Source organism: Bradyrhizobium niftali (assembly GCF_004571025.1).
GTDB classification, from domain to species: domain Bacteria; phylum Pseudomonadota; class Alphaproteobacteria; order Rhizobiales; family Xanthobacteraceae; genus Bradyrhizobium; species Bradyrhizobium niftali.
Genome location: NZ_SPQT01000022.1, coordinates 109,672 through 160,810, shown reverse-complemented (window position 1 = coordinate 160,810; position 51,139 = coordinate 109,672). Strand labels below are relative to the sequence as shown.

Sequence of the window (51,139 nt, the reverse complement as noted above, 5' to 3'; positions counted from 1 at the left end):
CGGTCTCGAGCGACAGCAATGCTGCGAGCAGCGGGGCCACCACGCTGACATCATTGCTCGAGAGCGCAAGCAGCGCCTCGAGCTTGTCGAGCCGCGTTGCGGCGGGGTCATCCGCGGCAAATCCTGCCGCCCGCTCCAACAGCCCGATCACCGGATGCAGCGGGCTGGTCTGATGGTGCGGTGAGCAGTAGTGGCTCAGGGCCGTATGCGCCTCATCTTCAAGTCGCCCGCGCAGCGCGCGCAGGAGGCGCGACTTGCCGATGCCAGGCTCGCCCGACAGCAGCACCACCTGGCCCTCACCCTCCTTGGCGCGCTCCCACTGCTCAAGCAGCAGGCCGATCTCATGCTCACGACCGACAAGCGGTGTCAGGCCCGCGCCGTGCAACGCCTCGAACCGGCTCTCGGCGGCACCTTCGCCGACCACACGCCACGCGCGCACAGGAACAGGAAATCCCTTTAAGATCTGCAGGCCGAGCTCGGCGAGCTCGAACAGCCCGCCAATCAGCTCTCGGGTGCGGGCAGAGATCACCACGGTGCCGGGCTCGGCCAGGGTTTGCAGGCGCGCCGCGAGGTTCGGCGTGTCGCCGACCACCGTCTCCTCGCGCGCCGCGCCTTCGCCGATCAACTCACCGACAACCACCGACCCGGTCGCGATGCCGACACGGGCCGCCAACGTTTCGCCGTGCCCCGATCCCAGGCTGTGTACCGCCGCGACCGCGGCGAGGCCGGCCCGCACGGCGCGTTCGGCCTCATCCTCGTGGGCGCGCGGATAGCCAAAATAGGCCAGTACACCGTCGCCCATGTACTTCGCCACATGCCCTTCGAATCTTCCGATCGCGCCCGCCACCGCGCTCTGATAGGTCCGCAGGACTTCGGCCATTTCCTCCGGATCGAGCCGTGCCGCGAGCGCGGTCGAGTCGACCAGGTCAACAAACATCACGGTGAGTTGGCGGCGCTCGGCCTCGGGTGCAAGCGAAGCGTTTCCAGAGGTGGCGGTAGGTACGGCCGGAATAAGGGTGGTAGCCGACATTGAGCCGGCGCGCAGTGCAGCAATGGTGGCGAGCAGCTTGCGGCGATGGCCGATCGAGACGACCCCAAGCCCGATCAGATCCTCGGCCGTTAGGTCCATGAGGACCTCGGCATCAATGTCGTTCTCCCGGAACGCCTGCTCGTACTGTCCCAGCCCCAGATCACACAGCCAGGCCCCGATATCCATGGGCTCCTCCCGGCTCTCGTCTTCAGCGCTAAGGCTGTTCCAGTCTATCTCAAAATGGCGTGCGCTGGGCGCGGTGAAACGTCACGAGCTGAGCGCGGAGGAAGGGCAGCTGTTGGCCCATCACCGAAGTGGCGGCGCACCTCACCGAGGTCCGCTCACCGAGGCATGGCAGACCAAATTTGCTCAGGTTGAGTTCTTCGCATTTTGACCCAACTGAGACATTGGCGCGGGGCTTCTGTCCCGCGTTTTGCGTTTAGGAACACGGCGGCTCTTCGCTCGCCCCGGCTGCCTCTTTGTGGATCGTGACACCCGCCGAACGTAACCCGGTCAGCAATACAGTTCTTACAGAGGCAGGATCAAATCCAATATCCTTGGCGTTTGGTGGATGTGCCTCGCTACCCTTCAATCGGAGGGCCAAGTGCAATTGCTCGCAAAGGTGCTGAACGACGAGATTGACCTGATCGTCAGTCATGATCGGCTTCTCCTGACCATCTTGCTACAGAACTAGGTAGCACACATGAAAATAGGCGGTACGCGATTGGACCGCCCAAGGATCACCCCCACGCGATGCCCATGGGCGGGTCCCCAATGGTCCGTCAATCCGGGCGGACCGGAAGTGACTAAAGGCGACTAGAACGACGCTTTTAACCCTGAGCGGACCGAGGGCTGCTCTTGCGGAATTCCGGCCTTTGGTCGATTGACTGGAATACAACGGCTTACCGTCGTCACGAAACCAGCAAGGTGGCAAATTGAAATGGCCCAGGCCGGCAGCTCGGCGGGTGGCTGAGGCTAGAGGCCGGCCCCCAACACCAACAGAACGGCACCGATTGCCATAAGGACAATGCCCGGCCAGTTCGCTCCGACCCCCAAGAATCCCACGCCGCGCCGCGTCGGCTCCAATGTATCGCCAGTGGGCCGACTAAGCGATCCCCGCCAAATAGTAGCGCGTGCCATGTACAAGATTCCGCCAAGAACGAGCAGAGCGCCAAGTCCTATCAGGACCATTCTCGCCTCCTCAATTCATAGGTGCCATGTACAACGAGTCAGGATTCAAGCGCCGGGAGGTGTGATTCGTTCCGGGCACCCTCATCCAAGCGTTTGTCGAAGGCACGAAAGCGTACGTCGACGCGAAGGTCCATCCGGACAGCCGCACCTCACTCGGACTTCGCCGGCATACGGCCCTTGCCTCCGCACTTCACGCAGCGGCCCGGATAGGTCCTGCGGCCAGGGTCGGACTCCCACGCGGGCAGGGACACCACGCCGTCGCAAGCGTCGCACCGGACTTCGATGGCGCTGGTCACGCCTCGCCCGACCCCGAGAGGATCGACGCCGGCGGCGTGGCGCGCACTGGCAGGGGCCGCTCCGCAGCCTTCAAGGGACCGGCCACCCTGGGGGCGTATCGGCCGACCAATGCCAACAGGCGGCGCCTGGTGAAGGGATCGGCCCGCTCGGCCAAAGCGCGAATGCGTTGCGTCTGTTCCTTGCAAAAGTCCTCGTCCATCACGCCACCCCCCTTACAGCGAATTTCAGTTTGGCGGCTTCAGCTCACCGGCGAGCCAGCCGACCGCGTCCGTCTGCATCGGATCCACGGCGAAGCGGACCACTTCGGTACGCTCGCAAGTCGAACACTCGAAGGTGCGCTCATCGAATCCGCGGGGGCCGGGAGAGATGCGCGCCAACGCCATCCGGTGCTTGCACACAGGACACATCGGACGCTCTTTGGTCGAGGCAGTCATCCCTCAAATCCCCGCGGCCGATCATACGCCGTCCGCAGCCGGAGTCTTCAATATTCGCGCACGAAGAACCTTCCGAGGTGCGCCAAAGGGAACGAGCCCGGTCGGCCCCGGTTGGGCCAGCAGGTTCGCGCGCAAGCGCGGCCTGCGTGGCCCCGCCCCAAGCCCCCAAAAGGCGGGGCTATGCTCGTGCGAAACGATCTTGGCCATTGCGTGCCTGTCCGCACTCGCCTTGGCCTCGCCGGTGGAAGCCAAAGGATGCATCAAGGGCGCCATCGTCGGCGGGGTCGCTGGCCACATGGCCGGACACGGCAAGCTCGGCGCCGCGGCGGGATGTGTGATCGGACATCACGCCAACGTTGGCATCAGTGCAACCCGGAAACGAATAGCTCCAAGCCGTGGCCAGTATTATGCTGGTGCTACTGGAAGTGCTGTTTCAAGCGTTCGTGGAAAGATTGTTACGACCAGTCAGGGAGGAACGTCTGATGACGACTATGTTTGTTAGACACACGGTTTCCGACTACAAGACCTGGCGGAAGGCTTACGACGATTTTGCTCCGGTTCAGAAGGCGAAGGGCGTAACAGCCGAGGCTGTCTACCGAGCAGTCGAAAATCCCAATGACATCACAGTAACTCACGAGTTTGCCACGATTGAAGCTGCGCAAGCCTTCGCGGAGAGTGCTGAATTGAAGAATGCCATGCAGAATGCGGGAGTGGCGGGAGCTCCAACGATTTGGTTTACGAACAAGGCGTGAAGTATCGATCCCGGCCAATCGCCGGGATGTTTTTGCTGTGGTGTGCCATGTCGCCTGTTGGCCCACCGCTGACGTTCAGATTTACAACTTTGTTTGTCCGCTGAGTGCACCGGAGCGGACCTCGTCTGGATCATTCCATAACTTTCAATACGCGCAGCGACGCTCCGTGGAGCTTTCGATCACACGGTTAAGGCCGCTCAAAAGGACTAGCTGGTGGACGAAGAAATTCTGCGCAAACTCGAGATCCGTCTCGGGCCGCTCCATGCCCGGCAGCGATTGGGGATTGAGAGAGATCACGAAGCTCAGGTATTTGGCCAGGGCCTCACATTTTTTCACCTTGAAAACTCATCTTGGGCCGAGTGGATCATTCGAAATGTTCTGAAGGCAACGGGGCTCTACTGGCGTGCACGACAGAATGCAGAACGCATTCTAGTCAAACGAAACGAAATGAGCTTCAAGACACTACCGCCCCCCTTTGAGGGCTTCACCATTCTCCACGTTAGCGACCTTCACGTGGACATGAATGAAGTTGCCATGAACAGGCTCGTCGAGCTGGTTGGCAGCATGCAGTACGATGTGTGCGTCCTAACAGGCGATTATCGGGGGCGGACTGTTGGGCCGTTCCAGCCCGCGCTGGATGGTGTCGCGCGAGTGGCAACTCATCTGAAACGGCCAATCTATGCCGTGCTCGGCAACCACGATACGATTCAGATGGTTCCCGGGCTCGAAGCCATGGGCATTCGCGTGCTGCTCAATGAATGCGAACCAATCGTTCGCAAGGACCAACGGATCTATCTGGCGGGAATCGACGATGCACATTTCTTCAGAGTGGACAACATCGAAAAAGCCGCCCTCTCGATACCCCGCGGTGAGTTCTCGATCTTGTTGTCTCACACACCGGAGGTCTATCGTCAGGCTGCGCATGCCAACTTCGATCTGATGCTGAGCGGACACACCCACGGCGGTCAGATTTGTCTCCCCGGATCCATTCCCATCAAGCTCGAGGCAGTGCTGCCAAGACGGATGGGGGCTGGGCCTTGGCAGTACAGAGATATGATCGGCTATACCTCCGTTGGTGCGGGCTCGAGCGTTGTTCCCGTGCGCCTCAATTGCCCGCCGGAGATTACCTTGCACCATTTACGCCGTGGCTGACGCTGGCCTGATACGGTTCATCACGTACATGAGCCTGAAACAAAAGGTCGGGAGAGAAGTAGCTCGCCGACAAAAAATGCCCAATACCCGAGGCAGCTCCTAAAACCCGACTTCCTTCTAAACCGGCCCTGTGGCAGCAGATCGACGCGAATGACCCCTAGCAGAAGAGAGGGCGTTTGCAGTCGAGGTCAGAAAGTGACCTGCACCGACGGTCAAGAGGTGGTATCGTGCGTTTGGTCGTCGTCCTCAGGCTGCTAAGAGGATGGAATGAAGCGGCGAGAGTTCATTGCGGGAACTGCGGCGCTGTTCATTTCGCCCCGCCCATCGCACGGGCAGGGTAAACGTCGTCGGCTCGGCTTTCTCGCCATAGGCGATGGAAGCGGGAAGGCCCTCAATCAAGCCGAGCTTGCGTTCCTTGATGCGCTGCGAAGCCTAGGTTGGATGGAGGGAAAAAACCTGGGCATCGAGTATCGGTTTTCTCAACCCGCAGATCGACTAAAAGATTCCGTCACCGAGTTGATGGCCCTCGGCCCCGACATCCTGATCGCTCCGGGGCCGCAAGCAGCTTTAGCGCTCCAATCCGCGACCGGCACTATTCCCATTGTATTCGTGGGTGTCGCTGATCCCGTGCAACTCGGCCTCGTACAAAGCCTGTCGCGACCAGGTGGCAACATAACGGGCATGACGACCAATGTTCCCGACGACTTCTTCGCAAAACGCCTCGAAATTCTTCGAGAACTTGTTCCCGGCGCTTTCAAAATCGCAGTCTTGGTCAATCCAGACAATCCACTGCAAAAGCTGTACTTCGCGGAAGAGATCCCGCGCATAGCCCGGAGCCTCGGCGTGGCTCTGCCTCTCGTTCCGGCGACCACGGCAGAAGAACTCGACATTGCCTTTGCCTCGGCCACCGCCCAACAAGCCGATGCGATCATTGATTTTGGAGATGCGCTCACCTATGCCCAGGCGCAGCGGATTATCGCGCTCGCGGCTAAGTATCACCTGCCAGCAAATTACTTATTCCGACATTATGCTAACGGGGGATTATCGGTATACGGGGCCGATACAGCCGATTTATTCCGCCGCGCGGGCGACTATGTAGACAAGATCCTCAAGGGTACCAAACCTGCGGACCTCCCGGTACAGAGACCAACCAAATTCGTCCTCATTATCAACATGAAGACGGCCAAAGCGCTCGGTCTTACCGTGCCGCCCTCGTTGCTGGTACGGGCCGACGAGGTGATTGAATAATAGCTCCGCCGCATTCCGTGAGTCTGGTGTTGGTCCTTCGCGCCAAGCAGACTGGTCATCTCGGATGCGGCCGAACGCGGCTGCCGTCGTCGTGAACGGTGTAGTCGTCCGGAGCGATCAGGCGCGGGGTCAGTCGAAGGCTCAGTGCTGTGTTTGATCGAGCGCTTTGAGCAACGCATGCAGAAATGCGCTGGCATGGTCGTAGCTCGAACTGCCGTCAGCCACCGCGTGAGCGCGCAGGCAGAGTTGTTCGCCCATAGTTTCAGGACCAGTTGCCTCGGCGCACTCTGACCATAGATCGAGAAGATCATCAGGAATATATCGGCTGGACACGAACAGGTGGAGCAGCCGAGACGCACCGTTGTGGTTTTCGTTGTGTTGCGCCGCGAATGCAAAGAGCGCGAACAAGCCTTTAAAATCATCACGGGATACTGCTCGCCTAGCCATGGAAATACTCCGACTGGAAACAGCGTTCAACAAATCAATTCAACAATACTAGCTGGCTTTGTGAGTCCCAACAACGCAAGGAATCCTGTCGCATCGGACCGGGAAAATATCGCAACCTAAATGCGAAGAGACCCGCTGGTCCTCAACCCTGAAGGACTGCCGGGTCGCGCCGCTTGGCAATCGCCAGCTATGAACATCGTCAGTTTGAGACGAACCGTTGAGGCAGTCTGTCCAAAAGTGAACTTACGGCGACGCGGTTGGGAAAGATGGCGGATCGGGGCCGGTCGCACCGGTTCACAGAGCTGAGAAGCTGCCCGGAAGGCCGCGCGCTGCGGACGTTGCACAGGCACCATCCCCAGGTGTCCAGTGTGTCGCCTATATTGGGGGCTGCAAACGCTCGATCACCTCGGTACTTCGCTGCCGGCCGAGTTTTCTCCATACGGCAAGGGCTTCGACGCGCGGCGATCCTGATGATCGCAGGAATATTCAGTAGCTTCGTATTCGAGAAAGCAAAGCAGGAGGGGCAGGGCATAACGGCCGTCGGCCCGGCGCTGCGATCCATCTTCAACGATTTTCAGTTCATTGCCGCGCTATTCGTTTCGCCGCTGATATTCAACTCGATCTACGCCCTTACGAACCAAAATCCGGAGTCGATGGGAGACTTCCTGCTTGCCTATCAGAACGGATTCTTTTGGCAGACTGTGCTCGCCGGCATCGCCGGGAAAGTGGGGGCCAACAAGCGCCCCGCACGATCGTCGACGCCTCGACGGGCAAGCAAAGCGAACTCTTAATCAGCGGGTCCCAGGTTCGAGCCCTGGTGCGCCCACCATTGGAAAATCCTTATTTTCCAAGACCTTCGCGGAGTGATCGCCGAGAGCAAAATGGATCTCGTGCGACGTTTTTTGTGGAAGGACGTGGCGCGGTCAGATTGCTGTGCGACTTTTCCGTTATTTCTACATCTTCACCCCATCGATACAGCGCTCAGATCCGATAATGCAGGTCGATTACTGCTCGTCGTAGAATAGGATATTAGCGCGAGCAAAACGGACAATCTGGTCTGCCCGTCGCCGTAGGGCACAGCTTGCTGCGAAACCAAAACCGGATTGGCGGTGAGCGGATTTAGGCCGACCTGTGCCCCACAACCGGAGCGGCCGGCTCCGTCTCCTTCTAATTCTGCTCGCTGAGAGTTTGAAGATTGGCTTTTCCATACGGATGGAAGAGCTCCTTGCGGCCTTGCTGCCACGCAGCCTTAAGTTCGAGCGCCGTGATGTCCCAGTCCGGTCGGCATTTTCTGCTCACAGCACGCAGATCCTGGCGAAGTTCTTCCATCGTGGGGCGTCCGAAGAACCAGTAGCCGTCGTAGATCTTGTAAATGATGAGGTCCGGCTCCAGCACGATGACGTGCGGGATCATCGGATTGTGGGCTGGGTCGGTATATTCCGCGATATCGAGGTTCTTCTGAACGATGCGTCGTGGATCGGAGAGAAAGGGCCAGTGCGCCCCTACACCGCTCCGATATTCATTCGTCTGGCTGATATTGTCGGTCGTGATCGTGACCAGTCGGCAATAGCCCACCTCCATCTCGCGATGGAGCTGCAGCAACCCTTCGGCCTGACGACGATCCTTTGGACAGTAGCCGCCCCGGCCGAGCACGACCACCATCGGATCCTGTCCCTGTAGCTCGGAGAGTTTGCGATGCTTCCCGGTGTGGTCGCTCAGCTCATAGTCCGGGAAAGCGGCTCCCTGCGTCATGTCGGATCGCATTTGAATTCTCCCTATTTGAGTGCAGTCGCGCGGCCTCCGGTCACAAGTCAATCACGACATTGCCTTCGGGGCGCGAGCAGCAGATCAGCACATTGCCGTCTGCCGGTGCATCAACCGAATCCGGGTGGTAGCCGATCTGCCCCGCCACCAGCCCGGTCTCGCAGTTGTGGCACACCCCCGTTCGACACGACCATCGCACCGGGACGTCGCAAGCCTCGGCCAGCTCGAGCAAGCTCTGAAAGGATGGCCCCCAGCGGACATTGAGTCCGGAACGCGCGAACGAAACCGTAGGTCCCGAGCCGGGAGGTCCCGCCGGTACATGCGGCGGGCGGCGTGGCGGAGCGGCAATGCCCGGGGGGCTGGAGGGGCCGGGGCCGAATATCTCGGTGTGGATGCGATCTTTGGCGACGCCCAAGGCCGCAAGGCCTGCCGACAGATCGCTCATGAAGCTGGTCGGTCCGCAAATATAGAAATCACCATCGCGCGGCAGATTCAGTTGCTCAAGCACGCGCATGTCCAGGCGGCCACGGACGTCGAAATTAACATTGGGGCGATCCGCCGGATCCGGAGAGCTGTAGCAGATCCGGCTGTGGCGGTGGGGGAGCGCCGCCAGCAGCTCGCGCGCCTCGTTGGCAAACGGATGTTCGCGGCCGCTGCGGGTTCCGTACAGCCACCAGACGTCTCGCGTCGTTGCTTCGGCCGCCAACGCATGGAGCATCGCGAGCACCGGCGTGACTCCAATGCCGGCGCTCAACAGGACGACAGGCGTGTCGCCTTGCCGCAATGTGAAGCTGCCGCGCGCCGCGCTGGCCTCCACGATGTCGCCGACCTTCAGCTCATCGTTGATATAGGTGCTGGCCGCACCATGGGCTCCCCGTTTGACGCTCACGCGATAAGACGCGGTGCCAGGCTCGCCGGACAGCGAATAGCTGCGCATCAGCGCAGAAGCAGATGTCGGCCCCAGCCGCAACACGACGAATTGTCCGGGCAGAGCGGCGGCGATGGGTTGCCCGTCTGTGGGCTCGAGCACCAGCGAAATCACGTTACGCGTCTCGCGCTCCTTGCGAGACACGCGAAGCGGACGAAACCCACGCCACGGAGGTGCCGTGCTGGATGCGAGACCGAGGCCGGCATTTCCCGTCGCCGCACCGTCCTTGCGCTCCTGCTTCAGCAAGGCCTCGAAAGAGCGGTGCCAGCCGGCGCTCAGTGCAGGGATGCGCAGTGCGCGCTCCAGTCGAGCGGCCGGGTGGCCGGGCAGGTAGAGCAGGGCGTCGATCTCGGACACGCTCATCTGTTCGGGCCCGGACGCGACGAGCGTGATCTCGTCGCCGGCCCTCACTTCGCCTTCCTCCAGCACGCGGAAATAGAAGCCCGGCCTGCCGTGCTTGACCAGCAGCGCGGCCATTTCAGGCTCGTTCATGCGGATGCCGAGCCGGTAACAAGTGACGCGCGGCTGCGTCACCTCGAATACGGCTCCGCCGATCCGGTACCGGTCTCCGATACAGACCGCTGCATCCGGCAGGCCATCGACGGTGAAATTTTCTCCGAACTGCCCGTACACGAACTCGTTCCTGCCGAGGTGGCGTTCCCAATACCGATAGGAGTCGAGCTGATAGACATAGACGGCGCGCCGCTCACCGCCGTGGCCGCCGAGGTCCCCTTGTCCGTCGCCGTCAATGTTGAGCCGGCGCACCATGCGCGGCCCCTCGACCGGCGTTTTCCAGATGCTGGTATGGACGGTTTTACCTTGCCAGACGATGTCCCGCGGCAAGCCCACATTGACCGACAACAAGCGTCCCATCGTGTTGCTCCTCACGACGATCACCGTACTCTCGATCCGGAACAGAAGCCTCGATCGACTGTACCCGCTATGTGCATGGCGCCGTCCGCTTGGCACGCCAGGCGGCAGCTCCTCGCCTCCGGATGATAAAAAGGGCCGCACCCAAAAGCACGATGACCGCCGCGGCTGCCATGCCTCCGCGGGCGAGCGCGAGCAGTGGCGAGGAAGGGCCGCCCCAGCGTACCTCCGCGACCTGTTGTTCGGTGATGATGGTATCGGCCGACCCATAGTGCGTGAGCACGTAGTTGCCCAGCGCCGCGATGTTGCGATCGCTGAGCGGATTGGCGTCGGTCGGGTGACCGCCGAAGCCCGGCATGAAGGCTTGTCGTTCCGACGTGGTGCGGTTTACGCCATACAGGATGGTCGCAATGAGGTTGGTCGCGTTCCTCGCTCCGGTGGCCGAGTTCGAGAACAGGCTCGGGTAGTAGCCATCCTTGCTGCCTTGACCCTCAGTCGAATGGCAGGAGGCGCAATTGCCTTGAAAGAGCTCCGCGCCGCCGGGATCGGACTCGCTATCGGACCTGATGCCGTCACGCCCGCGCAACTGAGCGAGCGCGGAGGACATCTTCCCGGCCGAGAAACGGGAAACCCGGTCGGCCGGATCGCGAACGACCGGGATAGTCTTGATATACGTCGCGATAGCGTCGAGGTCTGCGGCAGCAAGGTGCTGGAAGCTATCCTCGACCGCTTCGCCCATGCTGCCGGCTGCTTGCGCTTTTCCGGACAGGTGTCCCGTGTGCAGATACGCAATGAGCTCTTCCTTGGTCCAGCGCCCAATGCCGCTGATCGGATCCGGCGTGATGTTTGGCGCGTACCAGGGCCCGACCTGCGCGCCCGACAAGGCACGGCTATCCTCCTCTTGCATGAGAAGGCCGCGCGGCGTGTGGCAGGTGCCGCAATGCGCTGCGCCCTGCACGAGGTAGGCGCCCCGGTTCCATTCTGGCGATTGATTTCGGTCCGGCACGAAGGGTCCCGAGTCCAGGAACAACAGATTCCAGGCGATCATGGAGGCACGGATATTCATCGGGAACGGAAGGCTCGTCGATGGCGGGCGTTGTTCGACCGGCTCTACTGCTCGGGTGAAGTACAAATAGAGCGCGCGGACGTCCTCTTCGGTGAACTTGGCATAAGATGTGTACGGCATCGCAGGATAGAGGTTCGCGCCATCGCGCCGAATGCCGCGCCGGAGCGCCTGCGAAAACTCCTCCTCCGTGTAGCGCCCAATTCCGAAATCCGTCGACGGTGTGATATTCGTCGAATAGATGGTGCCAAGCGGCGTGCCGATGGGCAGTCCGCCCGCGAAGGGTTTGGCGCGAGGTGCCGTATGGCAGGCGGCGCAGTCAGCGGCGATTGCCAGGTATTCTCCGCGCTTGATCTCGGCGGCCGCTTGATGGGGCGGATCGGCTGCACGACAATTGCCGGCGAGCGCGGTAGCAGCGAAAATGATGAGCAGCGCGCCGAGGTGGGGGCTGGGATTGCTCATGGTCAGCCGTGCTTCAGTTGATTGACGATCGCGTCCGCGGCCTTCAGCGCCAGCGCTGTCATGGTGAGTGTACTGTTCGAAGCCGTCGCGCTGGGCATCGCACCGCCGCCAGGCAAGAACAGGTTGGGATGATCGTGCGCACGACAGTCGGTATCAACCACCACCGTCGCCGGTTCGGTCCCCATGATACAGCCGCCCATGATGTGGTCGCTGTTGAGAAATTCGGGAGACAGCTGGAACTTGGTGGCGCCGAGTTCGGCTGCCAGGCGTCGCAGTCGTGGTACGGTGTATTCCTCGGCACTTCGACGCACATAGTCGCCGACATCGTAATGGATGTTTGGTTTATTGATGCCGAGCCAGTCCTTCTGGCTGGACAGCGTCAGGCGGTTATTCGCCGAAGGCAGGATCTCATGCTCGACGGTCAATCTTGCGGTACAGGCGGAAAGCCGCCGGATCTCTGCATCCAGGGCCTTGCCCACCAGGCCCTTCTTCAGCGCGGCGGCCGCGCCGAGCGGACTACGGGCGAAATTCTCCATACGGAACATCGCGCCGGCATGGCGGCCGCGGAAGTCACCTTGCGTGGTATTGAGAATGCTGCTGCTCTGGACCGGCCCGACGCCCGTCCAGAGGGGCTCCTGCAGCTCCAGCTCCGCTGTGAGCTTCGGCTGATCCATCATGTTGCGACCAACCTGATCGGAGCTGTTCGCCACGCCGTTCGGGTTGCGTTCGTCCTTTGACAGCAACAGCAGCTTTGGCGTTTCGATGCCGTTGCAGGCAATCACGAAGAGCCGGCCGGTCACCCTGTGCGAGCGCTTGTCTGGATCGAAGAAGTGAACCGCCTGGATCGAGTTCTTCTCGTCCGTCTCGATTCGATAAACGACCGCATTGGCCAGAATTTTTCCGCCCTTGGCCTCGATCTTCGGTAAGGCCGTCGCCGCATCATATTTCGCGGCGATCGGGCATACTGGAAAACAGTTGTTGTTACCGCAACACGCTGGCCGGCCGTCATAGGAGACGCCGCTGTTGCGGGCCTGGGGTGCGGGCAGGTTGATCATCCCGAGTTTCGCCGCGGCCTCTGTGAAACGATGCTCACCCGGACCGAAGGGAATTGGGCCCATGGGATAGGGCTTTGAGCGCTTTCCATTCGTCGGCCACTGCAACATCGGGTCGGATGGACCGCTGACGCCGATCGCGTATTCCGCGCGTGTGTAGTAGGGCTCGATGATTTCGTGGCCGAACGGCCAGTCCCGGCCGACCCCGTACAGGCTCCTCAGGCGCATGTCCTCGGGCGTTAGACGCCAGCAGATTCCGGCCCAGTGCCAGGTCGCGCCGCCTGCGTAGCGGACGTAGCCCTGCAGATAGGCGCGGGCATTCGGCCCTTCCAGTTGAAGATACTGCTCCTGCTCGCTGGCCGTGCGGGTTTCGAGGTGCGGCGCCCATGGCTTCGGCGGGTACGGCGCATTCCAGTGAAACAGACGCAGGCTCGGCGGGAGGTTGCGGAAATTCTCGACGATTCGCCAACGATCGACGCGAGGCCCCGCTTCGAGCATCAACACGGACAGACCTGCATCAACAGCCTGTTGCGCGATCAGGCAACCGACCACGCCGGTTCCGACGACGACGATGTCCGCGCTGTGGTCGTTTGCCATCTGAATAACTCCTCGCTCGCGAGCATCGCATTCAAAATTCTGGCATGTTGCTCAGTGGAGGCGCATCGGCCGTCCATCGGTTCGGCCCCGAGATCGCATAGGAGGGAATGGTCATGACGTCCCTCGTCGGCCCGTACATGAGCGCGTACTCATAGGCGAACACCTCGGCGTCGGGAGCGCCCGTGACGACGCCGAGATACCAGGCGGAAATGATCGCGAGTGCAGTATCTTTGAGCGGACCATCTGGTACGTCGGCGAAGAAGTCTTCGACAACGCGCGCGTTCTTAGCTCGGGCGATGGAAAGGAGGCCGTCAATTTGCTGCAACAGCGCAGGATTCAAGGCCATCATCGCAGCGCCCATGCGGCTTCCGATCTCTGCTTTCAGGCGGTGGGGGACCAGCAGAGATGAAATCTCCATGAACCGCGCCGCAGCTTCATCGGACCACAAGGCCGGCGCTGCAACGGCCGGCAGCGTTGGCAGAGCGGCAATCGCGCCAAATAGCAGCCCGCCGACCAACACGTCGCGGCGGCGAGTGAGACTGAAGGCCGTGGGACAGTCGTCCGGGTAGGAATCGGACATATCCGTACCTCTCGCTGTTAGCATTGTGCTGCAGGCCCGTTGACGCCGATCACCCGCCGGCGCATCTGATCGATCTGATCCGTGATGTGATCTCTCCCGCGCAAGTCAAATTCGCAAGGAGAGTGCGCGGCTCCCGCTGCTCGCAGCCAGCGTGCGGGCCAGTCTCCACCTGGGGAATGTGAAGCGGGCCCTGAGCGATCTTCCGGGAGGTGGTGCTCCCATGGGCCCGTGCCGATCTCACCCAGCTTCGCCAGCAGTGTGCTTGCGGCCGGACCTGACGAATGCGGGTTCTGTCCCGTGATCAACTGGCCGCCGCTGGCGACGGGGGCGCCCAACCTTTCGAGCCTCAAGATGTCCATGACTCTCGCCCTTTGCCTCGTTCGGATGGATCTTCAGCCGAGCACGATGCGTGCCGGCGCGAACTCGCTCGAACTCGTGACGTTCCTCGTTACTCATGGCGGCACTCTGTACGGGAGGCCGGCTGTTAGCACGTTATGCGTTGTTAGACTTTGCGAGTGGACGCCGCGCGTACAGCTTCCCGTATTGCCCTGCGTAGACATCACCGCAATGCCAGGAGCAGTCTGCAGCTGCATCTCCGCCCGGCTGCCGAGTCGCGCACCTTCGAGGGACGCGAGTGCCTGCTGCGTCCAGCGACAGAACTCTAGAAAAAGTTGCCCGGCTGAGACAGCTCAAGCGCGGAAGCAATGGTGTTGGCGACAAGCTTGTCGTCCCCGAAGCGGTGCAATGGGTGCCGCAAACGTTGGTCTTACGCGTCAAATTGGGCTTAGAAGAGAAAGGCTTAAAGGATATTCGGGAGGTTCGGACGTGATGCGGTTGCGTCAGGCGGACACCGTCAATCGCTTTGCATCATAACAAAATCTTGCAACGTCTAACGAGCCAAAGCCGGCCGCCTTACGCAGGATGGCGTGGGTGAAGACGTATCTCGAGCGGGGAGGTGAGATGTAGCGTGACAGTTGTGACGCCCGCGCCCGGCGCTGGGTCGATCGGATAAGCGGGCTCTGCCTGTCAGGACATTGAAGCATCGGGCCTGCACTGTGTGGCCTGCATTTTCGGGCGATTTGATCGAAGGGGCCCCCGCCTTGAGGGGCATGGGTGATCTTGGTGAACTGCGACACGACCAAACCAGTTGCACGGCCTGTTGCTCCCCCGGATGCCTTTGCTTTCGGGCCCTTCCGCATTGTTCCGAAGGAACGCCTGCTCGAGCGCAATGGTGCGTCCGTTCCCCTTGGCAGCCGCGCGTTCGATCTGCTCTGTCTGTTGGTTGACCGTGCCGGCGAAGTCGTCGGCAAAGCCGACCTTATCGCGAGGGCTTGGCCCGGCCTGACGGTCGACGAGGGCAGCCTGCGCTTCCATGTCGTCCAGCTGCGCCGCGCTCTGGATGACAGCAAGGGTGGCGAGTCCTACGTGGTCAACGTTCCCGGCCGCGGGTATTGTTTCGTCGCTCCGGTTCACAACGCGGCGATGCCGATGCGATCGAATCCGCGTGATCTGGCGGCCAATCAGCGGGCTCAAGGGCTTCCTCCCAGGCCGAGCCGGCTCGTCGGGCGTGATGCGGCGGTCGTCATGCTTGCCGAGCACCTGACCGAGCGCCGCTTCGTGACCCTCCGCGGCCCAGGCGGCATCGGCAAGACCACGGTTGCCATCACGCTTGCGCATGAATCCGCCGCCAGATTCAGGGACGGCGTCCAGTTTATCGATCTTGGCACTCTCAGAGATCCGCATCTGGTCGCAATCGCAGTTGCATCTGCGCTCGGCCTGCTCATTCCGGTTGGCGACCCCACGCGTCGGCTGATCGAAGCGTTGCGCGACCGCGAGCTTCTGTTGGTCCTCGACAATTGCGAGCACGTGGTTGACGCGGTCGCGCGGCTTGCGGAGGCGATCCACATGCAAGCACCGGCGGTTTCCATATTGGCGACAAGTCGGGAGTCGCTCGAGGCCATGAGCGAGTTTGTGGTTGAGCTCGCTCCACTTGAAATACCGCCGGAAGATTTTCCGGATGGATCGGACATCAATCGATATTCGTCGGCACGGCTCTTCACGGAATGCGCGGCCGCGGCAGGTTGCAGCCTTGCCCTGAGCAGTTGTGAGGGCGAGGTCGTGGCTCGCATTTGTCGCAAGCTCGATGGGATGCCGTTGGCAATCGAACTGGTTGCGAGCCGCCTGTCGGCGCACAGCTTGATTGAGATCGACGAACTCATCGAAGGACGATTTCGGCTTGCCTTGCCTGGGCGACGTACGGCCCCGGAGCGGCACCAATCGCTGAGCGCGGCATTGGACTGGAGTTATGACCTCATCTCTCCAGCCGAGCGGAGCCTTCTGCAGCGTCTCAGCGTCTTTCCTGGCACGTTCACACTCCAGGGGGCGCGCGCTGTTGCCGGCAGCCCGAGCGAGCGCGGGCCATTCTCGACAATCTGGAGCAACTGGTCGCAAAGTCGTTGGTGACGAGCAGGCCTGACGCTGGTCTGGCGCGCTTCCGCCTGCTCGAGACAACGCGCGCCTACGCGGCGGACAAGCTTGGCGCTTCGGGAATGGCCTATGCCGCACACCTCGCTCAGGCGCGATATGTGCTGGAGGCCTTAGCCCCTCGATCGTACGAGCCGGGCGGACAGCGTCCGGGGGGCTGGAGCCGTCGCGCCGAACTCTTGCCGGACGCCCGCGCCGCGCTGGATTGGGCCTATTCCGATGCGCGCGGCGCTGAACTTCGTCCGCCGCTTGCAGCTGCCTGTGCGCGGCTGTTTGTAGAACTCAATCTGCTGGAGGAATGTCGCGTCTGGGCCGGTCGCGCAATCGACGCGCTCGGCGACGGCCTGAGCTATCATGCCGCCAAAGTGGAGTTGCTCTGGGCGTTCGGGCATGCGGCGATGTTCACGGAACGAAACAGTCAGCAATGCGAGGCCGCTCTCCGCGGCGGGCTCGAGCTGGCGCAGGCTGTGGGTGACTCGCAGAACCAATTTCGACTGTTGAGCCGGCTTCACGCTTTGTACCGCCGAACGGGCGAGCGCAAGCGTCTATTAGAGGTGGCGCGTCTGGCCGACACAGTCGCCGCGGTGATTGGAGATCCGGCCGCAGTTGCTCGTGCCCAAACCTATCTCGGAGTCGCCTATCACCTGACCGGGAATCAGCGGCTTGCCCGAGAGAAGCTGGAAGCGGGCGAGGCGGGGGACGCTGCGATGCCGGACCTGCCCATCGATCACTTCGCCTACCCCCGGGGCACGCAGATCATGTCCTGCACCAACCTCTGGCTGCTCGGTCTTCCGGATCAGGCCGTCGAGGTTGCAAACAGTCTCACGAAGATTGGCTCAAATCCGGATCTCGCGATGTACTGCGCGGGGCTCTGCTTTGCGGCGCGCGTCTACCGCTGGACAGGAGATCTGTGCAGCCTGGAGGAGGCCGCCGACCGGCTGGCCGACTATTCGCGCCAGCATGGGCTCGGACCGTTCTTCACCGCCGCGACCGCCCTCAAGGGAGAGCTGTGCATTGCGCGCGGCGCGGTGGATCAGGGAGTCGAATTGCTGCAGCCTGCATTGCCTCGCATGCTTGCCGACCGCCTGGAACTTTACAGCGGGTCCGCCACCATCGCGCTGGTCGAGGGGATGGCGGCGCAGGGACGACCTGCGGAGGCGCTCTCCGCGATCCAGGCGCGCATCGAGGCTGTTGCCGCCCAAGGTGACAGCTGGGAGATGCCAGAGCTTTTGCGCGTGCGGGGCGAGCTCAGCGGGCGGGGCGGTGATCGCTTGGGTGCAGAGCAGGATTTTTGTGCAGCGATGGAACTGGCTGAGAGGCAGTCGGCCATTTCCTGGAAATTGCGAGCCGCTACCAGCCGTGTGCGTCTTGCCGGGCGGGCCTCGGCTCAGGCGCTCTCTGATTTGAGTAATACTTTGGCGCGATTTACGGAGGGCTCCGACACGGCAGATCTCCGCGCGGCGCGCCAACTCCTTCAGACCTGCCTCAGGCCATGCCGCGGTAACCTGCATGCGCATTACTGCGCAGGAGTCGGATGTCGCACATGTTGAATCGGTGAGATGGGGTGCCGCTGATCGGGTCACGCATCGTGGCATCGACTGTCAGGTTGAAGTTGTTTCCAGTTGGATCTGTTGGATCTGAACCCGCGATCTCGAGTTCAGTGCAACCTTGCCACCAGCCATGTTGGCCGACGACGACGCGATTGTCCAATGTCTCGTTGAAGCGGGCCTTGGCGCGCATTGCGCCGCTCGATGTTCTGACCTCGACCCAATCTCCGTCCCGAATTTCCCTGGCGGCGGCCGTCATCGGGTGCAGTTCGACTTCCGGGTACGGTAGCCGCTTGCGCAGGATCGGCAATGCGCGGTGTTGGCTTTGGCAGAACAAGCTCGGCTTCGCGCATGTCAGAATGAGGGGAAACATGTCCGCTGGTTGCGACGTTCCAGAGACGGCAGTTTCGATAAATTGTGGAAGCGCCGAGTAGCCGTGGTCAGCGAACGTCTCCGACCAGAACTCGACTTTTCGCGTCGGAGTTGGAAAGCCGCGCGCGTTCCCTCGCTCGTCCGGTGCCTGGTATTTATAGTGGGTCGCTGTCAGTGAGCTTCGTCGTCCGGCCGGTTCGGCCCTGAGTTGCTCGAGAGAGATCCCGCTGGAAGCAAGCTGTTCGCGGTAGGCGGCGTCGACGTCGCCATTCCAGAACCGCTTCTCGAGCCCAAGGCGTTTGGCGAGACCGAAGACGACGTCGGTGTCGGGCAAGGCCTCTCCGGGCGGGGACACGATTCTCGACCGGAATTGAACGTGAGACTGCGCGTCTTCGCTGATTTCAAACCCGATCTTGAGAGCCTCGCGTTCGAAGCAAGATGCGACGGGAAGCACGATGTCGGCAAGCGCGGCCGTCGGATTCATGAAGAGGTCCGCATGTGCATAAAAATCCAGCGACGAAAGTGCCGCGCGGCCGCGAACAGGATCAGCCTGGGCAAGCAGCAGATTCGCGCCGAATCCAATCAGCGTGCGCACCGGATAGGGATCACCTTCGAGAACCCCTCGATAGAAGTCATGGGTCGATACGTTGTCCCAGCGTGCGGGTCCGAGCGGACGTTCGGCGACGCCGATGGCCGGCGCAAGTCCCGGAGCGAGGTCCTCCCCGGTGATCGGCACTGTCGGGACCGATGGGAGTAGAACGTTGCCACCAGGGGCATCGAAGCTGCCGGTCAAGGCATAGAGCATGGCGATCGCCCGCGCGGTCTCCGTCGTGTTCGCGTGATGCTCGTGCCCGCTCCACGCGTAATACGAGACCGGCCGGGATACCCAGATCGTTCGCGCCGCCTCTGCCAGCTGCTCCGGAGAAATCCAGCAGGTCCGTGCGATCGTCTCAGGTGAGTATTGCCTGCAAAGACCGGCGTAGTGGTCGAAGACCGGACGGCAACTGACGGCCCCGTCGATCGTTTCAACGGCATATTCACCTTGTAAGGACAGATGCCCGGGCGACGGATCGTACTGTCCGGTGACCGGATCATAGCGGACAATGGAACTCGATCGCATGTCCCAGGCAACGAAGGACCCGCGGCCGGCATTGGGAAACACGTCTTCGGCTTTCAGTAGCATGTTGGTGTCGGATCGCACCAGCAGCGGCCCATTGCTCCACGCGCGCACAAACTCCTGATCGTACCAACCGCGCTGAATCATGACGTTCGCGAGACCCAATGCGAGCGCGCCGTCGGCTCCTGGGCGCACCCGCAGCCATACATCGGCCTTGTTGGCGAGGCCGACGTTGCGGGGATCGATCACCACAAGCTTCATCCCGCGTTTGAGGCCAGCCACCGTCGCAGTCGCATGCGTGATGCGGGTAAAGGAAGGATTATAGCCCCACAGGATAAGACATCCGGTTCTGGCAATGTCCGGCATGGCACCGCCAGCGCCTCCTGTCGCAACGCTGCCGACCCCAAACACATACCGCGTGGCGAAGCCGCGACCCCAGCCGCACAAGTCGAGTGCCCAGACCAGATTCGGAGTGCCAAAGGCGTTCATCAGCCGGCGAACGAACGGCGCGGAATCCGCGATGGCCGTCGTCGATGGTGACGACATGCTAAAAGCAACTGCTTCGGGTCCATATTGTGCAGCAGTGCGCCGCATCGCGGCAGCGATCAGATCGAGCGCCATGTCCCAGGAGATCTCTTCCCATCCCGGATCAGGGTCGCCTTTCGGCCGGGTACGGCGAAGCGGTCGTGTCAGCCGGTCTCTGTGGTAGACCAGTTCGGGAGCCGCCCGACCCTTGGCGCAAATGGCTGCTCCGGTCGGGTGCGCTGGATCGGGGTCCAGGCGAATGAACCGACCGTCCGCCACGGTTGCAATCGTGCCGCAACGCGCGATGCACAATCCGCAGTAGCCTTTGACATGGTCGACCGTTGGCGCGCGGTCGGACGTCATGACAGTTGCTCCAGCAGGCGCTCAGCTGCACGGAGATCGGCAGTGTCAAAACCCTCCGTAAACTGACTATATGTCCGTTGGAGAATCTCCTTTGCAGGTTGGCGAAGGCCCTTTCCAATCAGTAGTAGCGCCGCCAGATCGGTCGCCGTGCGCAATTCCCAGCCGAGTGCGCCTTGACTGCGACTGAGCTCAAGCGATTGCACCAGACACGCTTCGGCTTCCTCAAGGCGAGATGGCGCCATCGCGCGGAGCAGTCCGCCCTTCATGCGCAGCAGCTCCGGCATGTAGCACGTGTCGCCTTTGCTGGTGACCTTCAGAATCGTGTCGGTCAGCTGGGTCATTGCCTCATCGCGCTGCCCGCTGGCAATCAGGCCTTGCGTGAGGCAGATGTTGAACTCGGTGGTAATCAGCTCGTAACGAACTGCGTGAATTTGTGCGAGGGAGGCGCGAAGGTCCGCGATCGCGTTCCGGCCCTGCCGAATCGCAAGTTGCGCCTTTCTTGCGCGTCCAACTGCGGTCAGTGGTCCAAGGGAATAGGATTCGGAGATCGCAATCGAGCCGTCGATATACTCCTCCGCACTGTGAAAATCTCCGGTCCACAAAAAGATCGACGCGGCCCAGGCAAGAAGAACGGTGACCGATGCCGGATGATCCATTCGCCTGGCGGCGTCGATGAATTCCCGGGCACGCTCAACGGCCTGGGTCGGATGCCCTTGCATCCAAAGTGTTCTCGCCAGCGCGATGCCGGCTCGGAAATGACGATCATGGACCAGATAGATCGTGTCGCTCTGCTGTGATGGCGACCAATCTGCGAAAAGGGCCTCGAGCTCGGTGCGCGCGCCGCGGAGGTCTCCCATCATGAGGAGGGAGCGTCCGAGAATGGAATGGGCCAGGGCAAGAGCTGCGGGATCGTCGACGCTGGCCGCGAGCGACCGGCAGCGCTTTGCAAACGACAATGCGACATTGAAGTCGCCGCTGCGGAAGTGGAACATGTGCAACATGCCAAGCAGGCCCGCTTCGCTGGCGGCGTCGTGCTCCGCTTCGGCCAGCAGCAAACTGCGGTCCAACGCCTCTCGCGCATGCTCGCTCTCTCCATGGAGAAGCATCGACGAGATCCCGAGGCCGGCTTGCAGGTGCATCTGCTCGGGCTTGCTGCAGACCTGATCGTCGAGGGCAGCCAAAGCGCGTTGCGACCAATGATGGCATTCCGGAAGCAGCGACATCGCCAGGAGGACGGGCGCTGCGGCGGCGGCGAGCCCAATGCCGGTTGGCTGGTCACCGTTTGGTCCAAAACACCATTCCAGGGCAATGCGAATATTGCTGACGCCGGCGAAATAGGGGGCGCGTTGCGTACCGGACATCAGCGACGACCATCCGGTGGCAGCTTGCGCAATCCATTGCCGGTAGTAACGTGCATGACGGATGGCCAGGGCGGCCGTTTCGACGTCATCAGCCGTGAGCCCGATTGCATAGGCCCGGGTCGTATCAAGGAGACGATAGCGCATGACGGCGTCGAGCGAACGCGTTGCGACCATGGACTTGGCAACCAGGCTGTCGATGGCCTCAAAAACTTCCGCCTGGTCGAGACCATTGCCGGTGGCGACTGCAAGCGCGGCGTCGAGGGTGAAATTTCCGACAAAGATCGCCAGTCTGCGCAGCACGATGCGCTCTGTTTCCGAGAGCAGGCTGTAACTCCAGTCGAGCGTCGCCTGGAGGGTCTTTTGCCGGGGCGGGGCGGTGCGTGGGCCTGCCCATAATTGGCCGAGTCGCTGGTCGAGCAGGGCGGCTGTTTCATTCAGGCCATAGACCTGGACGCGGCGCGCGGCCAATTCGATGGCGAGCGCTACCCCATCCAGCTTCCGACAGATGTCAGCCACGATCGCGGCTTCAGCGTCGTTCAGCTTCAAGTTGGCGCCGCTTGCCAGGGCACGTTCGACGAACAATTGCGTAGCAGGGAATGTTCGTGCGACGTCGGCGGAAAGTTCACCGTCCTCGGGAGGATAAGCGAGCGGCTCCAGCCGATAGACGTTCTCTCCTTCGACCTGCAGCGTTTCACGGCTCGTTGCGAGAATGTGAACTTGCGGAGCGGTCCCGAAGATCGCCGCAGCCAGGGTTGCAACGGCGTCAATCAGATGTTCGCATGTATCGAGCACAAGCAGAAGCCGCTTGTCTCTGAGATATGCGATCAGGCTGGACGTTGCGTCCGCGCTCTGGACGGAGAGGCCCAGCATCGACGCGACGCCCGTCGTCACGAAGCGAGGATCGCTCACCATGCTCAGATCGACGAACAGCACCGCGCCGTCAAAGCTCGTGTGCAACTGGTGCGCGATCGCCACCGCAACCGTGGTCTTGCCAACGCCGCCTGAGCCGACGATCGTGACAAACCGGTCGGCATCGAGCCGCAGCGACAGTTTCTCAAGGTCTTCCTCACGATCTATCATGGTGCCGAGCCGGCTCGGCAGATTGTAATGATGAAAACCTGGGGAGGGGGCGAGCGGAGGCGCGGCTGCAATGCTCGCGCGTGAAGTTGCTGCAACAAAACTGTAGCCGCGACCAGAGGACGTGGAGATATAACGGGCGCCATCCTTTCCCTCGCCGAGCGCTTTGCGCAGGCCCGCGACATGAAAGCGCAAGCTACCTTCTTCGACGTTGAGGCCGGGCCAGACCTCGGCGATCAGCTCGTTCTTGCTGATCACTTCGTTCGGGCGGGACAACAGCATCACGAGAATATCGTAGGCGCGGGCGCCAAGCTCGATGCGGGCGCCATCCCTGGTCAGCAATCTCTCGCCGGGAACCAGGAGGAACGGGCCAAACGAGACCGTTTCAGTGCGTCGCGCAGGCGGCGTTGCCATGGCTTACTTCTTCGTTAGCGCTTTGAAATAGCTTCGATTTTAGGCCGGTGCCGGCCCTGGAACCAGAGCAGATCGTAGCGACGCAGGTGCGTAGTTGGCAGGCGTTTTCCGTGCTGAGCGAGATGGTTGTCCTGCCCGCAATAGCTAACGGGCTCTAACAAGCCATAACAAGCACTATTCCTTCGTTTGCGCGAAGTTGATCATGCGATTTTGGCCGCTGCACCGCGGTGGGCCGCGGGCTGCGCATATGGAGTCCATGTGCAGCGGATCGGCGCACACGATGACAATTGGTCGGATCGGTACACGAACTACATGGTTCGCGAGCAGACTGGTGAGTCATTGCCGGCCTGAATTGCAGAGGCTGCGCCGTTTCCTGCCATGAGGTGAAGCGGCGGCGTCACCTGCCGATGCACCTCTCCGTCATTTCCAAGAAATCGTTCGCCGTCGTTGCAAACATCGATGCCGCGCCGATGGCCCGCTTGTGACATCACCGCGCGCCGCGGACTCGCAACGGCTAACGACGCCTAACAATCCATAACGAGCAAACGAGCGACGTCTCCATCACAGTGTCCCTGCAAACACGGGCCCGTTGAGTGCGAACGCCACCCATCGATCGAACGAAGCAAGGGAGAACTGCAATGAACGCACAATCAAGCGTCGACCTCATCAAGCCCGACCGGCGGCAACTCTTGAACACGGCGGCCATGGGCATCGCTGCAGCAGGCGTGGCCGGCCTTTTCCCCATTCATCCAGCGGCCGGAACTTTGAGCAACGCAATCCGGCCGTTCCATGCCAACATTCCCGACGAAGACCTCGTCGACTTGCGCCAGCGGCTTGCGGCGACCCGCTGGCCCGACAGCGAGATCGTCACCGACCAATCTCAGGGCGTGAAGCTCGCGACAATCCAGCGGCTCGTGCACTATTGGCAGACCGACTACGACTGGCGGAAGGCGGAGGCGCGGTTGAATGCTCTGCCGCAATTCGTCACCGAGATCGACGGCGTCGACATTCATTTCATCCACGCTCGCTCCCGGCACGACAATGGCTTGCCGATGATCGTGACGCACGGCTGGCCCGGCTCGATCATCGAACAACTCAAGATCGTCGATCGCTTGACGAACCCAACAGCTCACGGCGAGTCCGCGTCGGACGCGTTTGATCTGGTCATTCCGTCGATCCCTGGTTATGGCTTCTCGGGCAAACCGGTGACGACGGGCTGGGACCCGGTGCGGATCGCGCGCGCCTGGGTCGTGCTGATGAGGCGCCTTGGTTACAGCCGTTTCGTGGCGCAGGGCGGTGATTGGGGCAATGCGATCACCGAGCAGATGGCGCTGCAGGCGCCGCCGGAACTGCTTGGCATCCATACCAACATGCCTGCGACCGTGCCCGCTGATATTGCCAAGGCGTTGCAGCCTGGTGGCGCGCCGCCCTCCGGTCTCTCGGCCGAGGAGCAGAACGCCTATGATCAGCTCGACGACTTCTACAAGCATGGCCTCGGCTATGCCCTCGAGATGGCGAACCGGCCACAGACGCTCTATGGCATCGTGGACTCGCCGGCCGGCCTTGCGTCCTGGATACTCGATCACGACGCGCGCAGCGCCGAACTGATTGCGCGGGTGTTCGACGGCAAGAGCGAAGGCCTGACCCGCGACGATATCCTCGACAACATCACGCTCTACTGGGTGACTAATACGGCGATCTCGTCGGCACGGCTGTACTGGGAAAACAAGCTTGCCTTCTTCGAGCCGAAGCACGTCTCCATCCCGGTTGCCGTCAGCGTCTTCCCCGACGAGATCTATGCCGCCCCGCGCAGCTGGACCGAGCGCGCCTATCCCAAGCTCATCCACTACAACCGGCTCGACAGGGGCGGCCACTTTGCCGCCTGGGAACAGCCAGAGCTGTTCTGTGCGGAAATGCGAACCGCATTCCGTCCTTTGCGCCGGTCGACCTGAGACGGCGGCCTTCTTCCCCAACCTACAGAATAGGAGTGCATACCATGAATCGTCCCGAGCGCAGCTTTGCAACTGATCAGATCCGACTCGAGCGGCGCCTGCCGACATACTGGCGCGTCACCTTCGACATGCCGCCGGTAAACATCTTCGGCCCGAAGCAGCTTCCGCTGCTCAACGACGTAATCACCGCGATCGAGACCGATCCGGAGGTGAAGGTCGTCGTGTTCGACAGTGCCGTCGAGGGGTTCTTCATCACGCATTACGACTTCCTCGCGCCGCTCGAAGAATCCTTGAGCATCCCCCCCGGGCCGACCGGACTGCAGGCACTTCCCGACATGCTCGTGCGTCTCAGCCGGGCGCCAGTCGTGTCCATTGCCTCGATCCGCGGCCGCGCCACTGGGGTCGGCAGCGAGCTTGCGCTCGCGAGCGACATGCGCTTCGCGAGCCGCGAGAAGGCGATCCTGTCGCAATGGGAGGTCGGCGCCGGCCTGGTACCCGGTGGCGGCCCGATGGCGCGATTGCCACGCCTGATGGGCCGAGGGCGCGCGCTCGAAGTTCTGCTCGGCGCCGACGATGTCCACGGCGAGCTCGCCGAACGCTACGGCTACGTCAATCGGTCGCTGCCGGACGCCGAACTCGACGGCTTTGTTGAGGCGCTCGCGATGCGCATGGCGTCATTCGACAAGGAGGCCATTGCCGAGACCAAGCGTCTCGTCGACGTCGCGAGTCTGCCGGCCGATCTCGAGATACGACCCGAATGGGATGCATTCCTGGCTTCCCTCGGCCGTCCCGGGAGCCAGAACAGGATCAAAGCCCTGATGGCGCGGGGCTTCCATCGCGCCGGCGACGTCGAGAACCGGCTCGGCTTCCACGTCGGCCAGCTCGGCAGCTGAGGCAACAACAGCGACGGCGCGGCCGCAAGCCGCGCCGGTTCGCGCAAAACCCAGGAGAGGTAGCATGGCTTTTGACATCACGATCAACGGAACTTTGCGTAGCATTGACGTCGACGGCGATACGCCGCTGCTCTGGGCGTTGCGCGACGTCCTGGGCATGACCGGGACGAAGTTTGGCTGTGGGATGGCCTTATGCGGCGCCTGCACCGTGCATCTTGATGGCTCTGCCGTCCGCTCCTGCGTCACGACGATCGATAGTGTCGGCGACTCGAAGATCACCACGATCGAGGCGGTCGGCGCGACGGCCGCGGGCGCCAGAATACAAAAGGCCTGGCTGCAACATGAGGTCGCGCAATGCGGCTACTGCCAGTCCGGGCAGATCATGTCGGCCTCTGCGCTACTCGCCGGCAACGCCCATCCCACCGATGCAGACATCGACGATGCCATGAGCGGCAACATCTGCCGCTGCGGAACCTACGTCCGCATCCGCGAGGCGATCAAGCTTGCCGCGCAATCGCCGGCCAGGGAGGGCTGACCATGATCCACCATCGCATCGCGCCGACCGCGTCATATGCCGACCTTTCGCGCCGCAATTTTCTCGTCAACAGCGCCGTTGCCGGCAGTGGCCTCGTGCTGAGCCTCATGCTGCCGTTCGGCCAAGGCAAAGCTGTCGGTGCCGAGGACTTCACGCCAAATGCCTTCATCCGCATCGGCGCCGATGGAGAGATCGTGCTGACCATGCCCTATGTCGAGATGGGGCAGGGTACCTACACCTCGATTCCGACGCTGATCGCCGAGGAGCTCGAGGTCGAACTCAAGCAGATCCGTCTCGAACACGCGCCCCCGAACGAGAAGCTCTACGCCAATCCCTTGCTGGGCGTGCAGGCAACCGGCAATTCGAACGCCATCCGTGGCGCCTGGAGGCCCCTTCGCGAAGCCGGCGCGACTGCGCGGATCATGCTGATCGCGGCTGCTGCCAAGCGCTGGGGCGTCGATGTCGCGTCATGCCGGGCGGAGGACGGCAGGGTGATCCATACGGCCAGCGGTCGGCAACTCCGCTATGGCGAGCTTGCCGCGGGGGCCGCGCAGATGCCGGTCCCGAACGACGTCGTGCTGAAGCGACCGGAGGAGTTCAAGTTGATCGGGACCCCGGCGAAACGGCTCGACGCTGCCGGCAAGGTCAACGGGAGCGCAGTCTACGGCATCGATGCTCGACCGCCCGGTGTGAAGATCGCAACACTGGCGCAATCACCCGTGTTCGGTGGCCGGTTGAAGAGCGTGGATGATGCCGCGGCCAGGGCCGTCAAGGGCGTGCGTCAGATCGTCCGGCTCGATGATGCCGTTGCCATCGTAGCAGATCACATGGGCGCCGCGAAAAAGGGGTTGGAGGCACTCAAGATCGAGTGGGACGAAGGCCCTCACGCCGGGCTGAGCACGCAGGACATCGCACACGAGTTGGAGCAGGCAACCCTCAAGGCGGGGACAGTTGCCCAGAACAATGGTGATGCCGACAAGGCGATGGCGAACGCCGAAACGAAGGTCGAGGCGAACTATCAATTGCCGTTCCTGGCGCATGCCACGATGGAGCCGATGAATTGCACGGCGCATTTCCGAGGTGGCGAATGCGAGATCTGGGTCGGCACCCAGGCGATCGCGCGTGTGCAGGCCATGGTGGCGAAAGCCGCCGGCCTGCCGGTCGAAAAGGTGATCATCCACAATCACCTCATCGGCGGCGGCTTTGGCCGACGTCTCGAGGCCGACGGCGCGGTGCGGGCGGTCGAGATCGCCAAGCAGGTCGATGGTCCCGTGAAGGTGGTGTGGACGCGTGAGGAGGATATCCAGCACGATATGTACCGTCCGTATTGGGTCGATCGCATCGCGGCCGGCCTCGATAAGGACGGCAAACCGGTCGCCTGGTCCAACCGTTTCGCCGGCTCCTCGGTGATTGCGCGCTGGCTGCCGCCAGCTTTCAAGGACGGCCTCGATCCCGACACGACCGAAGGGGCGATCGATCTTGTCTATGCGCTGCCGAACTTCCACGTCGAATATGTTCGCGTCGAACCGCCCGGCATCCCGACGGCGTTCTGGCGCAGCGTCGGTCCCTCGCACAACGTCTTCGTCACCGAGAGCTTCATCGATGAGCTGGCGGCGGCTGCGAGGCAGGACGCGGTGGCCTATCGCCGTGCGCTGCTCGACCACAATCTGCGGGCGAAGGCCGTGCTCGATCTGGCGGCGGAAAAAGCCGACTGGGGCGCTCCGCTGCCTAAGGGGCGCGGCCGCGGCATCGCTTTGCAATATGCGTTCGGCAGCTATCTCGCGCAGGTCGCCGAGGTCGAGGTGGCCAGGGATGGCTCTGTTCGGGTGCATCGCGTGGTCTGCGCGATGGATTGCGGCACCGTGGTCAATCCCGACACGGTACAGGCGCAGATCCAGAGCGGTGTCATGTTCGGCGTGACCGCAGCGCTCTACGGCGAGATCACGTTGAAGAAAGGCCGCATCGAACAGGCCAACTTCGACACCTACCAGATGCTGCGCATCAACGAGGCACCGGCAATCGACGTGCACGTGGTCAGGAGCACCGAACCGCCGGGCGGTATGGGTGAGGCCGGTACGTCGGGCATTGTCCCTGCGATCGCCAATGCCGTCTTCGCCGCCACCGGGAAGCGGCTCCGCAAGATGCCGATCGATGCCGAGACACTGAAGGCGTGATCAGAAGGGATATCGGACCAGGAGGAGAAGCGACATGATCCGCAAGGCAACTGCAGTTTGGCAAGGGAGCGGCCGCGACGGGAGCGGTCACCTGTTCAGCGAGTCCGGCGCGCTCGCCGAGACGCCTTATTCGTTCAAGACGCGCTTCGACAACGAGAAGGGCACCAATCCCGAGGAACTGATCGCAGCAGCACATGCTGGCTGCTTCACCATGGCGCTGGCCTTTGGCCTGCAACTCGCAGGCTTCACGCCGACCGAGCTCACGACTGAAGCAGTCGTCACGCTTGAATCCGAAGGCAAGGGATTCCGGATCGGCAAATCGGCACTCACCTTGCGCGGCAAGGTGCCGAATCTCGACGACGCCGGGTTTGTCCGCATCGCCCGCGAAGCCGAGCAGAATTGTCCGGTGTCGAAGGTTCTCAAGGCCGCGATCACGCTCGACGCGAAATTAGTCTGATTGACCGTCGGAAGGAGAGAGCCATGACCGTCAAACATCAGCCCGATCAAGCCGATTTCAGGGCGATCCTGCCCGAACAGATCGACTGGAAACCGTTCCCCGCATTTCCGCCCGGCGCTCGCCTAGCGGTCGTGGTCGGCCGTCCCACCGAGCCCGGTCCCTATGTGGTCAGGGTGAAGGTGCCGGCAGGCGCAAAACTGATGCCGCACAAGCATCCGGAGGATCGCATCTATACGGTCATGTCCGGCGTCTTCTACATCGGGCTCGGCGAGGCGTTCGACGGAGACAAGGTGCAGGCCTATCCGCCCGGAAGCGTCGTCGTGCTGCCGGGCGAGACCTGGCACTACCACTGGGCGAAATCCGGCGAATACGTCACGCAGGTCTCGGCGATCGGTCCGCTCGGCCTGGAATACCGTGACGCGCACGACGACCCGCGTCACCAGCACGCGTGAATCACCCGCTCCGGCCCGCATACGCGGCTCGGAGCATGCCGGAGGGCATGGAAGATGATCATCACCGGCGTTGAGCCCATTCCGTTGCGGATCCCGTTCAAGCCGGGAAATCCGTCCGATGCCTCGGCCTGGGGTGATGGCAACCTCCCGGCCGCCGATTCGCTGCTTGTCCGTGTGACGACGGACCAGGGTCTGATCGGTTGGGGCGAAGCGTTCGGCTTTCGTGCGGTCGCTTCCGTGAAGCTCGCGATTGACCAGCTGATCGCGCCGCTTGTTATCGGCCAGGATGCCACGCGGATCGGGCCGTTGATGCTGGACGTGCAGAAGAAGCTGCATGTGTTCGGACGCGGCGGGGCGCTGGCATTTGCCATCTCAGCGCTCGATATCGCCCTTTGGGATATCGCAGGCAAGGCCGCCAACATGCCGTTGTGCCAGCTTTTGGGCGGCGGCGCGGCCGACCTGGCCTGTTATGCAAGCTTGGTCCGCTATTCGGATCCTTCTCTCGTCCGGACCAGCGTTCGGCAGGCGATCGAGGCCGGATTCGATACGCTCAAGCTTCACGAGATCGAGCTCCCTGCGATCCGTGCGGCACGTGACGAATCCGGTCCGGACGCCGAGCTGATGCTCGACGTCAACTGTTCCTGGACACCGGCGCAAGCGCACGCCATTGCCGACGATCTCAAGCCGATTGATCTCAAATGGCTGGAGGAGCCGCTTTGGCCTCCGGAGAACTTCGGCGGTCTCACCGAGTTGCGGAAGGGGACAGGCATCCCGATCGCTGCTGGCGAAAACGTCTACACGCTGATGGATTTCGAACGCTTGTTGGCGACGAGGTCGGTGGATTTCGTCCAGCCAAGCCCGGCGAAGATGGGAGGGATCAGCGAGCTGCGCAAGGTGTTTCCGCTCGCTGCGATCTACAACACTACCGTGATGCCGCACTCATTCTATGACGGCCCAGGTTTGCTGGCCGCGATCCACGCGACCGCGGCGCTCGGCACGACCGATTCCATGATCGAGTGGCGTTGGTTCGACCTCGAAGCCATCATCTACGGTCGCGCGCTCGGGCCGAAGCACGGCCGGATCTCCGTGCCTCAAGGCCCCGGTCTTGGAATTGATCCCGATCCCGACGTCGTTGAAAAATTTCGATTGCCAGTATGAGAGCGCGCTCGCGACGCAGCGCTCGGAAATCACAAGGAAGATAACCATGTCCAATGTTTCTTACGTCTCCGGACCACGCGCCAGAACTGGTCTTCATCCGTCGCGCCAGGCACTCCGGCGGGTCGCCCTGGCATTCGCTGGAGCACTTGCGGTCGCCGGCGCTGCCGCTTTCGGCCATTACTATCTCACCATCGGCCGCTACCTGGAAACGACTGACGACGCCTATGTCAAAGCCGATTCCACTATCATCGCGCCGAAGGTTTCCGGCTACATCGGCGAAGTTTTGGTTTCCGACAACGAGCCGGTCAAAGCGGGGCAGCTTCTGGCGCGGATCGACGACCGCGATTTCAAGACCGCGCTCCAGCAGGCGCGTGCCGATGTCGCGGCCTCGGAAGCCGCGGTGAATAACCTCAACGCGCAAATCGAATTGCAAGAACCGCTGATCCGGCAGCAAGCGTCCGAGGTGGACGCCACAGAGGCCAATCTGAAGTTCGCGAGAGAAGAGCGTGCCCGCTATGACGACCTGATGAAGTCCGGCTCCGGCACGGTGCAGCGCGCGCAGCAGACCGACGCAGCGCTGCGTGCCCAAAGCGCGCAGCTGGAGCAGGGCAAGGCGGGGCTGATCGCGGCGAACAAGAAGGTCGAGGTGCTCTCGACCCAACGCGCCCAGGCACTGGCGCAGCTCGACCATGCCCGCGCGGTCGAGCAGCAGGCGGCGTTGAATCTTTCCTATACGGACATCACCGCACCTGTCACGGGCAACGTCGGCGCCCGTTCGCTGCGAGTCGGCCAGTATGTCCAGGCCGGTACGCAGTTGATGGCCGTAGTTCCGCTGGATGCGGTCTATGTGGTCGCAAATTTCAAGGAGACCCAGCTGACCCATGTGCGCAACGGCCAGCCTGTCGAACTCAGGATCGACAGCTTCCATTCGACAACGCTGACAGGCCATGTCGACAGCCTGTCGCCGGCGAGCGGCCTGGAGTTCGCCCTGCTGCCGCCCGACAACGCGACCGGCAACTTCACCAAGATCGTGCAGCGCGTTCCCGTGAAGATCGTGTTCGACGGAAAGAACCTCAAAGGTTTGCTGCGTCCCGGAATGTCGGCGGTGCCCACCATTGATACGAAGTCGACGGTTCTCGCCGAGCGGGACGAGAAAAGGCGGCTCGCGTCGGGCGGCCCTGAGCCCCGCAGTTGAGCGAATGCGCGTGGTGAAGGGGATCTCCCTTCGCGGCCGAGGAGACGACCATGGACACAGTGCAGACCATCGATGCCATTCCCGCCGGCGAAAATCGGCCAGCCGTGGCGGCGCCAACGGCTCCAGCCGTCCCCGTGAAGACGTGGGTCGCGGTGATCGGCGCCACGCTGGGCGCATTCATGGCAGTGCTCAACATCCAGATCGTCAACGCCTCGCTTGCCGATATTCAGGGCGGAATTGGTGCCGGTATCGATGACGGCGGCTGGATCGCGACCTCCTACCTGATTGCGGAGATCGTGGTGATCCCGTTGAGTGGCTGGCTTGCTCAGGTGTTCTCGATCCGCATCTACCTCCTGACCAATGCCTTCCTCTTCCTGGTGTTCTCGGCGGCCTGCGCAGTCGCGCAAGATTTACCGCAGATGATCGCGCTACGCGCCGTGCAGGGCTTTACCGGCGGCGTGCTGATTCCCATGGCATTCACGCTGATCATCACCTTGTTGCCGAAAACCAAGCAGCCGATCGGCCAGGCGCTGTTTGCGATCTCGGCGACGTTTGCGCCGGCGATCGGGCCGACCATCGGCGGCTATCTGACAGAGAACTGGGGCTGGCAGTACATCTTCTATGTCAACGTCGTGCCCGGCGCGGTCATGATCGGCATGCTCTATTTTTCGCTGGAATCAACTCCGATGAGGCTCTCGTTGCTGCGCGACGGCGATTGGCCGGGTATCGTCACCATGGCGATCGGGCTCTCTGCGTTGCAGACGGTTCTGGAGGAAGGCAACAAGGATGACTGGTTCGGCTCGCCCCTCATCGTCCGTTTCGCCGTCATTGCCGCGACCGCGCTGCCGCTGTTCGTCATCATCGAACTGACCAGCAAGAAGCCGCTGTTGAACCTGCGCCTGCTGTTCCGCCGCAGTTTCGGCTTCGGTGTTCTCGCGAACTTCCTGCTTGGCGTCGCCTTGTACGGTTCGGTCTACATTCTGCCCGTCTATTTATCTCGAATCCAGGGCTACAATTCCGAGCAGATCGGCGCGGTGCTGGCATGGACCGGATTGCCGCAGCTTGTGCTGATCCCGCTGGTGCCAAGGCTGATGAAGCTGGTTGATCCGCGCATCATGATCAGCGTCGGCTTTGCGCTATTCGCGGCTTCCAACTTCATGAACATCTATATGACCAATGATTATGCGGCCGATCAGTTGTTCTGGCCGAATGTTGTCCGTGCCGTGGGTCAGGCGCTCATGTTCGCGCCGCTCTCGGCGGTCGCAACTGCCGGCATCGAGCCGCAGAATGCCGGGTCTGCGTCTGCGTTGTTCAACATGATGCGCCAGCTCGGCGGCGCTATCGGCATTGCGGCGCTGCAAACGCTGCTGACCAAGCGCGAGCAGTATCACTCCAACGTGCTGTCCCCGTCGGTATCCATGCTGGAGCAGGCAACGCGAAGCCGGCTGGATCAACTGACAGACTACTTCATGAACCACGGCGTGATCGACCGCGTCGACGCCGCACATCGCGCCTATGTCGCGATTGGAAAGGTCATCCAGAAGCAGGCCTTCATTCTGGCCTTCAGCGACACCTTCTACGCGTTAGGCGCGGCCCTGATCATCGCAATGCTGGCGGGGCTGATGCTCAAGAAGCCCGACCATGTGAATGCCGGCGGGGCGCACTAGACCGATTTTGCAAAGAGCTTCGCAAGGGAGAACGAGCATGAAGCCCGACATGAACCTCCACGGGTCTGCACCCGAGAACATCAAAGTGTTGAGTGTGCCTGCAAAGCCAACCAACACAATTCATTCGATCACCATCTCGATGAGGTCGATGGGAATAGGTGGCTGGTTGGTTCTCGCCGCGCTGCTCACGTTATTCGTCGGTACCGTCTACGTTTCCTATCTGGGTTGGACGAGCGCAGCCGGGACTGACGTTCCAGCCTCGGGATATATTGCACTCGTAATCGGCGTGATTTGTTCTCTTGCCGTTGGCTTCGGCCTCATGGCGCTGGTTTTTTACAGCAGCCGGGCCGGGTACGACGAGCCCGCGAGACTGGTGCAAAAGGACGACGCTCCCTCAGACGGGAGAACGCCTGGATGATGTCAGCTCAACCGATGGCGCGCACGACGAGATCCATTGAGGCTGATGGATTCGACAGCGACCTCATTCCGATTCCATTGAACTATGAGAACGTGTTGCGGCGCAGTCCGCTTCCACCGGACACCCACAGATTACACTCGTCGCTTTCCGCGCGATCTCCCTCAGCTCGGCCCGGCGAGCGCCGGCGCGAGCGCGGATGGCGATGGTATGCATCGTGGCTGACGCGAGAACCGCAAGCGCCGCTGGATCGGCATCCTGCTTTAATTCGCCTCTCTCGCGTGCTGTGCAAAGGCGAGCTTCAAAGTCGGCGTCGATCATACGGAGCCCCGTGGCAACGCTCTTCCGGATCTCTGCATCTTCAACCGCCTCGGCTACTGCGGTTCCGATCACAAAGCAGCCGCGCGCGGCGCCTTTGCGCGGAATATAGAAGGACAGCGCCGCGTCGTAGGCGAGCATCAGCGCTTCGGCCAAGGGACGGTCCCCTGCGAGAGCCTCGCGCGTGGCGGCCAGGGTGAGCTCCCAATAGCGTGCGAGAGCCTCGAGATAGAGCGCGTGCTTGTTGCCGAACGCAGCATAGAGGCTCGGTGGGCTCATTCCAGCCGCGGCAGCGATCTTGTCCAGCGAGGTACCCGAATAGCCGGTCCTCCAGAAGGTCTCCGTGACCTGCTTGAGTGCTGCCTCTGTGTCATAGGCGCGCGGTCGCCCGCGAGCTGCCGGTTCCGTTGCGCTCTTCCTTCGGGGCATGTCGAGATACCTCGTCCTTTCGTGCTGGTACGAGATTTATATCAATCGTTATAAAAAACAACCTGAGAGACCCTTGATTACGGTGCCGAGGTACAATAATTGTAACGAACGTTATAAAATATGTGATGAGGTCCTTCCATGCGGTTAGATCTTTTGCCGGTCGCCGGCACCGTGGGCGAACGCGAGGGTGCGGCGGAGACGCAGTTCGATCGAATCGTGGAAGGCTCGCCGCCCGACCGCGCGGTCGCAGTACCCAGAAGGAGCGTAATGGAGCGGTTGCGCCGGCCGTTGATGCTCGCTGTGCCGCTCGTGGTGGCCGTACTCGGAGCCGCCGTGTATTTTGCGCAGGAGCCCTACGTCTCGACCGATAATGCGTTCGTTCGGGCAGCGAAAGTAACGCTCAACGCCCGGGTTTCCGGCCAGGCGGTCGAGATCGCCGTGCACGACAATGAGAGCGTGCGGCAGGGCCAAGTGCTGTTCCGCATCGACCCGGAGCCCTACCAGATTGCGGTCGATCAGGCGGAGGCTCGGCTCGGCAGCGCACGCCTTCAGATCGACGGGCTCAAGGCAACCTATCGCCAGCAACAGGCCGAGCTGCAGTCGGCAAGGGATTCGGCGACCTTCGACGAGCGCGAGTACGACCGCAAGAAGATGCTGGTCGCCTCCGATTTCACGCCGCGCGCGGTCTTCGAGCGGGCCGAGACCAATCTTAAGGTGTCCCGCCAGCGCATATCATCGATCGAACAACAGATCGCCAATACGATCGTGGCCCTGGATGGAGATCCAGATATCGACGTCAATCGTCATCCGACGGTTCGTGCGGCCAAGGCGCAGCTCGACCGGGCACGGCTCGATCTCTCCTATGCGACAGTGACGGCCCCCGAGGACGGCGTCGTGACCAGGGTCGACGACCTGCAGATCGGCGGCTTCGTCAATGCCGGAGCGCCGGTGTTCTCGCTGCTGTCGAGCCGTCGGATCTGGATCGAGGCGAATTTTCGCGAAACAGGGCTGACTCACATGCGTACGGGCCAAGAGGCAACGATCGACGTCGATGCGTATCCTGATCGCAGGTTCAAGGCGCACATCGTCAGCATGAGTCCCGGTACCGGATCGGATTTCTCGGTGCTGCCCCCCGAAAATGCGACCGGAAACTGGGTCAAGGTCGTCCAGCGTCTGCCGGTGCGCCTCGAGTTCGATGATGTCGACGCGAGCAGGCCGTTGTTCTCGGGCATCAGTGTCACTGCTCGCGTCGATACCGGATACCGCAGCAGTTTGCGCCATCTGCTTCAGCCTGCGCAGGCGAGGGAGGTCAAATGAGTGTCGCCCTCCCATCGACCGCTGCCGCCGATGGCCATCGCGCCATGTCGCTCGCGGCTCTCCTGGCGACCTACATGCAGGCCGTCAACATTTCGCTGCCCAATGCGGCGCTCCCGCACATCCAGGGAACCCTGTCGATGGCCAATGACGAGGTCGGGTGGGTGTTCTCCTCTTATATTGCGGCGAGCGCCGTATCCATGTCGGTCACGAGCTGGCTTGCGGGACGCTATGGACGGAAGTCGGTTTACCAATTCTCCCTTGCCGTCTTCGCGCTTGGTCTTGTGCTGGATACGCTGGCGACGTCGTCCGTCCAGTTCGCGCTCGCCCGGATCGTTCAGGGAGCAGCAAGCGGGCCGCTGGCTCCGCTTTCGCTGGCGATCCTGCTCGAGGTGCAGCCGCCTGCGCGGCATGCCCGCCTAAGCCTGGCGTGGACGGTGTGCTCCCTGCTCGGCATCAGCAGCGGGGCGAGTATCGGCGGCTGGTTCAGCGAATATTTCGGCTGGCGGTCGATCTTCTATGTCAGCCTGCCGGTCACGGCATTCATTTTTCTCGCCATGGCGTTCTGGCTTCGCGAGAAGAGGGCGGAGCGGAGGCAACCCTTCGATTTTTTCGGTCTGGCGACTTTTTCGTTCGGCATGATCGGCTTGCAAGTGCTGCTCGACCGGAGCGAGCGCCTGGAATGGTTCGAATCCAGGGAAATCTGGATCGAAGCGGTGGTCTCGGTTCTGGGATTCTATCTGTTCGTCGTGCATGTCATGACGAGGAAGGAGCATTTTCTTCGCACGGCACTGTTCAGAGATCGGAACCTTGTCCTTTCGATCGTGATCTCCTTCGCCGTCGGCCTCGTCCTGTTGCCGACCCTGGCTTTGACATCGCCGATGCTGGAGGAACTGCTCAACTACCCGGTCGATACCACCGGCTACATGACCATCCCGCGCGGCGTTGGGCTCGTCGGAGGGGTGCTGTTGATGAGCCTGGTGCCGGCGCAGATCGATTACAGACCGTTCCTGATCGGTGGAATGGCGCTGGTGGTCTATGCCAATTGGCTGATGCTCGGCTATTCGCCGGCGATGGATTGGCGCGCGGTGGCCGAGGCCGGCTTCCTCCAGGGTGCAGGGCTCGGCATCGTGATTCCGGCGCTCGCCAAGGCTGCGTTTGGCACGCTCGATCCAAAGCTCCGTCCGGAAGGCGGCGCGCTCATCAACCTGTCCAGGCTCTATGGCAGCACGATCGGCATCGCGGTGGTGCAGATCTTTTTCTACGGCAACACGCAGGCGATGCACGTTGCGCTCGCCAAGGATCTGACGCCATACCGCACCGCCGCGCATGTCGCCGGCTCGATCGCCAAGCCGGGCCTTGCTGCGCTCAACGGCATGGTCACCCATCAAGCTGCCGTCGTCGCGATCATAGGCCAGTTCGAGATCCTGATGTTCGCCATGCTCGTCGTGAGCCCACTTGTGCTTTTTCTACGTAAACCGCGGCCGGCAAGTTGAGGAACGGGGGAATGCGACCGCATCGACCGGTTTCGGTCGATCGCACTCGACGGCCGCCGCGCCTGCGGCGGTCGGGCCTAAACAAGGAAGTAGGGACCATGACAACATCGGATGCGCTCCGCTACACGAGGATTTCCACCCACGGATCCGGGACAATTCCCGCTGCGGGATTTGGCACACTCATCCCGGATCCTCTCGCGACCAAACAGGCGACCAAGGCTGCATTGGAGGCGGGATTTCGACACCTCGATTGCGCGGAACGTTACCGTAATGAAGAGGCCGTTGGCGATGCGATGCGGGAAGCGTTCGAGGAGGGAACGCTTCAGCGCCGGGACCTGTTCGTGACCACGAAGCTATGGAACACGAATCATCGCCCGGAGAGGGTCAAGCCCGCCTTCGACGCAAGTCGCAGGCGGCTGCAAGTCGACACGATCGATTGCTACATCATCCATACGCCCTTCGCCTTTCGACCCGGCGACGAGCAGGACCCGAGAGATGAGCGCGGCCGGGTGATTTATGATTCTGGCGTTACTTTAGCGCAGACCTGGCAGGCGATGGAGCGCCTCGTCGACGACGGACATTGCAGGTCGATCGGTCTCTCGGACATCACCGTGGAGAAGTTGCGCGAGATCGTTGCGATCGCACGGATCAGGCCTGCCATGGTGCAGGTCGAATCGCATCCATATCTCCCCGAGTGGGACCTGCTCGATTTCTGCCGCGAGCATGGGATCGTGCTGCAGGCGTTTGCGGCGCTGGGGCACGCCATGGAGCCAAGCGTATTGCAAGACCCCGTGATCACTGCGATCGCGCAGCGTGTGCACAAGACGCCGGCTCAGGTGGCTCTGGCCTGGGCCGTGCAGCGCGGCACCGCATTCCTGACCACTTCGACCAAGCCTCAGCGCATCCGGGAGAGCTTTGACATTTCGGCGCTCCCTGAAGACTCCATGGAGGAGATTCGGGACCGCATCACCACCAGCGTCAGGTTCAACGCGGTGGTCGAGACGGGTGTGCCCGGATTTATTCCGAGAGCCAAGTGAACTGACGCTTGGATCGACAGGTCTGCGGCTAAAGGGCAGCTCAACGAAGGGATCATGATCGTGCGACGAATGCCCACTTTCAGCCGGGTAAGCCCGGCGGTGCGACCGGTAAGTCATTGATTGTTCTCAGCCCGGGGCTGTCTCTTAATCAGCAGGTCTTCGTTCTCATCGGTCAAAGCAGATCGGAAGCTGACCACCGATTGACCACCGAAACCCCGTGAACAAACGGCGATAAAGGTGGTTAATCGCGAGCGAATTTCATTGTTTTTGTTGATCTTTTCGACCGCTATTTACGTTCGGGACGCAGGGGTCGCAGGTTCGAATCCTGCCACTCCGACCATTCTTCCAAAAGTCGACGTTTTCCAGAGGCTTGGCGGACCGGCCGCCGGCGCCTCGGGAGCGCCTTTTTGCAACGATTTTCAGGGCGGGTCCACGGCCGATTTGGCCCGAGCAGGGACGTCTGTGCGCGCGGCATGGCTCCCGCGACCCATGCGCCTTGGCCATGCCGATTGCGATCGCCCCCGTGCAGGCCGCGCGATCGTCCAGGTTGGCGCATCTCACTCGCCTGCAGCCCTGGCACTCCGTTTGCTCAGTCAGGACCAAACACAGGCCCTAGCGGAGGGACTGTTTCAGGTTGAGGCAAACAATGACAGAAGTGTCCCGTTTCGGCTCCACTGGAGAGCTTCGGCTTAGCGCGCTGATTGCGGATCTGTGGTGGCGCGTTCAGCTCATGAATTCCGACATCCTCGAAGAAGAGGCCAAGGCCGGGGTGTTCGACAGGCAGCACCCGTCCTATCCGTTGCTCGCGGCAACCCTTCGGGCACGACGTGACAATCTCGTGTCGACGATCAATGCACTGGAGGAGCGCGCGAAATCGGCCCGCGCCGCTTGAGGCGCGGCTCTACCGCCGCGCCACCAGCACGCCCACCAGGAAAGCAACCATCAGCGCCGGCAGCGGCGCCTCGCGCACCATGCTGCGGACGACGTCCGACCAGTGCTGCTCCGGGACCAGCCTTGGCGACCTGACTTCCGCCATCGGCGTCATGCCCCAGTCCGACGCGAGGTCGGCAATCTCGCTCGCGGCCAAACGCGAGCCGTCGCGGACGCGAAAGATGGCGGCCTCCGATCGCGCGCGTGGCGCGAGCGCCATCAGCGTCGCGACCGCCGTGCGCAACGTCATCTCGCCAAAACCTTGCAGTCTCACCGACTCCTCGGGGTCGGATGTCATGCGAAATCCCTCACAGCGCGAAGTGGTGCGCGATGGTGAATGCCGCCGTCGCGCACAGGACCAGCGTGGAAACCGCGCCGGCCACGCCGCGCGCGAGATGGGCCCGCGTCAGGTGCCTGGTCATGATTTGCTCCATGCTCTGATGGAAATGGCGGCGGCGGATGTTGGTTCCCGACGCAACGCCGAATCGCCGCCGTCCCGCCTACTTCCGCAGCAGCTCGCTCAGCGCCGCCGTCGCCTCGGCACAGCGGATGTCGTCGATCTCGCGCGACAGGCTGAGTGCGCTTGATCTGAGCTCTTCGACCTTCCAGTTCTCAGGATGCTGGCTTTCGAGCTGGCTGAGACGCTTGTTCAGATCGTCCAGTCGCGATTGAAGCTGCCCGATGCTGGCGGCCCCGTTCACTTTCCAAACGCGTTGTGCACGCATCGTAGTTCCCCTGTAGTCTCACGGCGTTGTGAGCGGGGTTCGTGGCCGCAATGGGAGTTTCTCTTGTCCGGCTTCAGACCGTGGGGAACCGTTGCAAAACGGCAACGATGGTTCCCCGACTGGATGTGCAAGCCGGCCCGCCCTTGCGCGACGAGCGCCACAGGTGCGGAATCTGCATGTCGGCGGGTCGCGACAGCGCGCCGCGCGATAACGCGTGGCGACGCAGGTCGAGGAAGCGAAGGAAAAACGCGTGGCGAGATTTGTGACTATTGCGGCCGGCCAGCTTGGCCCGATTGCGCGAGCGGAGACGAGGACCGAGGTCGTGGCACGCCTGATGGCGTTGATGCGCCAGGCGAAGGCTTGCGGCTGCGACCTGATCGTCTATCCCGAGCTCGCGCTGACCACGTTCTTTCCGCGCTGGTATTTCGAGGACCAGGCGGAGATCGACGCCTTCTTCGAGCGCGAGATGCCGGGGGCGCAGACGCGAGCGCTGTTCGACCTCGCACGCGACATCGGCATCGGGTTTTACCTCGGCTATGCCGAGCTGACGGTCGATGCCGGCGTCACCAGGCGCTACAATACCTCCATCCTGGTGGACAAGAGCGGTGCGATCGTCGCGAAATACCGCAAGGTCCATTTGCCGGGCCATGCCGAGCATGAGCCATGGCGCGAATTTCAGCATCTGGAAAAGCGTTACTTCGAGCCCGGCAGCGGTTTTGGCGTGACCAATGCCTTCGGCGGCGTGATGGGAATGGCGATCTGCAACGACCGCCGCTGGAGCGAAACCTATCGCGTGATGGGCCTCCAGGGCGTCGAGATGGTGATGATCGGCTACAACACGCCGGTGCACAATCCGCCCGCGCCCGAGCACGACGATCTCTCGCTGTTCCACAATCGCCTGGTGATGCAGGCCGGCGCCTACCAGAACGGCACCTTCGTGGTCGGCGTCGCCAAGGCCGGCCTCGAGGAGGGCGTCGACCACATCGGCGGCAGCTGCATCATCGCGCCTTCGGGCGAGATCGTCGCGGCGTGCACCACCAAGGGCGACGAGATCGCGCTGGCGCGCTGCGACCTCGATCTCTGCAACTCCTACAAGCGCACCACCTTCAATTTCGACGTCCACCGCCAGCCCCGCGCCTACGGGATGATCGTCGAACGCAAGGGCGTCACCACGATGGCGGATGGGACACCGGTGCGGCCGAAGGGGTGATGCTCCTGTGGCCCGGGTGAGCTCTCTCCCTTGTAGCCCGGATGGAGCGAAGCGAAATCCGGGGCCGCTCGCCCGGCATCCGGCACTCCCCCGGATTACACGTCGCACCATCCGGGCTGCGGCACTTTCCCGGATTGCGCTGCGCTCCATCCGGGCTACGGGACCGGGCTGTGTCGCCGACCTGTCAACCCGCCCGCGCAAAAACATTCCACTTTGCCGAAATTCGGATTTGTCGTATGTGTCGCCCATCCCGGCTCATCCTTGAGGGGCGATCATGTGGTCGTCATTTTCGCGAGCCGGGCTTGCGGTGGACGCGGCAGCGTCGGGCGCGAGAGTTGCGGGCAGGGCGGATTGCTCTCCGTGAGCCCCAAGGCTTCGTGCGGACGAACGGCGCTGACAGGTTCGTCTCGCCAGCAGGTTTCCGGCTCCGTCGACAGGGCTGGGAAAACCGCGGCGAAATGGCGGGCCGTGCGTACGGCAAAACCGTGTGGTCCTGGCCGTCGTTGCTACGGTCAAGCTCTTGCGGAGGCGGCAGTCGCGTCAACCGGCGCGGTGCCGGTGAATTCCGCGAAGGCGAGGGAGGCCAGAACGAACTCGGCTCCCGGGAGAGCACGGCATAAGCCGTCCAACCACTGCGCAGGGAAGGCCGAGTGATTGGCTACACCTGTATGCTGCTGTGCGGTTTCTGCGTGTGCCTTTTGCGCAGCAGACCGCGGGTGCCAGCTGGCACCCGGCCTTCCCTGCGCCCTCTTGGACAAAGAGGGTGGAGAGACGAAGCAAAGCTCGGGCGAATTGCGCCGCGAGGACGGGAAGGCGTGTCTGTAACGTTGAGATGCGTGTTGGAGAATGACGCCGATGCACCTTGCTCCGTCATTGCGAGCGCAGCGAAGCAATCCAGACTGCCACCGCGAAAAGATTCTGGATTGCTTCCGCCTTCGCTAAAGCTTCGGCGGACAAGTCGCTGTGCTCGCAATGACGGTGTGGAGACAGTTCGCCCCACACTCGGCGTCATCGCCCGGCTTGACCGGGCGATCCAGTACTCTGAGACGGCGGTGATTGAATCGAGAAGCTACGGCGTACTGGATTCCCCGCCTTCGCGGGGAATGACGGTTGTATTTGGAGAACGAAGTCGCTGCCTCACACGCCGTCATTGCGAGCGTAGCGAAGCAATCCAGACTGCCATCGCGGAAAGATTCTGGATTGCTTCGCTGTGCTCGCAATGACGGTGTGGAGACAGTTCGCCCCACACTCGGCGTCATCGCCCGGCTTGACCGGGCGATCCAGTACTCCGAGACGGCGGTGATTGAATCGAACTGCGACGTACTGGATTCCCCGCCCCAGTGCGCAAGTGCGCACAAGGCGGGGAATGACAGTTGTACTTGGAGGACGAAGTCGATGCCTCATACGCCGTCATTGCGAGCGCAGCGAAGCAATCCAGACTGCCACCGCGGAAAGATTCTGGATTGCTTCGCTGCGCTCGCAATGACGGTGTAGAGAGAGTGCGCGCAAAACCCCCAATGTCGTCCTGGCCTTCCCCAGGACAACGCCGGGGCTGTGGCCGCCAGTCTCTCCCCCGATCACAACCAGGTGTCTTGATTAGGAAACAGTCATTCCCTATTATTCCGCAATGCAAAAAACCGCCCGCCGATCGCAAGACATAGCTCAGCCACCCGGCCGTCCCCGGGAGTTTGACATGGACACTGCCCTGGACGGGGCGGTGCGGGTGTTTTGCGAGCGCGGCTATCATGCCACCTCGATCGGAGACCTCACCGCCGCGATGCGGCTTGCCACCGGCAGCGTCTACAAGGCGTTTCGCGACAAGCATGCCGTGTTCCTCGCAGCCTTCGAGCGCTACGCCTCGGTGCGACGGGAGCAGACCCGCGGTGCGGCCGCGCGCGGTGCGAACGGCCGCGAGCGGCTGCGCCATGTGCTGCTGTCCTATGTCGAGCACTCCCAGGGCAGCGAGGGGCGCCGCGGCTGTATCGTGGTCGGCAGCGCGGTCGAGCTCTCCGCGGTCGATCCGGTGGTCCGCGCCCGCGTCAATGCGCAGCTCGCGACCAACGAGAGCTTCATCGCCGGCCTCATTCGCGAGGGCCAGGCCGACGGCTCGATTCCCCGCCATGTCGCGGCCGACGACACCGCGCGGCTGATGATCTGCATCACGCAGGGAATGCGCGTCGTCGGCAAAGCGCGCCTGCCGCTCGACGGGACGCGCCTCGTCGGCGTCGCGATGAAACTGCTCGCCTGAATTCCTGTCATATTAGGGAATGATCATTCCCAATCTCTGGAGACCGTGTCAATGACGATGAATGCCACCATCGAGACCGCGCCCGAGCCGGACGCGGTGTCGCAGCGCCTGACCTTCGTGCTTGCCGCGGCCTGTGGCATGGTCGCCGCCAACATCTACTATGCCCAGCCGCTGATCGCCCCGATCAGCGCCGCGCTCGGCCTGTCGCACGCCGCCGCCGGGCTGATCGTCACCATGACGCAGATCGGCTACGGCACCGGGCTGCTCTTCATCGTGCCGCTCGGCGATCTCGTCGAGAACCGCACCCTGATCTGCTCCGTCATCACGCTCGGCGCCGCGGCGCTGCTCGCCGCCGCGTTCGCGACGCACGCACTGCCGTTCCTGATCGCCGCGCTGTTCATCGGGCTCGGCTCGGTCGCGGTGCAGATCATCATTCCCTATGCGGCGCATCTGGCGCCGGAGGCCATCCGCGGCCGCGTCGTCGGCAACGTCTCGACCGGCCTGATGCTCGGCATCATGCTGGCGCGGCCGGTGTCGAGCTTCGTCACCGCCGCGTCGTCGTGGCATGCGGTGTTCTTCGCCTCCGCCGCGCTGATGATCGTGCTCGCAGCCGTGCTCTGGATGGTGCTGCCGACGCGCAAGCCCGTCGCGCGCATGCATTACGGCACGCTGCTGCTGTCGATGCCGCATCTGGTGCGCACCATGCCGCTGCTCCGGCGCCGCGCGCTCTACCAGGCGAGCCTGTTCGGCTGCTTCACGCTATTCTGGACCGTCGCACCGCTTCAGCTCGCCTCCGAGTTCGGCTTCTCCCAGCGCGGCATCGCGCTGTTTGCCCTCGCCGGTGTCGCCGGCGTGTTCGCCGCGCCAATCGCGGGACGGCTCGCCGACTGCGGCCATAGCCGCATCGCGACGCTGGTTGCGATGCTGCTCGCGGCCGCGGGCTTCCTCGTGACCTACATCGGCGCGGCCGGCTCGATGCTGAACCTGGCCTTCCTGGTGGTGGCCGCGATCGCCATCGATATCGGCGTCCAGGGCAACGTGGTGCTCGGCTTCCGCGCCATCTTCGCGCTCGGGCATGAACATCGCAGTCGCCTCAACGGCCTCTACATGGCGACGTTCTTCGCCGCCGGCGCTGCCGGCTCCGCGGTCGGCGCCTGGGCCTTCGCGCAAGGCGGCTGGGCCCTCGCATCGGGAATCGGCCTCGCTCTGCCGGTCGCGGGCCTGCTCTATGCGGCCACCGAGTAGCGGTGAAAATTATGCGATGCGGCTGTTTACCAAACGCCCGGGCATGCGTTTTCCGCCTCGCGATTTTCCTGCCGCTGTAGTACTTTGGTCGCAAGCGGGCCCAGTTAACGGGCGGCAGGGGGAGGCTGATGAGACGTGCGGGGCTGTTTGCCGTACCGCGGGTACGGCCATGGTCGTGGCAGGCGTTTCTGCTGGGACTAGTCGTCGTCGGACTATCGGCGGTGCTTCAGGGCATCTGCGTCGCGCTCGGCGCAAAACTCTATTTCGCGGCATTTCTGCCCAGCCTGTTCGTGCTCGGACTTGTCGCGGGTGCGCCGGCGGCGGCATTCGCCGCGCTGCTCACCGTTCCGCTGGTGTGGTGGGCGTTCATGCCGCCCTTCTTCGAGTTCAATGCGCTGACCAGCGCAAACACCGATTCCATCAACCTGTTCTGCCTCCTCGCCGTGCTCCTGATCGGCCTTGCCGATCTCTGCCGCGAAACGATGTCGATCATCAGCCGCGGCGGGCTGAAGCGTTCGGGCGAGAGCGCGGCAACGAATTCGCAATAAATCGGCGATGCGCGCGCGCCGACGTTGCGCCCGCGCAACAGTCCGGCAACCATTCGCGCGCTTGCCGTGCGCCGCTAACTTTTCGAAAAAGATTTGGCCGCAATTTCTCCCCCGGGAATGACGAGGGAGTTTTCGGACATGAACGGCCAAGCAAACGGGCACGCCATCTTGGAGAACGTGCGCCGCTATCGCGGCATCGCATCGCTCTATCGCCAGACCGCTGCATTCCGCCCGGGCCAGAGCTGGTCGCTGCTGGAGCAGGCGAGGGATTGGGAAGCGCGGGCGCTGTCGGAACTGGAAGCTTATTTCGCCACGCACATGGATTACGCCGCTTCGCGCGCGGCCTGATCGTTAACCATCGCCGCAAGGAGGTCGGCGGCGAACATCGGCGATCGCCGGTTCTGGTCGGGAGCGGAATCCGTGGCGACTACGGGGTTACCCCGGCGCCTGCGCATGATAGCAAGTCGCCCGGATCTCCTTCACGTCGGCCGGGGGCGAGCGATGACCACCTTCAACCGCATCTTCACGACAGAGCGCCTGCTTCAGATCATCGTCATTCTCGCGGCGACGATTGCGATGAAGCTGATGGTCTGAACACCGGCGGGCTAGCGCTCGCCGAACTCCGGCACGTCGGGCAGATAGTTCGACCCCTCCGAGCCCAGAAAATCGAACATCGCCTGCGCCGGCGGCAGCAGCACCTTGTCGCTGCGGCGGATCACGTACCATTGCCGCACGATCGGCAGGCCGGCGACGTCGAGCACGATCAGGCGGCCCTCGGCAAGCTCGTGCGCCACGGTGTGGGCCGAGATGAAGGCGACGCCGAGCCCGGCGATGACCGCCTGCTTGATGGTCTCGTTGCTGCTCATCTCCATGCCAATGACCGGCTCGAGGTCCGACTTCTGGAACATGCCCTCCATGAGCGTGCGCGTGCCCGATCCCAGCTCGCGGGTGAGGAAGGTCTCGTGCACGAGGTCGGTCAGGCTGAGGCCGGAATCCTTCTCCAGCCAGTGCCCCTTGCGCGCGACGATGATGTGCGGATTGCGCCCGAGCTGACGGACGTCGACGCTGACGTCGGCCGGTGGCCGACCCATCACCGCGAAATCGAGGTCGTAGCCGTGCATGGCCTCGCGGATCTCCTCGCGATTGCCGATGGTCAGTCTGATCTCGATCTTCGGGTACCGCTTGGTGAATGCCGCAATCGCATGCGGGACGAAATACTTCGCGGTCGAGACCGCGCCGAGATGCACGGTGCCGCCGGTCCGCCCGGCGAGCAGGTCGAGCGCGCCCTGGCAGTCCATGATCGCGGCTTCGACCCGTTCGGCGAGCGCCAGAACCTCCTTGCCCGCCTCCGTCAGCAGCATGCCGTCGCCGGTCCGCTGCACCAAAGGCAGGCCGGCGAGGTCCTGAAGCTGGCGCAACTGCTGGGTCACGGCCGGCTGCGTCAGCCCGAGATGGCCGGAGGCCGCCGTCACGCTGCCCTTGGCCGAAAGCGCCGCGAGCGAGCGAAGCTGCCGGATCGTCAGATGCCGCAGCTGGGCCGCCGCATGGCCGGGGCCATTATAAGAAAATTCTTTGGCACTCATTATGAATAGAAATTTTCCTTATTAAGCCACCCCTGTCAATCTCCTTATGCCGGGACCGACCGCGACCTGCCTCCACCGTGGAGGGAAATGGATGCGGCGCCGGCCAGGGGATGGACGCAGATGACCGGGCAACTCAGGCTGGACGACCACCTTCAACGGTACTCGGAGACCGCGCCCCACGCGCTGGCGGTGGCGACCGCAGTCGATGCCATCGCGGCGGCGGCGATCGAGATCGCCGACCTCATCGGCACCGGCGATCTCGCGGACGCCTCGGGCCTGACCACGAGCCGCAACAGCGACGGCGACGTCCAGCGGGATCTCGACGTCCAGGCGGATGCGATCCTGCGCCGCTGTCTCGGCAAGCTGCCGATCGCAGCGCTGGCGTCGGAGGAGATGCGCGAGCCGCAGATCGTCGACCGCGCGGCCAGGATCTGCGTCGCGATCGATCCGCTCGACGGCTCCTCCAACATCGACATCAACATGACCGTCGGCACGATCTTCTCGATCCTGCCCGCGCCCGACGATCTCGCGCTCGCCTTCCATCAGCGCGGCTCGGCGCAGCTCGCGGCGGGCTTCGTCACCTACGGTCCGCAGACCTCGCTGGTGCTGACGCTCGGCGACGGCGTCGACATCTTCACGCTCGACCGCAAATCCGGCTGCTTCCGTCTCGCGCGCAGCGCCGTGCAGATCTCAGAAGCGGGCGAGGAGTTCGCGATCAATGCGTCCAATCGCCGGCATTGGGATCCTCCGGTGCGCGCCTTCATCGACGAGTGCCTTGCCGGCGTCGAAGGCCTCGCCAATCACGATTTCAACATGCGCTGGATCGGCTCGCTGGTCGCCGAGACCTATCGCATCCTCACCCGCGGCGGCGTGTTCCTCTATCCCTCGGACGCACGGCCCGGCTATGGCGACGGCCGCCTGCGCCTCACCTACGAGGCGCATCCGATGGCTTACATCATCGAGCAGGCCGGCGGCTCGGCCTCGACCGGACGCGAGCGCATCCTCGATTTGTCGGCGCAAAGCCTGCACCAGCGCGTGCCGCTGATCATGGGCTCGAGCAACGAGGTGCGGCGCGTCGAAGAATTGCATTGCGATCCGCTGCTGGTTGCCAGCGTCTCGGCGCCGCTGTTCGCGCGGCGCGGCTTCTTCCGGCTGTGAGGAGGGGGGCACATGTCCAGGAAGCATCCGATCATCTCCATCACCGGCTCCTCCGGCGCCGGCACGACCTCGGTCAAGAAGACGTTCGAGCAGATCTTCTTCCGCGAGAAGGTCAACGCCGTCTACATCGAGGGCGACGCCTTCCATCGCTATGACCGCGCCGAGATGCGCACGCAGATGGCGAAGGAGGCCGAGCGCGGCAACAGGCATTTCAGCCATTTCAGCCCCGAGACCAACCTGTTCGAGGAGCTGGAGCGTGCCTTCCGCGACTACGGCGAGACCGGCACGGCGGTGACACGACATTATGTGCACGATGCCGAGGAATCCGCGCTGCACGGCGCGCCTCCCGGCGCCTTCACGGAATGGGAGCGGCTGCCGGACAATTCGGACCTGCTGTTCTACGAAGGCCTGCACGGCGCCGTCGTCACCGACAAGGTCAACGTTGCGCGCTACGCCGACCTGAAGATCGGCGTCGTGCCCGTCATCAATCTCGAATGGATCCAGAAGCTGCACCGCGACCGCAGCGCGCGGGGCTATTCGACCGAGGCCGTCACCGACACCATCCTGCGGCGGATGCCTGACTACATCCACTACATCTGTCCGCAATTCACCGAGACCGACATCAATTTCCAGCGCGTGCCGACCGTGGACACCTCCAATCCGTTCATCGCGCGCTGGATCCCGACGCCTGACGAATCGATGGTCGTGATCCGCTTCAAGAACCCGCGCGGCATCGACTTCCCGTATCTGCTCTCGATGCTGCCCCACAGCTGGATGTCGCGCGCGAATTCGATCGTGTGCCCCGGCGCCAAGCTGGACCTCGCGATGCAGCTGATCCTGACGCCGCTGATCATGCAGCTCATCGAGCGCAAGCGAAACCTGAAGTGAACAAGGAGAGAATGTGATGAACATCTCCGTCCATGCCGAAGCCGACCTCACGGCTGTCGCGCATAACGATCTCGCCAACGCCGTCCGCTTCCTCGCGGTCGATGCCATCGAGACATCGCAGTCCGGCCATCCCGGCCTGCCCATGGGCATGGCCGATGTCGCGACCGTGCTGTTCTCGCGCTTCCTGAAGTTCGACTCGGCGCACCCGAACTGGCCGGATCGCGATCGCTTCGTGCTCTCCGCGGGCCACGGCTCGATGCTGCTCTATGCACTACTCCATCTCAGCGGCGGCGCCGTCAGCCTCGATGACATCAAGGCCTTCCGGCAATGGGGCTCGAAGACACCGGGCCATCCCGAATACGGCCATACGCCAGGGGTCGAGACCACGACGGGGCCGCTGGGGCAGGGGATTGCCACGGCCGTCGGCATGGCGCTCGCCGAGCGCATGGCCAATGCGCGGCATGGCGATGGGCTCGTCGACCACTTCACGTATGTCATCGCGGGCGACGGCTGCTTAATGGAAGGCATCAGCCAGGAGGCGATCTCGCTCGCCGGCCATCTCCAGCTCGGCCGCCTGATCGTGCTGTTCGACGACAACGGCATCTCCATCGACGGGCCGACGTCGCTTGCGACATCGGACGACCAGCTCGCGCGCTTCGCCGCCTCCGGCTGGTCGGTGCGCCGCGTCGATGGGCACGATCCCGAAGCGGTTGCGCAGGCGATTGCCGAAGAGCGCGAAACCACAAAGCCGTCGCTGATCGCCTGCCGCACCGTCATCGGTTATGGCGCGCCGGACCGGCAGGGCACAGAGAAGGCGCATGGCGCGCCGCTCGGCACCGAGCAGACCGCTGCGGCGCGCCGGACGCTCGGCTGGGATTATCAGCCCTTCGTGGTGCCGATCCCGATCCTCAAGGCGTGGCGCATGATCGGGCAGCGGGGACAGGTCGAGCGTCTCGCCTGGCTCGATCGCTATGAAAGTGCTTCGCCCGAGCAGCGCGACCTGTTCGTCGAAGGCAAGGTCGTCGCCCTGCCGGCCGCCTATGCGCTGGCCGCGGCGAAATTGCGCGAGCGCTTTGCGAGCGAGCGGCCGAAGCTCGCGACGCGGCAGGCCTCGCAACAGGTGCTGGACGGCATCGCCGGGACAATTCCGGGCCTCGTCGGTGGCTCTGCGGACCTGACGCATTCGAACCTGACCCATGCCAAGGCGCAAACTCCCGTCAAGAGCGGGGCGTTCGCCGGCGACTACATCCACTACGGCATTCGCGAGCACGGCATGGCCGCCGCGATGAACGGCCTCGCGCTGCACGGCGGCTTCATTCCCTATGGCGGCACGTTCCTCGCGTTCTCCGACTACAGCCGGCCGGCGATCCGCCTTGCGGCCTTGATGCGGCTGCGCGTCATCCACGTGATGACGCACGACTCCATCGGTCTCGGAGAGGACGGCCCGACGCACCAGCCGGTCGAGCATCTCGCCGCGTTGCGCGTGATCCCGAACCTCCTGGTGTTCCGCCCCGCCGACGCGGTGGAGACGCTGGAGGCCTGGGACTGCGCCCTTGCGGCGGAGCATCGTCCCTCCGTGCTCTGCCTGTCGCGGCAAGCCTTGCCGACGTTCCGCAGTGATGCGCGCGGCAGAAACCGTGTCGCGCGCGGTGCCTATCTCGTGGTCTCGCCGGATGGCGGCCGCGATGTGACGTTGATGGCGACCGGTTCGGAAGTCTCGATCGCGCTGGAAGCCGCCCGCCTGCTCGCGACCGAGCACATCCGAGCGGCCGTGGTCTCGGCGCCCTGCTTCGCGCTCTTCGAGGAGCAGCCGGAGGATTACCGCGCCGCCGTGCTCGGCACCGCGCCACGCGTCGGCATCGAAGCCGCTGTGCTGGGCGTTTGGCCGCGCTGGATCGGCGCCGACGGTGAATTCGTCGGCATGCGCGGCTTCGGCGCTTCGGCGCCGGCGCCGGTGCTGTATCGCGAATTCGGCATCACGCCGC

At 62.8% G+C, this 51,139-nt stretch carries 45 protein-coding genes (1 of these 45 cut by a window edge); 29 read left to right on the top strand and 16 right to left on the bottom strand.

What is annotated here, in order from left to right; genetic code table 11:
• The 4 genes from E4K65_RS31740 to E4K65_RS31720 form a co-directional block, all read right to left on the bottom strand.
• Window positions 1–1,216, bottom strand: a 1,216-nt coding sequence (locus E4K65_RS31740; RefSeq protein ID WP_167771300.1) for an adenylate/guanylate cyclase domain-containing protein, incomplete at its 3' end; no start/stop codon positions are given.
• A gap of 253 nt (window positions 1,217–1,469) precedes the next feature.
• Window positions 1,470–1,688, bottom strand: coding sequence for a hypothetical protein (locus E4K65_RS31735; RefSeq protein ID WP_135177469.1), 219 nt, complete (start codon window positions 1,686–1,688; stop codon window positions 1,470–1,472).
• 825 nt (window positions 1,689–2,513) lie between these two features.
• Window positions 2,514–2,717 carry a hypothetical protein gene (locus E4K65_RS31725; protein ID WP_135177477.1) on the bottom strand — a complete coding sequence of 68 codons (204 nt, stop codon included), beginning with the start codon at window positions 2,715–2,717 and terminating at the stop codon, window positions 2,514–2,516.
• A 25-nt stretch (window positions 2,718–2,742) separates the two neighbouring features.
• The gene (locus tag E4K65_RS31720; RefSeq protein ID WP_135177467.1) at window positions 2,743–2,952 is read right to left on the bottom strand and encodes a response regulator; all 210 of its coding nucleotides are present in this window, start codon (window positions 2,950–2,952) and stop codon (window positions 2,743–2,745) included.
• 196 nt (window positions 2,953–3,148) lie between these two features.
• Here E4K65_RS31720 and E4K65_RS48905 point away from each other — a divergent pair, with 196 nt between their 5' ends.
• From E4K65_RS48905 to E4K65_RS31700, 4 genes are all read left to right on the top strand, one after another.
• Window positions 3,149–3,454 carry a hypothetical protein gene (locus E4K65_RS48905; protein WP_235885797.1) on the top strand — a complete coding sequence of 102 codons (306 nt, stop codon included), beginning with the start codon at window positions 3,149–3,151 and terminating at the stop codon, window positions 3,452–3,454.
• Complete coding sequence (locus E4K65_RS31710) at window positions 3,435–3,704, top strand: antibiotic biosynthesis monooxygenase (protein ID WP_135177465.1); 270 nt, start codon at window positions 3,435–3,437, stop codon at window positions 3,702–3,704. The genes E4K65_RS48905 and E4K65_RS31710 overlap by 20 nt, the downstream gene beginning before the upstream one ends.
• Window positions 3,705–3,917: 213 nt before the next feature.
• The gene (locus E4K65_RS31705) at window positions 3,918–4,856 is read left to right on the top strand and encodes a metallophosphoesterase (protein ID WP_135177464.1); all 939 of its coding nucleotides are present in this window, start codon (window positions 3,918–3,920) and stop codon (window positions 4,854–4,856) included.
• A 267-nt stretch (window positions 4,857–5,123) separates the two neighbouring features.
• Window positions 5,124–6,104, top strand: coding sequence for an ABC transporter substrate-binding protein (locus E4K65_RS31700; protein WP_135177463.1), 981 nt, complete (start codon window positions 5,124–5,126; stop codon window positions 6,102–6,104).
• 141 nt (window positions 6,105–6,245) lie between these two features.
• Here E4K65_RS31700 and E4K65_RS31695 read toward each other — a convergent pair whose 3' ends face one another.
• Window positions 6,246–6,551, bottom strand: coding sequence for a hypothetical protein (locus tag E4K65_RS31695; RefSeq protein WP_135177462.1), 306 nt, complete (start codon window positions 6,549–6,551; stop codon window positions 6,246–6,248).
• Between the two features lie 470 nt (window positions 6,552–7,021).
• Here E4K65_RS31695 and E4K65_RS31690 point away from each other — a divergent pair, with 470 nt between their 5' ends.
• Window positions 7,022–7,342 carry a hypothetical protein gene (locus tag E4K65_RS31690; RefSeq protein WP_135177461.1) on the top strand — a complete coding sequence of 107 codons (321 nt, stop codon included), beginning with the start codon at window positions 7,022–7,024 and terminating at the stop codon, window positions 7,340–7,342.
• A gap of 376 nt (window positions 7,343–7,718) precedes the next feature.
• On the opposite strand, the gene E4K65_RS31685 is transcribed toward E4K65_RS31690, so the two are convergent.
• The 5 genes from E4K65_RS31685 to E4K65_RS31665 form a co-directional block, all read right to left on the bottom strand.
• Window positions 7,719–8,315 (bottom strand): redoxin domain-containing protein, encoded by a 597-nt coding sequence (locus E4K65_RS31685; protein ID WP_209312104.1) that lies wholly within the window; start codon window positions 8,313–8,315, stop codon window positions 7,719–7,721.
• Window positions 8,316–8,355: 40 nt separating this feature from the next.
• A complete protein-coding gene (locus E4K65_RS31680) occupies window positions 8,356–10,116 on the bottom strand; it encodes an MOSC and FAD-binding oxidoreductase domain-containing protein (RefSeq protein WP_135177460.1) in 1,761 nt (586 codons plus the stop codon).
• A gap of 67 nt (window positions 10,117–10,183) precedes the next feature.
• Window positions 10,184–11,638, bottom strand: coding sequence for a cytochrome c (locus tag E4K65_RS31675; RefSeq protein WP_135177459.1), 1,455 nt, complete (start codon window positions 11,636–11,638; stop codon window positions 10,184–10,186).
• 2 nt (window positions 11,639–11,640) lie between these two features.
• The gene (locus tag E4K65_RS31670; protein ID WP_135177458.1) at window positions 11,641–13,287 is read right to left on the bottom strand and encodes a GMC family oxidoreductase; all 1,647 of its coding nucleotides are present in this window, start codon (window positions 13,285–13,287) and stop codon (window positions 11,641–11,643) included.
• A 31-nt stretch (window positions 13,288–13,318) separates the two neighbouring features.
• Complete coding sequence (locus tag E4K65_RS31665; protein ID WP_235885796.1) at window positions 13,319–13,867, bottom strand: sugar dehydrogenase complex small subunit; 549 nt, start codon at window positions 13,865–13,867, stop codon at window positions 13,319–13,321.
• A 1,122-nt stretch (window positions 13,868–14,989) separates the two neighbouring features.
• Here E4K65_RS31665 and E4K65_RS31655 point away from each other — a divergent pair.
• Both E4K65_RS31655 and E4K65_RS31650 read left to right on the top strand, forming a co-directional pair.
• Window positions 14,990–16,330 carry an ATP-binding protein gene (locus E4K65_RS31655; protein ID WP_167771299.1) on the top strand — a complete coding sequence of 447 codons (1,341 nt, stop codon included), beginning with the start codon at window positions 14,990–14,992 and terminating at the stop codon, window positions 16,328–16,330.
• 86 nt (window positions 16,331–16,416) lie between these two features.
• Window positions 16,417–17,901, top strand: coding sequence for a hypothetical protein (locus E4K65_RS31650; RefSeq protein WP_135177455.1), 1,485 nt, complete (start codon window positions 16,417–16,419; stop codon window positions 17,899–17,901).
• Here the strand turns inward: E4K65_RS31650 and E4K65_RS31645 are convergent.
• Together E4K65_RS31645 and E4K65_RS31640 are read right to left on the bottom strand one after the other, a co-directional pair.
• Window positions 17,837–20,275 carry a molybdopterin-containing oxidoreductase family protein gene (locus E4K65_RS31645; protein WP_135177454.1) on the bottom strand — a complete coding sequence of 813 codons (2,439 nt, stop codon included), beginning with the start codon at window positions 20,273–20,275 and terminating at the stop codon, window positions 17,837–17,839. The two genes, E4K65_RS31650 and E4K65_RS31645, sit on opposite strands and share 65 nt — an antisense overlap.
• Window positions 20,272–23,127 (bottom strand): ATP-binding protein, encoded by a 2,856-nt coding sequence (locus E4K65_RS31640; protein WP_135177453.1) that lies wholly within the window; start codon window positions 23,125–23,127, stop codon window positions 20,272–20,274. Before E4K65_RS31640 ends, E4K65_RS31645 begins: the two co-directional genes overlap by 4 nt.
• 638 nt (window positions 23,128–23,765) lie before the next feature.
• On the opposite strand from E4K65_RS31640, the gene E4K65_RS31635 reads away from it, so the two are divergent.
• From E4K65_RS31635 to E4K65_RS31590, 10 genes are all read left to right on the top strand, one after another.
• Window positions 23,766–25,079 (top strand): epoxide hydrolase family protein, encoded by a 1,314-nt coding sequence (locus E4K65_RS31635; protein WP_135177452.1) that lies wholly within the window; start codon window positions 23,766–23,768, stop codon window positions 25,077–25,079.
• Window positions 25,080–25,123: 44 nt separating this feature from the next.
• Window positions 25,124–25,972, top strand: a complete 849-nt coding sequence (locus tag E4K65_RS31630; protein WP_135177451.1) for an enoyl-CoA hydratase/isomerase family protein — start codon at window positions 25,124–25,126, stop codon at window positions 25,970–25,972.
• Window positions 25,973–26,036: 64 nt separating this feature from the next.
• Entirely contained in the window at window positions 26,037–26,507 is a 471-nt protein-coding gene (locus E4K65_RS31625) for a (2Fe-2S)-binding protein (protein WP_135177450.1), read from the top strand.
• 2 nt (window positions 26,508–26,509) lie between these two features.
• A complete protein-coding gene (locus E4K65_RS31620) occupies window positions 26,510–28,681 on the top strand; it encodes a xanthine dehydrogenase family protein molybdopterin-binding subunit (protein WP_135177449.1) in 2,172 nt (723 codons plus the stop codon).
• A 34-nt stretch (window positions 28,682–28,715) separates the two neighbouring features.
• Window positions 28,716–29,138 (top strand): OsmC family protein, encoded by a 423-nt coding sequence (locus E4K65_RS31615; RefSeq protein WP_135177448.1) that lies wholly within the window; start codon window positions 28,716–28,718, stop codon window positions 29,136–29,138.
• 23 nt (window positions 29,139–29,161) lie between these two features.
• Window positions 29,162–29,590, top strand: coding sequence for a cupin domain-containing protein (locus E4K65_RS31610; RefSeq protein ID WP_135177447.1), 429 nt, complete (start codon window positions 29,162–29,164; stop codon window positions 29,588–29,590).
• Between the two features lie 54 nt (window positions 29,591–29,644).
• Entirely contained in the window at window positions 29,645–30,748 is a 1,104-nt protein-coding gene (locus tag E4K65_RS31605; RefSeq protein WP_135177446.1) for a mandelate racemase/muconate lactonizing enzyme family protein, read from the top strand.
• Between the two features lie 46 nt (window positions 30,749–30,794).
• Window positions 30,795–31,943 (top strand): HlyD family secretion protein, encoded by a 1,149-nt coding sequence (locus E4K65_RS31600; protein WP_135177475.1) that lies wholly within the window; start codon window positions 30,795–30,797, stop codon window positions 31,941–31,943.
• A gap of 50 nt (window positions 31,944–31,993) precedes the next feature.
• On the top strand, window positions 31,994–33,610 hold the full coding sequence (locus tag E4K65_RS31595) for an MDR family MFS transporter (RefSeq protein WP_135177445.1): 1,617 nt from the start codon (window positions 31,994–31,996) through the stop codon (window positions 33,608–33,610).
• Window positions 33,611–33,647: 37 nt separating this feature from the next.
• The gene (locus E4K65_RS31590) at window positions 33,648–34,028 is read left to right on the top strand and encodes a hypothetical protein (protein ID WP_235885795.1); all 381 of its coding nucleotides are present in this window, start codon (window positions 33,648–33,650) and stop codon (window positions 34,026–34,028) included.
• Between the two features lie 63 nt (window positions 34,029–34,091).
• Here E4K65_RS31590 and E4K65_RS31585 read toward each other — a convergent pair whose 3' ends face one another.
• Window positions 34,092–34,772, bottom strand: coding sequence for a TetR/AcrR family transcriptional regulator (locus tag E4K65_RS31585; RefSeq protein WP_135177444.1), 681 nt, complete (start codon window positions 34,770–34,772; stop codon window positions 34,092–34,094).
• Between the two features lie 153 nt (window positions 34,773–34,925).
• Here E4K65_RS31585 and E4K65_RS31580 point away from each other — a divergent pair, with 153 nt between their 5' ends.
• The 4 genes from E4K65_RS31580 (at window position 34,926) to E4K65_RS31565 (ending at window position 39,511) form a co-directional block, all read left to right on the top strand.
• Entirely contained in the window at window positions 34,926–36,089 is a 1,164-nt protein-coding gene (locus E4K65_RS31580; RefSeq protein ID WP_235885794.1) for an HlyD family secretion protein, read from the top strand.
• Window positions 36,086–37,582, top strand: a complete 1,497-nt coding sequence (locus tag E4K65_RS31575) for an MFS transporter (protein WP_135177442.1) — start codon at window positions 36,086–36,088, stop codon at window positions 37,580–37,582. Before E4K65_RS31580 ends, E4K65_RS31575 begins: the two co-directional genes overlap by 4 nt.
• 98 nt (window positions 37,583–37,680) lie before the next feature.
• On the top strand, window positions 37,681–38,619 hold the full coding sequence (locus tag E4K65_RS31570; RefSeq protein WP_135177441.1) for an aldo/keto reductase: 939 nt from the start codon (window positions 37,681–37,683) through the stop codon (window positions 38,617–38,619).
• A gap of 730 nt (window positions 38,620–39,349) precedes the next feature.
• A complete protein-coding gene (locus E4K65_RS31565; protein WP_333939135.1) occupies window positions 39,350–39,511 on the top strand; it encodes a hypothetical protein in 162 nt (53 codons plus the stop codon).
• A gap of 9 nt (window positions 39,512–39,520) precedes the next feature.
• Here E4K65_RS31565 and E4K65_RS31560 read toward each other — a convergent pair whose 3' ends face one another.
• Both E4K65_RS31560 and E4K65_RS31555 read right to left on the bottom strand, forming a co-directional pair.
• Window positions 39,521–39,847 (bottom strand): hypothetical protein, encoded by a 327-nt coding sequence (locus E4K65_RS31560; protein ID WP_135177439.1) that lies wholly within the window; start codon window positions 39,845–39,847, stop codon window positions 39,521–39,523.
• Between the two features lie 202 nt (window positions 39,848–40,049).
• Window positions 40,050–40,274: a hypothetical protein gene (locus E4K65_RS31555; RefSeq protein WP_027547857.1), complete on the bottom strand. Its 225-nt coding sequence runs from the start codon at window positions 40,272–40,274 to the stop codon at window positions 40,050–40,052.
• 250 nt (window positions 40,275–40,524) lie between these two features.
• On the opposite strand from E4K65_RS31555, the gene E4K65_RS31550 reads away from it, so the two are divergent.
• The 5 genes from E4K65_RS31550 (at window position 40,525) to E4K65_RS31515 (ending at window position 45,873) form a co-directional block, all read left to right on the top strand.
• Window positions 40,525–41,484, top strand: a complete 960-nt coding sequence (locus E4K65_RS31550; protein ID WP_135177438.1) for an N-carbamoyl-D-amino-acid hydrolase — start codon at window positions 40,525–40,527, stop codon at window positions 41,482–41,484.
• Window positions 41,485–43,177: 1,693 nt separating this feature from the next.
• Complete coding sequence (locus tag E4K65_RS31530; protein ID WP_235885792.1) at window positions 43,178–43,732, top strand: TetR/AcrR family transcriptional regulator; 555 nt, start codon at window positions 43,178–43,180, stop codon at window positions 43,730–43,732.
• A gap of 51 nt (window positions 43,733–43,783) precedes the next feature.
• Window positions 43,784–44,977 (top strand): MFS transporter, encoded by a 1,194-nt coding sequence (locus tag E4K65_RS31525; protein ID WP_135177434.1) that lies wholly within the window; start codon window positions 43,784–43,786, stop codon window positions 44,975–44,977.
• A 128-nt stretch (window positions 44,978–45,105) separates the two neighbouring features.
• A complete protein-coding gene (locus E4K65_RS31520) occupies window positions 45,106–45,525 on the top strand; it encodes a DUF4118 domain-containing protein (protein ID WP_135177433.1) in 420 nt (139 codons plus the stop codon).
• A 138-nt stretch (window positions 45,526–45,663) separates the two neighbouring features.
• Complete coding sequence (locus tag E4K65_RS31515) at window positions 45,664–45,873, top strand: hypothetical protein (protein ID WP_135177432.1); 210 nt, start codon at window positions 45,664–45,666, stop codon at window positions 45,871–45,873.
• Window positions 45,874–46,130: 257 nt separating this feature from the next.
• Here E4K65_RS31515 and E4K65_RS31510 read toward each other — a convergent pair whose 3' ends face one another.
• On the bottom strand, window positions 46,131–47,108 hold the full coding sequence (locus E4K65_RS31510; RefSeq protein WP_135177431.1) for a LysR family transcriptional regulator: 978 nt from the start codon (window positions 47,106–47,108) through the stop codon (window positions 46,131–46,133).
• Window positions 47,109–47,228: 120 nt separating this feature from the next.
• Between E4K65_RS31510 and E4K65_RS31505 the strand changes: the two genes are divergently transcribed.
• The 3 genes in view from E4K65_RS31505 to tkt are tightly spaced (at most 16 nt apart) and all read left to right on the top strand, a layout consistent with a single transcriptional unit that may run on beyond the window.
• Entirely contained in the window at window positions 47,229–48,266 is a 1,038-nt protein-coding gene (locus E4K65_RS31505) for a class 1 fructose-bisphosphatase (protein WP_135177430.1), read from the top strand.
• Between the two features lie 12 nt (window positions 48,267–48,278).
• Window positions 48,279–49,154 carry a phosphoribulokinase gene (locus E4K65_RS31500; protein WP_135177429.1) on the top strand — a complete coding sequence of 292 codons (876 nt, stop codon included), beginning with the start codon at window positions 48,279–48,281 and terminating at the stop codon, window positions 49,152–49,154.
• A gap of 16 nt (window positions 49,155–49,170) precedes the next feature.
• Window positions 49,171–51,139: the 5' portion of a transketolase gene (gene tkt, locus E4K65_RS31495; protein WP_135177428.1), read on the top strand. The gene runs 50 nt beyond the window's last position; 1,969 of the gene's 2,019 nt are visible here — the first part of the coding sequence; the start codon lies at window positions 49,171–49,173; its stop codon lies beyond the right edge, outside the window.

What these genes read in the sequence shown, in the direction of transcription:
- E4K65_RS31500 (WP_135177429.1), top strand. Translation starts at nt 48,279, where the DNA reads ATGTCCAGGAAGCATCCGATCATCTCCATCACCGGCTCCTCCGGCGCC.
- E4K65_RS31675 (WP_135177459.1), bottom strand. Translation starts at nt 11,638, where the DNA reads ATGAGCAATCCCAGCCCCCACCTCGGCGCGCTGCTCATCATTTTCGCT.
- E4K65_RS31565 (WP_333939135.1), top strand. Translation starts at nt 39,350, where the DNA reads ATGAATTCCGACATCCTCGAAGAAGAGGCCAAGGCCGGGGTGTTCGAC.
- E4K65_RS31595 (WP_135177445.1), top strand. Translation starts at nt 31,994, where the DNA reads ATGGACACAGTGCAGACCATCGATGCCATTCCCGCCGGCGAAAATCGG.
- E4K65_RS31695 (WP_135177462.1), bottom strand. Translation starts at nt 6,551, where the DNA reads ATGGCTAGGCGAGCAGTATCCCGTGATGATTTTAAAGGCTTGTTCGCG.
- E4K65_RS31560 (WP_135177439.1), bottom strand. Translation starts at nt 39,847, where the DNA reads ATGACATCCGACCCCGAGGAGTCGGTGAGACTGCAAGGTTTTGGCGAG.
- E4K65_RS31700 (WP_135177463.1), top strand. Translation starts at nt 5,124, where the DNA reads ATGAAGCGGCGAGAGTTCATTGCGGGAACTGCGGCGCTGTTCATTTCG.
- E4K65_RS31575 (WP_135177442.1), top strand. Translation starts at nt 36,086, where the DNA reads ATGAGTGTCGCCCTCCCATCGACCGCTGCCGCCGATGGCCATCGCGCC.
- E4K65_RS31620 (WP_135177449.1), top strand. Translation starts at nt 26,510, where the DNA reads ATGATCCACCATCGCATCGCGCCGACCGCGTCATATGCCGACCTTTCG.
- E4K65_RS31680 (WP_135177460.1), bottom strand. Translation starts at nt 10,116, where the DNA reads ATGGGACGCTTGTTGTCGGTCAATGTGGGCTTGCCGCGGGACATCGTC.
- E4K65_RS31685 (WP_209312104.1), bottom strand. Translation starts at nt 8,315, where the DNA reads ATGCGATCCGACATGACGCAGGGAGCCGCTTTCCCGGACTATGAGCTG.
- E4K65_RS31735 (WP_135177469.1), bottom strand. Translation starts at nt 1,688, where the DNA reads ATGACTGACGATCAGGTCAATCTCGTCGTTCAGCACCTTTGCGAGCAA.
- E4K65_RS31590 (WP_235885795.1), top strand. Translation starts at nt 33,648, where the DNA reads ATGAAGCCCGACATGAACCTCCACGGGTCTGCACCCGAGAACATCAAA.
- E4K65_RS31725 (WP_135177477.1), bottom strand. Translation starts at nt 2,717, where the DNA reads ATGGACGAGGACTTTTGCAAGGAACAGACGCAACGCATTCGCGCTTTG.
- E4K65_RS31625 (WP_135177450.1), top strand. Translation starts at nt 26,037, where the DNA reads ATGGCTTTTGACATCACGATCAACGGAACTTTGCGTAGCATTGACGTC.
- E4K65_RS31630 (WP_135177451.1), top strand. Translation starts at nt 25,124, where the DNA reads ATGAATCGTCCCGAGCGCAGCTTTGCAACTGATCAGATCCGACTCGAG.
- E4K65_RS31520 (WP_135177433.1), top strand. Translation starts at nt 45,106, where the DNA reads ATGAGACGTGCGGGGCTGTTTGCCGTACCGCGGGTACGGCCATGGTCG.
- E4K65_RS31505 (WP_135177430.1), top strand. Translation starts at nt 47,229, where the DNA reads ATGACCGGGCAACTCAGGCTGGACGACCACCTTCAACGGTACTCGGAG.
- E4K65_RS31600 (WP_135177475.1), top strand. Translation starts at nt 30,795, where the DNA reads ATGTCCAATGTTTCTTACGTCTCCGGACCACGCGCCAGAACTGGTCTT.
- E4K65_RS31515 (WP_135177432.1), top strand. Translation starts at nt 45,664, where the DNA reads ATGAACGGCCAAGCAAACGGGCACGCCATCTTGGAGAACGTGCGCCGC.
- E4K65_RS31530 (WP_235885792.1), top strand. Translation starts at nt 43,178, where the DNA reads ATGGACACTGCCCTGGACGGGGCGGTGCGGGTGTTTTGCGAGCGCGGC.
- E4K65_RS31555 (WP_027547857.1), bottom strand. Translation starts at nt 40,274, where the DNA reads ATGCGTGCACAACGCGTTTGGAAAGTGAACGGGGCCGCCAGCATCGGG.
- E4K65_RS31640 (WP_135177453.1), bottom strand. Translation starts at nt 23,127, where the DNA reads ATGGCAACGCCGCCTGCGCGACGCACTGAAACGGTCTCGTTTGGCCCG.
- E4K65_RS31615 (WP_135177448.1), top strand. Translation starts at nt 28,716, where the DNA reads ATGATCCGCAAGGCAACTGCAGTTTGGCAAGGGAGCGGCCGCGACGGG.
- E4K65_RS31525 (WP_135177434.1), top strand. Translation starts at nt 43,784, where the DNA reads ATGACGATGAATGCCACCATCGAGACCGCGCCCGAGCCGGACGCGGTG.
- E4K65_RS31570 (WP_135177441.1), top strand. Translation starts at nt 37,681, where the DNA reads ATGACAACATCGGATGCGCTCCGCTACACGAGGATTTCCACCCACGGA.
- E4K65_RS31670 (WP_135177458.1), bottom strand. Translation starts at nt 13,287, where the DNA reads ATGGCAAACGACCACAGCGCGGACATCGTCGTCGTCGGAACCGGCGTG.
- E4K65_RS31710 (WP_135177465.1), top strand. Translation starts at nt 3,435, where the DNA reads ATGACGACTATGTTTGTTAGACACACGGTTTCCGACTACAAGACCTGG.
- E4K65_RS31665 (WP_235885796.1), bottom strand. Translation starts at nt 13,867, where the DNA reads ATGTCCGATTCCTACCCGGACGACTGTCCCACGGCCTTCAGTCTCACT.
- E4K65_RS31690 (WP_135177461.1), top strand. Translation starts at nt 7,022, where the DNA reads ATGATCGCAGGAATATTCAGTAGCTTCGTATTCGAGAAAGCAAAGCAG.
- E4K65_RS31645 (WP_135177454.1), bottom strand. Translation starts at nt 20,275, where the DNA reads ATGACGTCCGACCGCGCGCCAACGGTCGACCATGTCAAAGGCTACTGC.
- E4K65_RS31650 (WP_135177455.1), top strand. Translation starts at nt 16,417, where the DNA reads ATGGCCTATGCCGCACACCTCGCTCAGGCGCGATATGTGCTGGAGGCC.
- E4K65_RS31720 (WP_135177467.1), bottom strand. Translation starts at nt 2,952, where the DNA reads ATGACTGCCTCGACCAAAGAGCGTCCGATGTGTCCTGTGTGCAAGCAC.
- E4K65_RS31610 (WP_135177447.1), top strand. Translation starts at nt 29,162, where the DNA reads ATGACCGTCAAACATCAGCCCGATCAAGCCGATTTCAGGGCGATCCTG.
- E4K65_RS31510 (WP_135177431.1), bottom strand. Translation starts at nt 47,108, where the DNA reads ATGAGTGCCAAAGAATTTTCTTATAATGGCCCCGGCCATGCGGCGGCC.
- E4K65_RS31635 (WP_135177452.1), top strand. Translation starts at nt 23,766, where the DNA reads ATGAACGCACAATCAAGCGTCGACCTCATCAAGCCCGACCGGCGGCAA.
- E4K65_RS31605 (WP_135177446.1), top strand. Translation starts at nt 29,645, where the DNA reads ATGATCATCACCGGCGTTGAGCCCATTCCGTTGCGGATCCCGTTCAAG.
- E4K65_RS31585 (WP_135177444.1), bottom strand. Translation starts at nt 34,772, where the DNA reads ATGCCCCGAAGGAAGAGCGCAACGGAACCGGCAGCTCGCGGGCGACCG.